This is a genomic window from Amycolatopsis ponsaeliensis (genome assembly GCF_030182635.1).
GTDB classification, from domain to species: Bacteria; Actinomycetota; Actinomycetes; order Mycobacteriales; family Pseudonocardiaceae; genus Amycolatopsis; species Amycolatopsis ponsaeliensis.
Genome location: NZ_JAPZLD010000001.1, coordinates 573,180 through 624,530, shown reverse-complemented (window position 1 = coordinate 624,530; position 51,351 = coordinate 573,180). Strand labels below are relative to the sequence as shown.

Annotated in this window: 48 protein-coding genes and 3 pseudogenes (1 of these 51 cut by a window edge); 23 read left to right on the top strand and 28 right to left on the bottom strand. The window is 70.2% G+C overall.

Going from position 1 to position 51,351, the window contains the following annotated elements:
• Window positions 1-137 precede the first annotated feature (137 nt).
• A complete protein-coding gene (locus QQ657_RS02820; protein WP_284740423.1) occupies window positions 138-1,124 on the bottom strand; it encodes a ferritin-like domain-containing protein in 987 nt (328 codons plus the stop codon).
• Window positions 1,125-1,432: 308 nt separating this feature from the next.
• On the opposite strand from QQ657_RS02820, the gene QQ657_RS02815 reads away from it, so the two are divergent.
• The gene (locus QQ657_RS02815; RefSeq protein ID WP_284740422.1) at window positions 1,433-2,305 is read left to right on the top strand and encodes a hypothetical protein; all 873 of its coding nucleotides are present in this window, start codon (window positions 1,433-1,435) and stop codon (window positions 2,303-2,305) included.
• 57 nt (window positions 2,306-2,362) lie between these two features.
• Complete coding sequence (locus QQ657_RS02810) at window positions 2,363-3,910, top strand: hypothetical protein (RefSeq protein ID WP_284740421.1); 1,548 nt, start codon at window positions 2,363-2,365, stop codon at window positions 3,908-3,910.
• 228 nt (window positions 3,911-4,138) lie between these two features.
• Here QQ657_RS02810 and QQ657_RS02805 read toward each other — a convergent pair whose 3' ends face one another.
• Window positions 4,139-5,011, bottom strand: coding sequence for an IniB N-terminal domain-containing protein (locus QQ657_RS02805; protein ID WP_284740420.1), 873 nt, complete (start codon window positions 5,009-5,011; stop codon window positions 4,139-4,141).
• A 276-nt stretch (window positions 5,012-5,287) separates the two neighbouring features.
• On the opposite strand from QQ657_RS02805, the gene QQ657_RS02800 reads away from it, so the two are divergent.
• Window positions 5,288-7,675, top strand: a complete 2,388-nt coding sequence (locus tag QQ657_RS02800; protein ID WP_284740419.1) for a LuxR family transcriptional regulator — start codon at window positions 5,288-5,290, stop codon at window positions 7,673-7,675.
• A gap of 10 nt (window positions 7,676-7,685) precedes the next feature.
• On the opposite strand, the gene QQ657_RS02795 is transcribed toward QQ657_RS02800, so the two are convergent.
• Window positions 7,686-8,609 carry an Acg family FMN-binding oxidoreductase gene (locus tag QQ657_RS02795; RefSeq protein WP_284740418.1) on the bottom strand — a complete coding sequence of 308 codons (924 nt, stop codon included), beginning with the start codon at window positions 8,607-8,609 and terminating at the stop codon, window positions 7,686-7,688.
• Window positions 8,610-8,867: 258 nt separating this feature from the next.
• On the opposite strand from QQ657_RS02795, the pseudogene QQ657_RS02790 reads away from it, so the two are divergent.
• Both QQ657_RS02790 and QQ657_RS02785 read left to right on the top strand, forming a co-directional pair.
• A pseudogene (locus QQ657_RS02790) lies at window positions 8,868-9,266 on the top strand (cbb3-type cytochrome c oxidase subunit I); the annotation flags it as partial.
• A 430-nt stretch (window positions 9,267-9,696) separates the two neighbouring features.
• Window positions 9,697-9,942: a hypothetical protein gene (locus tag QQ657_RS02785; RefSeq protein WP_284740417.1), complete on the top strand. Its 246-nt coding sequence runs from the start codon at window positions 9,697-9,699 to the stop codon at window positions 9,940-9,942.
• A gap of 330 nt (window positions 9,943-10,272) precedes the next feature.
• Here the strand turns inward: QQ657_RS02785 and QQ657_RS02780 are convergent, their stop codons facing one another.
• Both QQ657_RS02780 and QQ657_RS02775 read right to left on the bottom strand, forming a co-directional pair.
• The gene (locus QQ657_RS02780; protein ID WP_284740416.1) at window positions 10,273-11,100 is read right to left on the bottom strand and encodes an SAM-dependent methyltransferase; all 828 of its coding nucleotides are present in this window, start codon (window positions 11,098-11,100) and stop codon (window positions 10,273-10,275) included.
• Between the two features lie 377 nt (window positions 11,101-11,477).
• Complete coding sequence (locus QQ657_RS02775) at window positions 11,478-12,713, bottom strand: serine hydrolase domain-containing protein (protein WP_284740415.1); 1,236 nt, start codon at window positions 12,711-12,713, stop codon at window positions 11,478-11,480.
• A 283-nt stretch (window positions 12,714-12,996) separates the two neighbouring features.
• Between QQ657_RS02775 and QQ657_RS02770 the strand changes: the two are divergent.
• Window positions 12,997-13,107 (top strand): annotated as a pseudogene (locus tag QQ657_RS02770) (CorA family divalent cation transporter); the annotation flags it as partial.
• 23 nt (window positions 13,108-13,130) lie between these two features.
• Here the strand turns inward: QQ657_RS02770 and QQ657_RS02765 are convergent.
• The gene (locus QQ657_RS02765) at window positions 13,131-13,472 is read right to left on the bottom strand and encodes an ArsR/SmtB family transcription factor (protein ID WP_284740414.1); all 342 of its coding nucleotides are present in this window, start codon (window positions 13,470-13,472) and stop codon (window positions 13,131-13,133) included.
• Window positions 13,473-13,759: 287 nt separating this feature from the next.
• Between QQ657_RS02765 and mgtA the strand changes: the two genes are divergently transcribed.
• From mgtA to QQ657_RS02740, 5 genes are all read left to right on the top strand, one after another.
• Window positions 13,760-16,297 (top strand): magnesium-translocating P-type ATPase, encoded by a 2,538-nt coding sequence (mgtA, locus tag QQ657_RS02760; protein WP_284740413.1) that lies wholly within the window; start codon window positions 13,760-13,762, stop codon window positions 16,295-16,297.
• Between the two features lie 36 nt (window positions 16,298-16,333).
• A complete protein-coding gene (locus tag QQ657_RS02755) occupies window positions 16,334-17,053 on the top strand; it encodes an MgtC/SapB family protein (protein WP_284740412.1) in 720 nt (239 codons plus the stop codon).
• Window positions 17,054-17,057: 4 nt separating this feature from the next.
• Window positions 17,058-18,797, top strand: coding sequence for an ABC transporter permease (locus tag QQ657_RS02750; RefSeq protein ID WP_284740411.1), 1,740 nt, complete (start codon window positions 17,058-17,060; stop codon window positions 18,795-18,797).
• A 32-nt stretch (window positions 18,798-18,829) separates the two neighbouring features.
• Complete coding sequence (locus QQ657_RS02745) at window positions 18,830-20,161, top strand: ABC transporter ATP-binding protein (protein WP_284740410.1); 1,332 nt, start codon at window positions 18,830-18,832, stop codon at window positions 20,159-20,161.
• Between the two features lie 95 nt (window positions 20,162-20,256).
• Window positions 20,257-20,787: a DUF3558 domain-containing protein gene (locus tag QQ657_RS02740; protein WP_284740409.1), complete on the top strand. Its 531-nt coding sequence runs from the start codon at window positions 20,257-20,259 to the stop codon at window positions 20,785-20,787.
• Window positions 20,788-20,884: 97 nt separating this feature from the next.
• Here QQ657_RS02740 and QQ657_RS02735 read toward each other — a convergent pair whose 3' ends face one another.
• Entirely contained in the window at window positions 20,885-21,403 is a 519-nt protein-coding gene (locus QQ657_RS02735) for a hypothetical protein (protein ID WP_284740408.1), read from the bottom strand.
• A gap of 36 nt (window positions 21,404-21,439) precedes the next feature.
• Here QQ657_RS02735 and QQ657_RS02730 point away from each other — a divergent pair, with 36 nt between their 5' ends.
• On the top strand, window positions 21,440-21,784 hold the full coding sequence (locus tag QQ657_RS02730; RefSeq protein ID WP_284740407.1) for a hypothetical protein: 345 nt from the start codon (window positions 21,440-21,442) through the stop codon (window positions 21,782-21,784).
• A gap of 6 nt (window positions 21,785-21,790) precedes the next feature.
• Here the strand turns inward: QQ657_RS02730 and QQ657_RS02725 are convergent, their stop codons facing one another.
• Window positions 21,791-22,447 (bottom strand): phosphate signaling complex PhoU family protein, encoded by a 657-nt coding sequence (locus QQ657_RS02725; RefSeq protein WP_284740406.1) that lies wholly within the window; start codon window positions 22,445-22,447, stop codon window positions 21,791-21,793.
• Between the two features lie 213 nt (window positions 22,448-22,660).
• Between QQ657_RS02725 and QQ657_RS02720 the strand changes: the two genes are divergently transcribed.
• Window positions 22,661-24,448, top strand: a complete 1,788-nt coding sequence (locus tag QQ657_RS02720; RefSeq protein WP_284740405.1) for an APC family permease — start codon at window positions 22,661-22,663, stop codon at window positions 24,446-24,448.
• 66 nt (window positions 24,449-24,514) lie between these two features.
• On the opposite strand, the gene QQ657_RS02715 is transcribed toward QQ657_RS02720, so the two are convergent.
• Window positions 24,515-25,117: a phosphate signaling complex PhoU family protein gene (locus QQ657_RS02715; protein ID WP_284740404.1), complete on the bottom strand. Its 603-nt coding sequence runs from the start codon at window positions 25,115-25,117 to the stop codon at window positions 24,515-24,517.
• Between the two features lie 190 nt (window positions 25,118-25,307).
• Between QQ657_RS02715 and QQ657_RS02710 the strand changes: the two genes are divergently transcribed.
• Window positions 25,308-25,445 carry a hypothetical protein gene (locus tag QQ657_RS02710; RefSeq protein WP_284740403.1) on the top strand — a complete coding sequence of 46 codons (138 nt, stop codon included), beginning with the start codon at window positions 25,308-25,310 and terminating at the stop codon, window positions 25,443-25,445.
• Here the strand turns inward: QQ657_RS02710 and QQ657_RS02705 are convergent.
• The 8 genes from QQ657_RS02705 to kdpF form a co-directional block, all read right to left on the bottom strand.
• Window positions 25,442-26,263: an SDR family NAD(P)-dependent oxidoreductase gene (locus QQ657_RS02705; RefSeq protein ID WP_284740402.1), complete on the bottom strand. Its 822-nt coding sequence runs from the start codon at window positions 26,261-26,263 to the stop codon at window positions 25,442-25,444. The two genes, QQ657_RS02710 and QQ657_RS02705, sit on opposite strands and share 4 nt — an antisense overlap.
• Before the next feature lie 236 nt (window positions 26,264-26,499).
• Window positions 26,500-26,709, bottom strand: coding sequence for a hypothetical protein (locus QQ657_RS02700; RefSeq protein WP_284740401.1), 210 nt, complete (start codon window positions 26,707-26,709; stop codon window positions 26,500-26,502).
• Complete coding sequence (locus QQ657_RS02695; protein ID WP_284740400.1) at window positions 26,706-27,401, bottom strand: response regulator; 696 nt, start codon at window positions 27,399-27,401, stop codon at window positions 26,706-26,708. The genes QQ657_RS02700 and QQ657_RS02695 overlap by 4 nt, the downstream gene beginning before the upstream one ends.
• The gene (locus QQ657_RS02690; RefSeq protein ID WP_284740399.1) at window positions 27,398-29,962 is read right to left on the bottom strand and encodes a sensor histidine kinase; all 2,565 of its coding nucleotides are present in this window, start codon (window positions 29,960-29,962) and stop codon (window positions 27,398-27,400) included. The genes QQ657_RS02695 and QQ657_RS02690 overlap by 4 nt, the downstream gene beginning before the upstream one ends.
• A 3-nt stretch (window positions 29,963-29,965) precedes the next feature.
• Window positions 29,966-30,577, bottom strand: a complete 612-nt coding sequence (gene kdpC / locus QQ657_RS02685; RefSeq protein WP_284740398.1) for a K(+)-transporting ATPase subunit C — start codon at window positions 30,575-30,577, stop codon at window positions 29,966-29,968.
• A gap of 2 nt (window positions 30,578-30,579) precedes the next feature.
• Window positions 30,580-32,670, bottom strand: a complete 2,091-nt coding sequence (gene kdpB / locus QQ657_RS02680; protein ID WP_284740397.1) for a potassium-transporting ATPase subunit KdpB — start codon at window positions 32,668-32,670, stop codon at window positions 30,580-30,582.
• Complete coding sequence (kdpA, locus tag QQ657_RS02675; RefSeq protein ID WP_284740396.1) at window positions 32,667-34,325, bottom strand: potassium-transporting ATPase subunit KdpA; 1,659 nt, start codon at window positions 34,323-34,325, stop codon at window positions 32,667-32,669. The genes kdpB and kdpA overlap by 4 nt, the downstream gene beginning before the upstream one ends.
• The gene (gene kdpF / locus QQ657_RS02670) at window positions 34,325-34,426 is read right to left on the bottom strand and encodes a K(+)-transporting ATPase subunit F (RefSeq protein WP_284740395.1); all 102 of its coding nucleotides are present in this window, start codon (window positions 34,424-34,426) and stop codon (window positions 34,325-34,327) included. The genes kdpA and kdpF overlap by 1 nt, the downstream gene beginning before the upstream one ends.
• Window positions 34,427-34,865: 439 nt before the next feature.
• On the opposite strand from kdpF, the gene QQ657_RS02665 reads away from it, so the two are divergent.
• Entirely contained in the window at window positions 34,866-35,093 is a 228-nt protein-coding gene (locus QQ657_RS02665; RefSeq protein ID WP_284740394.1) for a YbaB/EbfC family nucleoid-associated protein, read from the top strand.
• Here the strand turns inward: QQ657_RS02665 and QQ657_RS02660 are convergent.
• Window positions 35,063-35,395, bottom strand: coding sequence for a hypothetical protein (locus QQ657_RS02660; RefSeq protein WP_284740393.1), 333 nt, complete (start codon window positions 35,393-35,395; stop codon window positions 35,063-35,065). The genes QQ657_RS02665 and QQ657_RS02660 overlap by 31 nt on opposite strands.
• Window positions 35,396-35,570: 175 nt before the next feature.
• Between QQ657_RS02660 and QQ657_RS02655 the strand changes: the two genes are divergently transcribed.
• The gene (locus tag QQ657_RS02655; RefSeq protein ID WP_284740392.1) at window positions 35,571-37,577 is read left to right on the top strand and encodes an APC family permease; all 2,007 of its coding nucleotides are present in this window, start codon (window positions 35,571-35,573) and stop codon (window positions 37,575-37,577) included.
• 65 nt (window positions 37,578-37,642) lie between these two features.
• The gene (locus QQ657_RS02650) at window positions 37,643-38,533 is read left to right on the top strand and encodes a CE1 family esterase (RefSeq protein ID WP_284740391.1); all 891 of its coding nucleotides are present in this window, start codon (window positions 37,643-37,645) and stop codon (window positions 38,531-38,533) included.
• A gap of 110 nt (window positions 38,534-38,643) precedes the next feature.
• Here the strand turns inward: QQ657_RS02650 and QQ657_RS02645 are convergent, their stop codons facing one another.
• The 6 genes from QQ657_RS02645 to QQ657_RS02620 all read right to left on the bottom strand — a co-directional run bounded on the left by QQ657_RS02645 (window position 38,644) and on the right by QQ657_RS02620 (window position 43,367).
• Complete coding sequence (locus QQ657_RS02645; RefSeq protein WP_284740390.1) at window positions 38,644-39,111, bottom strand: DsrE/DsrF/DrsH-like family protein; 468 nt, start codon at window positions 39,109-39,111, stop codon at window positions 38,644-38,646.
• A gap of 14 nt (window positions 39,112-39,125) precedes the next feature.
• Window positions 39,126-39,443, bottom strand: a complete 318-nt coding sequence (locus tag QQ657_RS02640) for a TusE/DsrC/DsvC family sulfur relay protein (protein WP_284740389.1) — start codon at window positions 39,441-39,443, stop codon at window positions 39,126-39,128.
• A 21-nt stretch (window positions 39,444-39,464) separates the two neighbouring features.
• The gene (sqr, locus tag QQ657_RS02635) at window positions 39,465-40,712 is read right to left on the bottom strand and encodes a type III sulfide quinone reductase, selenoprotein subtype (RefSeq protein ID WP_284740388.1); all 1,248 of its coding nucleotides are present in this window, start codon (window positions 40,710-40,712) and stop codon (window positions 39,465-39,467) included.
• 77 nt (window positions 40,713-40,789) lie between these two features.
• Window positions 40,790-41,194, bottom strand: a complete 405-nt coding sequence (locus tag QQ657_RS02630; RefSeq protein WP_284740387.1) for a DUF302 domain-containing protein — start codon at window positions 41,192-41,194, stop codon at window positions 40,790-40,792.
• A gap of 15 nt (window positions 41,195-41,209) precedes the next feature.
• Entirely contained in the window at window positions 41,210-42,004 is a 795-nt protein-coding gene (locus QQ657_RS02625) for a sulfite exporter TauE/SafE family protein (RefSeq protein ID WP_284740386.1), read from the bottom strand.
• A gap of 4 nt (window positions 42,005-42,008) precedes the next feature.
• Window positions 42,009-43,367: an MBL fold metallo-hydrolase gene (locus QQ657_RS02620; protein WP_284740385.1), complete on the bottom strand. Its 1,359-nt coding sequence runs from the start codon at window positions 43,365-43,367 to the stop codon at window positions 42,009-42,011.
• 263 nt (window positions 43,368-43,630) lie between these two features.
• Here QQ657_RS02620 and QQ657_RS02615 point away from each other — a divergent pair, with 263 nt between their 5' ends.
• From QQ657_RS02615 to QQ657_RS02605, 3 genes are all read left to right on the top strand, one after another.
• Window positions 43,631-43,792 carry a DUF8730 family Cys-rich protein gene (locus QQ657_RS02615; RefSeq protein ID WP_284740384.1) on the top strand — a complete coding sequence of 54 codons (162 nt, stop codon included), beginning with the start codon at window positions 43,631-43,633 and terminating at the stop codon, window positions 43,790-43,792.
• 18 nt (window positions 43,793-43,810) lie between these two features.
• Window positions 43,811-44,476: a PIG-L deacetylase family protein gene (locus tag QQ657_RS02610; protein WP_284740383.1), complete on the top strand. Its 666-nt coding sequence runs from the start codon at window positions 43,811-43,813 to the stop codon at window positions 44,474-44,476.
• A gap of 108 nt (window positions 44,477-44,584) precedes the next feature.
• Window positions 44,585-46,276, top strand: a complete 1,692-nt coding sequence (locus QQ657_RS02605) for an aminotransferase class V-fold PLP-dependent enzyme (RefSeq protein ID WP_284740382.1) — start codon at window positions 44,585-44,587, stop codon at window positions 46,274-46,276.
• On the opposite strand, the gene QQ657_RS02600 is transcribed toward QQ657_RS02605, so the two are convergent.
• The 3 genes and pseudogenes from QQ657_RS02600 to QQ657_RS02590 form a co-directional block, all read right to left on the bottom strand.
• Entirely contained in the window at window positions 46,273-46,455 is a 183-nt protein-coding gene (locus QQ657_RS02600) for a metal-sensitive transcriptional regulator (protein ID WP_434056710.1), read from the bottom strand. The genes QQ657_RS02605 and QQ657_RS02600 overlap by 4 nt on opposite strands.
• Before the next feature lie 133 nt (window positions 46,456-46,588).
• Window positions 46,589-46,930, bottom strand: a pseudogene (gene trxA, locus QQ657_RS02595) (thioredoxin); the annotation flags it as partial.
• Window positions 46,931-47,015: 85 nt separating this feature from the next.
• A complete protein-coding gene (locus tag QQ657_RS02590) occupies window positions 47,016-47,579 on the bottom strand; it encodes a rhodanese-like domain-containing protein (protein ID WP_284740381.1) in 564 nt (187 codons plus the stop codon).
• 561 nt (window positions 47,580-48,140) lie between these two features.
• Here QQ657_RS02590 and QQ657_RS02585 point away from each other — a divergent pair.
• The 3 genes from QQ657_RS02585 to QQ657_RS02575 all read left to right on the top strand — a co-directional run bounded on the left by QQ657_RS02585 (window position 48,141) and on the right by QQ657_RS02575 (window position 50,696).
• The gene (locus tag QQ657_RS02585; RefSeq protein ID WP_284740380.1) at window positions 48,141-48,344 is read left to right on the top strand and encodes a hypothetical protein; all 204 of its coding nucleotides are present in this window, start codon (window positions 48,141-48,143) and stop codon (window positions 48,342-48,344) included.
• Between the two features lie 967 nt (window positions 48,345-49,311).
• Window positions 49,312-49,695, top strand: coding sequence for a hypothetical protein (locus tag QQ657_RS02580; protein ID WP_284740379.1), 384 nt, complete (start codon window positions 49,312-49,314; stop codon window positions 49,693-49,695).
• A 134-nt stretch (window positions 49,696-49,829) separates the two neighbouring features.
• Window positions 49,830-50,696, top strand: a complete 867-nt coding sequence (locus QQ657_RS02575) for an SAM-dependent methyltransferase (protein ID WP_284740378.1) — start codon at window positions 49,830-49,832, stop codon at window positions 50,694-50,696.
• Window positions 50,697-50,957: 261 nt separating this feature from the next.
• On the opposite strand, the gene QQ657_RS02570 is transcribed toward QQ657_RS02575, so the two are convergent.
• Window positions 50,958-51,351, bottom strand: partial view of an ATP-binding protein gene (locus QQ657_RS02570; protein WP_284740377.1) — the 3' portion only. Its footprint extends 134 nt past the window's final position; only the last 394 of its 528 coding nucleotides appear in the window; its start codon lies beyond the right edge, outside the window — the gene reads right to left on this strand; it ends in the stop codon at window positions 50,958-50,960.

Sequence of the window (51,351 nt, the reverse complement as noted above, 5' to 3'; positions counted from 1 at the left end):
CTTCCCCCCGCCCCCCCCCCCCCCCCCCCCCCCCCCCCCCTCCCCTCACACCCCCGGCCCCCCCCGCGGGGCGGCCCTCCCCCCCCCCGGGGGGGGCCCCCCCCCCCCCCCGGGGCCCCCCCCCCCCCCGGCTCCGGTCAGCGGGCGGCGCTGGTGTTCACCTCGCCGTTGACCCCCTTGGGAAAGAAGCCGCCCGACGTGGCGGCCTTGTTGCTCAGGTACACGATGTTGAGGACCTGGCCCGGCGAGCGGCTGTAGGCGATGCCGTTGCTGTCGGTGGGCACGATGTTGGCCTGGCCGCGGCTGTCGATCACGCCCTGGTCGTCGTCGGCCGGACCGTCGAGGCTGTCGCGCGCGTTGGACAGCTTGACGCTCGCTTCCCGGAGGTCACGGCCGAGCAGGCCGAGCCCGAGGATGCCGTCGGTGTGCTGGTAAAGGGCGCTGCGGACGGTGCCGGCGTGGTAGGCCTCCACGGCCAGGATGCCGGCGGCGGCTTCGAGGTAGGTCTTGTTGCTGATCAGCGGAGCCGCGCCCTTGTAGGCCGTGACGCCGACATCCTCGAACAGGAACGCCGCGAGCAGGAAGTTCTCCTCGCAGGCAAAGGCGTCGAAGCTGTGGCCGGGCTTGACCAGGCCGGCCGCCTGGGCGGCGGCGGTGAAGCTGGACTGCAGGTCGATCGCGGGACGGCTGACCGCGGCCGAGCCGAGCGCGGTGCGCAGGAACTGGACGTGGGCCTTCTCGTCACCCGCGATCTCCTGGGCGTACTGGCGGGCGGTCCTGGTCTTGAACTTCACCGCACGGCCGCCGGTGACGCCGCCGCGGGTGCCGGTGCCGGTGGTCATCGAGTCGGCGAGCCCCTTGCCGGTGACGGCGTGCAGGTAGAACTCGGCTTCGAGGTATTCGAGGTTGAGCGCGAAGTTGAGGACCGCGCCGTCGCTGACCTCTGCCGCGGCGGCCGGCCGGGCGGTCGCGGCGGCCGCAGGGCCGGCGGCGAGCCCGCCGAGAGCGCCCGCGCCGACGACCCCGAGGCCGGTCATCCCGGCCGCCTTGAGGAAGCGACGGCGGTCCTGGTCGTTTTCGGCACTGCGGTTGATCATCGACGCGGCGTAGCGCTTGCCAAACACGGGTGATCTCCTAACCCGCCCACGCGCGAACGAGCGGGCGTAGCCCCTCGCCGGCTCCCGGCGCTGGGATGGATCCATCGTGGACATCCCGCGTTCGAGGCCGCGGATGGGCACGGATGGGTTGTTCCCCCAGGCGAGTGCTCAGGCGGAGTCGCGCCGCGCAGGAAATCCGCCGGTTTACCCGCTACTCAGAGGTAGTAAACACGTTGGAGGGAAAGAAAAACTTTGATTTACACCCAATCCAGTGATGAATGTGGCCGCGAACAACAACCGACGGTGAAGTCCAGACCCGAAGGGGGGTGAGATGGATGGATACTTCCCTGACCGAGCACGTACTCGCCCGGCATCCCCTGGTACTGCGGGTGGTGCTCGTGGCCGGTGCGTTGTTCGGATTCACCCTGCTGGCCATCACCTGGTCCGGAGCTGCGGACGCGTCCGAAAGGACGGGACCGCCGGGCCGGCCGGCACTGCTCGACCGCGTCGGTGACACCGTGCACGACGCACTCCAGCCCGCGAAACCGGCCCTCGAGCCGGTTACGGGTGCGGTGCACGCGGTGACATCGCAGGTGGCTTCCGTGGTGAAGCCGGTGACCCGTGGGCTGGAGCCCATGGTCGCGCCGGTCATCAGCCCGGTGCTGCACGCGGCGGAGCCGGTGCTGACGGCCGTGCGGCCGGTCACCGACCCGGTGCTGCACGCGGTGTCCCCGGTGACCGCACCGGTCCTGCGTGCCACGGCACCGTTGACCGCACCGGTGGTGCGGGCGATCGGCGCCGAGCACGTGGTCCCGGCGGTGACCGGGAACCCGGCGGCCGGCTGGCCGGCGATACCCGTGCCACGTGACGACATCGTGGCTTCGCCTGCCGAGACTGAGCCGGTTGTGGTTACCCAGGCCGGGCAGCAGCGCCGTCACGACGCTGGCGCCGTTTCCCGCCACGTCGGCGGGGACGGGCGCCCGGATGCCGGCCCGGCTTCCGGGCCGGACGGTGGTGGGCCGCCCGCGGGGTTCTCCGACATGAGCGGGGCGATGTCGGCGAGTCCGGGTGGCCAGCACGGCGGCGAGTACGCCGTGACCACCGCCGGGGGCGCTGTTCCCGGCACCGATCGCACGTGGCGGGCGCCGCCCGCCGGGGTGTGGTCGTTGCACTGGCTCGAGCACTACGGCAACGACCATCCGAGCTGACTTTCCCTTTCTGTCTCCTGAAATCCATAAAGGACAGATGGCAAGGAAAGGGAAGTCATGCACAAATACGTGCGACGCGGCCTGACCGCCGCATTCATCTCCGGCGGGTTCGTCCTGCTGGGCGGAGCGGTGGCCAGTGCGGACACCGGGAACTCGGGCCCGCTGGGCGGGCTCGGCAACACGCTGCACTCCGTCGTCTCCGGCACCGCTTCCGGCGGCAACGGCGGCGACTCGGGCACCGGCGGGAACGCGAGCAGCAGCAACAACGCTGTCAGCGGGAACTCCGGCAACTCGGGCAACTCCGGGTCCACCGGCGGCAACAGCGCCTACGGCGTCTGTGTCCTGGCCAAGTGCAGCACCTCGGTGTCCTCGAGCAACTCCGGGAACACGGGCGCGACCGGCTCGACCGGGAACGCCTCGAACACCAGCACCACCGCCGGTGGCCACTCCGGGAACGCCGGGAACGCCGGCAACGCCGGCAATGGCGGCTCCGGCACCGCGGCGACGGCCGGCAAGAACACCGCCGGCTCGCAGGGCAGCCGCGGCGGCCTGACCGGGGTCCTCGGTTCGGTGACCGGGACCGCGAAGGGCGGCAACGGTGGCAACTCCGGCGACGCCGGGAACGCCACCAGCGGCAACTCCGCGGTGTCGGGGAACTCGGGTGACTCCGGGAGCTCCGGCTCGACCGGCGGCAACAGCGCCTACGGCCTGTGCCTGCTGGCTCAGTGCAGCACCTCGGTGACCTCGGGTGACTCCGGGAACACCGGCGCCACCGGTTCGACCGGCGACGCGACCAACACCAGCACCACCACCGGCGGGAACTCGGGCAACGCGGGCAACGGTGGCGACGCCACCGCCGTCAGCACCGGCCAGAACTCCGCCAGCAACACCGGTGGGCACGGCTGGGGCTGGAACCGGCACGACCAGGGCGGCCAGACCGGCGTCCTGGGCTCGGTCACCGGCACCGCTACCGGCGGCAACGGAGGCAACTCCGGCGACTCCGGCAACGCGACCAGCAACAACACCGCGGTGACCGGGAACTCCGGCAACTCGGGCGACTCGGGATCCACCGGCGGCAACACCGCCATCGTGTGGACGCTCGGCGGCCAGAACAACGGCCGTGGCCACCACAGCGGTGGGCACAACGGTGGCTGGAACTCCGGCTGGAACCACAACTCCGGCTGGAACAACGATGGCTGGAAGCACGAGGGCACGAAGTCGGCCACCACGGTGACGTCGGGCAACTCGGGTGACACCGGCGCCACCGGCTCGACCGGTGACGCGGGCAACTGGAGCACCACCACCGGCGGGAACTCCGGCTGGGCGGGCAACGGTGGCAACTCCGGCGACGCCGGGAACGCCACCAGCCACAACAACGCCGTGACCGGCACGTCCGGCGACTCGGGCACCTCGGGCTCGACCGGCGGCAACACCGCCGTCACCTCGACCCGCGGGCACGAGCAGCAGGGCCGCCACCACCGCGGTGGCTGGAACCACGAGAACGGCACGACGTCGCACACCAAGGTGACGTCGGGCAACTCGGGTGACACCGGCGTGCTCGTCTCGGGCTGGAACACCGCCGCGCACACCCCGCACACCGTCTGACGGTTCGCGGGAGATCGAGGAGCGGGGGCACCGGATTCCGGTGCCCCCGCTTCGTCGTGCCCGACGACCTCGGTCGCCGTCGTGCCCGTCGCCTGCGGGTGAGAGCACCCCACCGTCCACACCGGAACAACCGCGGCGCGAAGATCCGGCGGGGCGGGGTCTTTCGCCCGCACGCAGCGGAGCGGGGCCTTCCGGCGAACCGGAAGGCCCCGCGGTGGTGCGGATCGGTCAGTGGGGCAGGTGGACGTCGTTGCCGGAGCCGACGCTCAGGTGGCTCAGATCGGCACCGATGTTGCCGCTGAGAGCGCCTTCGCCGATGTTGCCGACGACGTCGTGGACGTCGGAGACGTTGCCGCTGCCCGAAGCGATGTCGCCGACGTGGTTGGTGACATCGCCCAGGTGGTTGGTGACGTCGCCGAGGGTGCCGTTGTGCGAGACGTCGCCCAGGTGCGCGGTCGCCTGGTTCACGACGTCGCCGACGGTGTGCTCCAGGCCGGTGTTCGCGCCCAGCGAGCCGGTGAGGTCACCGATCGTCGAGCCGACGCCCTGCGCGCCGTCGACGGCCGAGGTGAGGCCGGAGACGTTCTGCAGGCCCGAGGTGAGGTTGCCGCCGTCGAGGGCACCGGTGACGTCGCCGCCGGCCACGTGCCCGGTGACGTCGCCGACCGCGCCGGTCACGGTGGTGACCGGGTCGAGCTGACCACCGCCGACGTGGTCGATGCTGCCGGCCAGGTCGCCCGCGGCGGTGAACGGGTCGGTGATGTTCTGGGTGAGGGCGGTCATGCCGCTGACCGCGCCGAGGACGTTGTTCTCGGAGGTGGCGTCGCCGAGGCCCAGGTTCTGGGTGAGGGCCTTGAGCTGCTCGATCGCGCTGGCCTGGCCGGTGATGGAGTCGAGGTTCAGGCCGTTCTCGCCGCCCAGGTTGCCCACCGGCGCGAAGTCGAGCACGAGCGGGAGGATGTCGTGCAGGTCGGCGCCGGAGACGTCGCCGAGGCCCGCGCCGTCGAGCGTGCCCTGGGGGTCGTCGCCGAAGGCGGTGCGGGCGGACGGGTCGTTGAGCAGGTTGAGCGTGAATTCGTACAGCGACTGCGCGGGGTTCATCGACCAGGCTCTCTCTGGGGGGACAGTGGCATCGCCGATCACGAGGATCACCGACCGCCCCGAAGTTAGGGCCCGGCGAGGCCGCCCCACATCGGGTGCAGCGCCTAACGGTGATCTCGAGGATCCCTGAGGGGGTTCGATCATTCGTTAGGGGGTAGCTCGAAAGTGTGGCCTGGGTCTCGCTGTCGAACAGGGAGTCACATCGCCCATCTGCGCCGGTCGCCGGTCCCGAACGCCTTGCAGGTGACCATTCCGGTCACCGTGACGGGAGGTGTCGTGGACGAGCTGCTGTCGTCGCAGGTACGGGAGCTGCTGGCGGAGATCGACGCCCGGCCGGCCGATCCGCTGCGGCTGGTCCTGACCGGCGCCCACGGTCACGGCAAGTCGACGATCCTGGCGGTGATCAGCCGGCACTACCGCGCCGCCGGTGTCCCGGTGATCGGCCGGGACGAGCTCGTCCCGGGCCCCTGGGCGGCCGAAGCGGCGGTGTTGCTCGACGATGCCGACACGCTGACCGCCGAAGCCGGCTCGCTCCTGCTCGAACGGGCAAGGGAGACCACCCGGCTGGTCCTCACCCACACCCCCGGCACTTCCGGTTCGGCCTTCACCCGGCTGACCACGGAGCAGACCCGCCACTGGCGTTTGGCGCCGTGGAGCAGTGCCGATGTCGCCCGCTTCGCCGGTGGCGCGCTCGGCCGGGCCCTTGCCCCCGAGCGTGCGGCCGCCGTGCAACGGGCGACCGGCGGAGTGCCGCGACTGATCACCCGCTGCCTGCGAGTCCCCGTGGTCGACGAACTGGTCGAGCAGTTGCGGGCCGAACTGGACGGGCTGAGCGAGCCCGGCCTGACCTACCTGGTGGCGGCCGCGGCCGGCGGCGAGAACGACGTCGAACTCCTCGCCGTCGCGCTGGACCGGCCACGCGAGGACGTCTCCGCCGTGGTCGAGCAGGTCCGCGCCGCCGGGTTGCTGGCCGCCGACGGCAGCGTGCCCCCGCTCGTCGCCCGCGCCGTCCGCGACCACGCCGCCGCCGACCGCCGGTTGACCGTGCTGGTGCGCATGCTCGAGGTCCAGCTCACCGCCGGTCAGCCGGTCCTGCCCGTCGCACGGGAGCTGCTGCGGCTCGGCGCCGCGGGCGCGATCGTGCGCGCCGGGCTCGAGGCGGCGGCCGCCGAAGTGGTCACCGCCGACCCGGGGCTGGCCGCCGAGCTGTACGCGGCTGCCGCGCGCGGCGGCAGCCCGCGAACGCGGCTGGCGGAGGGCTGGGCCCGCGCCGCGGTGCTGGCCGGGCAGTACGACACGGCGCTCCAGCTCGGCGACGAGCTGCTGAGCGCGGCCGAACCGGCTGCGCGGCACCGTGGTGCGCTGGTCGCCGGCACGGTGATCGCGCGCCGCGGCGACCTCGCCCGCGGCGCCGAGCTGCTGCGCTTGTCCGCCGACCCCGGGGCCACCCGGCTGGCCGATCTCGCCGCGATCGCGCTCGGTGAAACGATCGACGAGGTTCCCGGCGGGGCGACCGAACCGGGGCGTGCCTACACCCACGTCGCCACGCAGCTGCTGGCCGGGATCCGCGAATCGGTGTCCGGTAGTCCCGAGGCCGCGCTGGCGATCCTGCTCGGCGCGGCCGATTCGGCCGAGGCCGCCGGAATCGGTCACCTGCTGCCGGATTCACCCGCGGTGCTCACGGCGCTGGTGGCAGTGCACGCCGCCGAATTCGACCTCGCCCGCGGCGCCCTCGAACGGGCCGGCGAAGCGGACCGGCACACCCTGCTCCTGGGCTGGACGGCGATGCTGCAAGGTGATCTCGTGGTGGCGGAATCCCACCGGGCGGCCGTGCGCCGCCGGGACGTCCGCCTCGCGCCCCGCGACGAGCTGTTCCTCCACACGCTCGAACTCAGCCTGGCCAGGCGTGGTGACACGCCAGAAGTCCTGCGAGAACGCTGGGGCGCGGCGTATGAGGCCGTGATGCGGCAACCGGTCGACCTGTTCACGTTGCTGCCCCTCGGCGAGGTGCTCGTGGCCGCTGCCCGGCTCGAAGAGGGGCACCGCGTCGCGGCGCACCGGAACCAGGCGCTGGCCTTGCTGGACAGACACGGTTCGCCGCCGCTGTGGTCGGTGTGGGTGCAGTGGGCGGCCTTCCACGCCGCCGTCATCACCGGAGAGCGTGATTCCGCCTCGCGCGCATTGCGCTCCCTGGGCGAGGCCCCGGGCTACGGACCGCTCGCACCCGCGTTCGCCGCCGCGGGTGCGCAGTGGCTGGCCGTCCTCGACGGCACCATCGAAGCCGCGGCGGTCCTGTCCGCCGCGGAACGCCTCCACCGCACCGGGCTCCGGTGGGACGCGGCCAGGCTGTCCGGCCAGGCCGCCATCCGGGCGACCGACCGCACCGCGATGGTCGCGTTGCTGCGCGGAGCCAAGCAGTTCCCGGTCACCGTTCCGGCCACGGCCCGGCCCGGCCCGGCCGAACCGCCGGCGCTCACGCCCCGGGAGCGCGACATCGGCCACCTGCTCGTCGTCGGCCACACCTACCGGGAAATCGGCGAGCGACTGCACATCTCCAGCAAGACCGTCGAGCACCACATGGCCCGCCTTCGCGGCAAGCTGGGGGTCTCCGACCGCCGGACCCTGGCCACCTTGCTGGGCGGCATCCTCGACGACGCGGGGTGAAGCGGCACGACTACCGCAGCAGATCTTCGATGGCGCGGCGCGGCGTGCGCGGCGTCGGACGCCCCTTTCCGAGTTCCAGCAGCACTTGCGGCCAGATCGCGCCGCCGGCCAGTTCCCGCAGCTCCCGTCGTGCGCCCGCCAGCTCGACCGGCGCCGACCGGAAAGCCACGTCCAGGCCCGCCAGCGTGGCAGTGAGCAGCACCCGCTGCAGGGCTTGACCGACGCGCAACCGGTCGATCGGACCGTCCTCGAAGGACCCGATCACCACCAGCAGCGGCAGCTCGTCCGCGGCTCCGGCGGAAACGGGTGCCCGGCGGTGTTCCGCGGTGCCCGGGAGCCCGTCGGGGCGGTGGCGGCCGGCCCAGCGCGCACGTTCGCTCCGGAAGCCGGAATCCTCGAGCTGCTGTCGGCAAGCCGTGGCGATCAACGCGGCGGCCGCGACGAGCTGGGCTCCGGCCAGCACGACGAGCCAGGCGTGCTCGGCCTCCGCCGCGCGGCGGAGCTCGACGACCCGCGCTTCGGCGACCACGCTTTTCGTCAAGGTGCTGCGGATCGTGGACCGGTGCGGAATCGCCGAAGCCAGGCGGACCATCGCCGGATCCGGTGCTCCGGTGGGTACCGGCCGCACGACGGCGAGCAGAGAGGGCCGGTCCAGCCGCGGCCGCAGCGATCCGACGGGCAGGCATCCGCAGCGGTGCACGGCGGCGCGCAGGTTGAACAGGGCGGCACCGCAGGACAGGACCAGCTCCCGGTTGTCCTGGTCCGCCACCGCCAGCCCTCGGCTGAAGTCGCCGTGCAGCTCGATGTCGTGGTCGGTCCGCCGGAAGGCCCAGGGCTGGGTGTTGTAGACCGACGGAGCCAGCGCCGCCGACCGGAGCACGGTTTCGACGTCGGACTCGGCCAGCGGACCCACCGCGCCCAGCTTCGACCCCACGCGTCGCCCCCAGATCAAGATCGAGCACCCCACCGGAAACGGACAGCCTGTGGTCCGGACCTCACCGGTGTCGAGGGACCAAAGTCATCACCTCGAGGACGTTCGGCGTCTGGCGGCGGGACTGCCGGCGCCGTGACCGGTCGTGTGCCACCGATGGGGCCCATTGGGCCCCAGCGGGGCCGGGCACCGGGCGGCCAGCCTGACGCGCGCACGAGTCGGACGTCAGGAGCACCCAGGTGAGCACAACGACCCGTTCCCATCAGCCTGCGAACACCGCGTCAGCAGACGAAAGGCTCGATCCTGCTGCAGGTGTTCCGGACCACCGACCACAAGCAGATCGGCGTGATGTACCTGGTCACCATCTTCGCCTTCTTCCTCATCGGCGGCGCGATGGCCATGCTCATCCGCTCCGAACTCGCCCGGCCCGGACTGCAGTTCCTCTCCCAGGAGCAGTACAACCAGCTGTTCACCATGCACGGCACCGTGATGCTGCTGCTCTACGCCACCCCCAGCGTGTTCGGCTTCGCCAACTTCGTGCTGCCGCTGCAGATCGGCTCACCCGACGTCGCGTTCCCCCGGCAGAACGCCTTCTCCTTCTGGCTGTTCCTCTTCGGCGACATGCTCATGCTCGGCGGATTCCTCACCCCCGGCGGCGCCCCGGTCAGCTCAAGATGTGCGCGACAGGCCCACCCGAACAGCGCACGCCCGGAACCCATAGGGGCCGCCGCGTAGGCGACGAACCCGGGATTCGCCCGGCGGCGTGGCGGCACACCGGCCGCCGACGACCGTGCGGCCGCTCCCCCGACCGGCGCCGGCTCAGGTCGACCTTGTCGTCGGCACATCGACGGTCGTGAGCCAGCCGGTCGACAGACGTGCGGTGCCGCTGTAGGAGATTGGCCACGACGTGCAGCGCGCCGACCCCGCTCTCGATCCCCTTGGTGTCCGCGCCGGGAGCACCTCGCTTCCCCGGTCGCCACCGGCTACTCGGTCGCCCCAAAGATCCGTTTTGTCCTGCATGGTGACGGCATCGCCGCGCTCCGCCACCCGCTGATCACGCGGGGTCGCGAGCCGATCAGAAAGGCACCTGATGAGCCTGTTCGACATGATCAAGGACAAGGCCACCGAGCTGCTGGGCGGCGCGAGTGAGAAGGTCAGCGACCTGACCGGCATCGACTTGCCGGTCAGCGAGGCCGCCGACCAGGCCGCACAGTCCGCCGCCGACGTGACCGAGTCCGGGCAGGACATCGTCGACACGGCGAGTGCGCAGGGGATGGACGTCCTCGGCGCCACCGGCACGGTCGGCGACGCGATCGATCCGAATCTCCAGCGCTGAGCCACCGCTGTGCTGAGGTGAAGCAACGCCCGGACTATCGGAGTTGAGGGCTTCGGCCTGCTCCACCAAGGGGACTGGCGATGTCGTGGGCGAAGTTGCCGGATTCAGGCGTTGCGCGTGGCGATCTTGCGTAGGCTCGCTTGCGCGGGTCCGGGCGTTCGTCCCCCCTCGACGACCGGACCCGCGCTCGGCCACCAGGCGCCGGTTCTGGTCAGACGCGCGTACGCGACCAATGGAGCCGAAGCCGAGCGCAGCAGCCGCTCAGGATTGGCCACAGCAAATCAGCGGATGCCGGCGGTGATACGTCATCATCGGGTCCCCGCTCAGGGTTCACGGAGTGATGCCGACTCCGCCATAGCCGAGTCGCATGGCCATTCCCGCCGGGTGCAGCCGGGGTCCGTCGGGCCACCAGTCCTGCACGGGAGCCAAACCGGGGTCGAGGAGGTCGCAGCCGTCGAACAGCCGCCGCAACTCGGGAACAGTGCGACAGCGGACACGCCGGCCGGAGTGCACATGCCAGATCTGCTCGATGGTCTGCGGCAGGCCGCGGTCGTCCTCGGGTTCGGCCCAGCCGCACATCGCGAGCACTGATCCGGGGGCCAGCAGGGTGCGGTATCCGGTGAGTGCCGCGCTCAAGCGATGGTCGTCGAGTTCGTACTGGACGCCGCGGGTCATCAGCACCGCAACCGGGCGACGGAGGTCCAGTGCAGAGCACAGCTGCTCGCTGTCGAGCAGCCGGTGCGGATCAAGGTGATCGCCGTGCACGATATGGGTGCCGTCGTTGTCGTCCAGCAGTGCGCGGGAGTAGCTGAGCAGCACCGGGTTGGTGTTGGTGTAGACGACTTTCGCGTCGCGGTTGTACCGCTGTGCGACCTCATGGGTGTTCTCGCGAGCGCGTGGCAGGCCCGCGGCGAGGTCGAGGAACTGGTCGATGCCCCGGCCGGCGAGATGCCGGACGACCCGGACGTGCCAGGCGCGGGTCGCGCGCAGCAGCTCGGTGAAGCCGGGTGCCGCGTCCTCGAGCGCTGCCAATGCCTCGCGGTCGAGAACGTAGTTGTCGGTACCGCCGAGCGCGGCGTCGTGGATCCGCGCCGGCGAGGCGACCGGGAGCCGCCACGTCCGGGCGGTGAACAGGCCAGGAGGTGGTGCGAGTGTCATGCCGCGCCTCCGGCACCTGGTGGGGAAACAGAACAAGGCCGCATCGGCTGGCAGCCTAACAACTTCGGTAACACCTGTGACCACTTCGGCCGCGACACGAAAGCATGGTTCACAGTCGATCGACTTTACTGTCAGTGGATGTCGAACCGGAGGCGCGCCAAGAAGCCGGAGCTCTGCAGCCGTCCGGGCCCTTCCGGCCGCTACTGACCGTCGCAGGTGACGTATGGCGTCAAGAAACCTGGACTCCCACACAGCGTCGCTACGTCCGGCATTCTGCCACCGAGCAGGCGGCACTTGGCCGACTTCGTCCCCCGACGGGACGTCGACCGATCCGCCTGCCCGGCCCGGCGTGTACCGCAGATCAGCCGGCCGGCAGGCTAGGCTCCGCCGGCCCGCCCGCCGCAGAACACCTTCTCGATGAGGCTCTGCACCGCCTTCTGATACGCCTCCGCGGGAGCGACCCCGGTGTCCACGTAGTTGATCGAGGCCTCCAGGGTCTTGCTGCCGTCGGGCGTGCTGTACATCAGCGTCCCGTAACCCTGGACACTGCCGTTGTGGTTGATCAGCATGGTGCCGCTGCAGTTCGCATCCGCGTGCAGCTCGAACACCCCGAGCCCGTAGTCGCTCGTCGGATCGGGAGTCGCGTGCGGTTCGAGCATCTCGGCCAGCAGCGGTGCCGGGAGGAGCTTCCCGCCCAGCAGCGCGGAAATGAACGTGCCGAGATCCTTGGTCGTCGAAATCATCTCACCGGCACTGGAGATCCAGGACGGGTTCTGACGGGTGATGTCGACCGTCTTCCACTGCCCGGCGTCCTGATACCGGTAGTAGCTGTGAGCATGCGGTCCGGCGATCTCCGGCGACGTGCCCGGGACCACGGTGTCCCGCAGCCCGAGCGGACGCAGGATCCGCCGTTGCATCTCGTCGGCGTACGAGCGGCCGGTGACCTTCTCGATCAGCAACCTGGCCACCACGTAGTTGGTGTTGGCATAGCTCCAGTCCGTGCCCGGCGCGAACCGCGCCGGCTTGGCCAACGCGAACCGCACCAGGTCCTCCGGCCGGTAGGTGTGGAACCGGTTGTCCACCCACTCCTTGCCCGACCAGGGGATCCCCGGCACGACCGTCCCGTCGGGGTAGTACTCGCCGGTGTAGTTGAACAACCCGCTGGTGTGCTGCAGCAGCATCCGCACGGTGATCCGCCGATCGAAGCCGAATCCGGGCAGGTAGTCGTCCACCGGAGTGTCCAGCCCGATCTTGCCCTCGGCCACCAGTTGCAGCACCACGGTCGCGGTGAAGGTCTTGGTGGTGCTGCCGATCCGGAACCGCCCGTCCGTCGGCGGCTTCGCGGGCTCATCCAGCTTGCGCACGCCGGCGCTGCCGACCCAGTCACCCCGCTGGTCGTGCACGCGCAGCTGCACCCCGGCGAAACCGGAATCGACGATCGCCTGGATCGTCTCCTGCAACTCCGGGCGCCCTTGCCGGGCGGCGGCCCCCGCGACGGCCGTACCGCCCGCGGCGGACACCCCCGCCAGCAGCGTGACCGCAAGCGCCGTCACCCCCACCCGCTGGAAGACCCGCGGCATCCCGCCACTGTTGGTTTCGTTCCCCCTGGTCATTTCTCGAACCTCCAGTCCGACGCGTCGAGCACGTCTTGTCGTGGAACGCTTTGACAGCTCCGACCATCGCCGCCCGCCCTGACATCGAGCAGCCACCGCGCTGACACCGTCAGGAGATCTTGCGGCGATAGGTGACCGTGGGCACGAACGCCGAGCCGAGGAACAGCACGAAGGATCAGGAGGCCGGCGATCGCACGGCCGGCGAGGAGAAGCTGCCAGTGCTGGTTGGCCGCCACCGAGTTCCCCGCGGTTGCCGATCTTGCGGTCAGGTACGCCGACGGGCGAGGACGACGACATGCGCAAGATCACCGCGTGGGCGGCGATCGTCGCCGTGCCGACCATGGGGGCCGGGATCTACGGCATGAACTTCGGCTACATGCCCGAGCTGCACTGGGAATCGGCTGGCTGTGACGCGGTTCAGGCCCCGTGTGCCCGCGGCTGATGGGCCGGGGCGCCGCGGTGGTGCTCGATCGCCAGCTGGACCAGGCGGGCGACGTGGGGGTCGTCGACGTAGTGGATCTGGTGCTTGCCGCTGCGGCGGGCGCGGACCAGCCCGGCGAGCTTGAGCTTGCCGAGGTGGTGACTGACGGTCGCGACGCTCTGGCCGGTCGCATCAGCCAGGGTGCCGACGTCGTGTTCGGCCTGGGACAGCAGCCACAGCAGGTGCAGGCGGACCGTGGCCGACAGCAGGCCGAAGGACGCCGCGGCGTCCTGCAGCAGCTCGGGGGGCAGGGGCTCGGGGTCGGGCGGGGAGGGCACGGGGTCATCCTTTCGGTGTCCCCCTCAGCGTGACGTAGCACCCTTCACTTGCACAAGTGTTTGACTGTTCTGGTGCGCTGCGGTCTACTGGGACCCGGCCGCCACCCCGCCCCGGGGCGCTGCGGCCTGCCACGTGAAGGGAGGTGAGCCGGATGACCGGCGAAGGAAGTAGTACCCGCGATCGCGTGGACCATCGGCCTGCCTCCGTCGAAACGGGGTAGGTCCGGGTCGGTCCGCGTGGTCTGCGCCGCTGTCGTCAGCACGGCCTCCACGGACAGGACCTCCTGATGCCCCGTTTTCCGCCCCAGCCCGTCGCGCTCGGCGACGCTCCGGTGCTCACCGTCTTCCGGCAGCTCGCCAGTTCCCCGAAAGGGCTGACCGAAGCCGAGGCCGAAGACCGCCTCCGCGAGCACGGCGACAACCGGGTCGAACCGCCCCGCCGGATCAGCGTGGCGCGTCGGCTGGTGGCCGGGGTGCGCAGCCCGTTCGTCGCGTTGCTGACCGGGCTCGGCGTGGTGTTCGCCGTGGCCGGCGACGTGCGCGGCGCGGTCACCGTCGGCGTGATGGTCGTGCTGAGCGTCGCGCTGCGGTTCTGGCAGCACAGCCGGTCCGACCGCGCCGTGCTGGCCCTGCGGACGCAGGTCAGCACGACTGTGACCGTGCGGCGCCGCGCCGAAGACGGCGCCACCGGCGTCGACCGGGAGGTGCCGACGACCGACTTGGTCCCCGGGGACGTCGTGCTGCTCGGGCCCGGTGACATCGTGCCGGCGGACGTCCGGATCGTCGCGGCCACCGGGCTGCGGGTGGACCAGTCCGCGGTGTCCGGCGAGGCGTTGCCGGTCACGGACCCTGCGGTGGCCTTCGCCGGGACGTCGGTGGTCGGCGGATCGGCGACCGCGGTCGTGCTCGCCACCGGCACCGCGACGTTCTCCGGCTCGCTGGCCGCGCCGGTGCCGCGCGCGGAGTCGAGCTTCGATGCCGGGGTGCGCCGGGTCGGCTGGACGCTGATCCGGTTCATGCTGGTGATGGTCCCGATCGTGCTCGTGGTCAACGGCACGGTCAGCGGGAACTGGGCTCAGGCCGGGATGTTCGCCGCCGCGGTCGCGGTCGGCCTGACTCCGGAGATGCTGCCGGTGATCGTCACGGCGAACCTCGCGCGCGGCGCGGTGCGGTTGTCGCGGCGGCGGGTCATCGTCAAGCGGCTCAACGCGATCCAGGACCTCGCCGCGATGGACGTGCTGTGCGTGGACAAGACCGGCACGCTGACCGAAGACCTGGTCGCCTACGCGCACAGCATCGACTCCGGCGGCCGTCCGGACGGCGAGGTGGCGGAGTACGCCTACCTGGCCGTGCACTTCCAGAGCGCCCGGCGCGACCGGTTCGACGAGGCGATCGTGGCCCAGCTCGCCGTCGACGACGAGGACCGGCTGACCGACGCGATGTTCTCCGGGGTCGACGAGATCCCCTTCGACCACGACCGCCGCCGCGCCACCGTCGTCGTGCGCCGCGCGCACGAGCGCGTTCTGGTCACCAAGGGCGACCCGGACGAAATCCTCCCCCGCTGCGGCCACACCCGCCGCGGCGACGAGATCGTCGCACTGACCGGTACCGCCCGGACCGAGGTCGCGGACCTGGTGCGCGCACACGCCGAGCACGGCATGCGGCTGCTGGCCGTGGCGGCCCGCGAGGTCCCGGCCAGGCTCGGCGGCTACGGCGAAGACGACGAGACCGGGCTCGTCCTGGTCGGGTTCGTCGGCTTCGTCGACCCGGTCCGCGACGGCGCCGCCGACGCGGTGAGGGCCCTCGCCGCACAGGGTGTCCCGGTGAAGATCCTCACCGGCGACAACCACCACGTCGCCGCGCGGGTCGCCGCCGAAGCCGGCGTGCCGGTCGGCGAGGTCGCCCTGGGGCACGAAGTCGGCGCGGCCGACGACGCCGACCTGCGCGCGCTGGTCGAGCGCACGACGGTGTTCGCCAAGCTCACCCCGGCGCACAAGGCCCGGATCGTGACCGCGCTGCACGCGAACGGCCGCGCCGTCGGGTTCATCGGGGACGGCGTCAACGACGGCACCGCGTTGCGCACCGCCGACGTCGGGATCGCACCGGACACCGCCACCGACGTGGCGAAGGACGCCGCCGACCTCGTGCTGCTGGAGCGCGACCTCGGTGTCCTGGCCCGCGGCGTCGTCGAAGGCCGCCGGACGCTGGGCAACACGCTGAAATACGTCAACATCACCGCCAGCTCGAACTTCGGGAACGTGCTGACCGTGCTCGTGGCGAGCGCGTTCCTGCCGTTCCCCCCGATGCTGCCGATCCAGCTGATGGTGGCCAACCTGCTCTACGACGCCGCCCAGTTCGCGCTGGCCTTCGACCGCGTCGACGCGGACTACCTGCGGAAACCACAGCGCTGGGACGCACGCGGGCTGACCCGGTTCATGCTGGTGTTCGGGCCGGTGAGCTCGCTGTTCGACCTGTCCACGTTCGCGGTGCTCTGGTGGGTGTTCGACGCCGGTGGGCACCCAGGCGTGTTCCAGACCGGCTGGTTCGTCGAAAGCCTGCTCTCGCAACTGCTCGTGGTGCTCGTCCTGCGAGCGCGCCCGGCCCCGTTCCGCGGTGGCCGGCCCGCTCGTGCGGTGCTCGTCGCGGCCGCGGTGGCCGGGCTGATCGGGCTGCTGCTGCCGCTGACCCCGGCGGCCGGACCGCTGCGGATGCTGCCACTGCCGGGCAGTTACCTGCTGTGGCTGCTGCTGGTGCTGGCCGGCTACGTGCTGGCCGCGCAGCTGGCCAAACGGATCTACGCCCGCCGCCGCCCGGCGTGGTGGTGACCGGACTTTCCCGTACGAGAGCAAGGAAGAGCGCAGATGACGACTGCGGAGATGCTGCTGCGCCTGGGCACGGGAGTCGGCCTGGGCACGGTGATCGGATTCGAACGCCAATACCGCGCCCGGATGGCCGGGCTGCGCACCAACGCGCTGGTCGCCGCCGGTGCCACACTGTTCGTGCTGCTGTCGGCGCACGGCTTCACCGGCGGCAGCGCCGACCCGACCCGGGTGGCGGCACAGATCGTGTCCGGCATCGGGTTCCTCGGCGCCGGGGTGATCCTGCGCGAAGGCCTGACCGTGCGCGGCCTGAACACCGCCGCCACCCTGTGGTGCTCCGCGGCCGTCGGATCACTGGCCGGCGCCGGGCTCTACTCCATCGCCGTGGCCGGAACGGCCGTGGTGGTGGTCGTCAACGTCGTCCTGCGCCCGCTCGGCCGCGCGGTCGACCGGCGCCCGGACACCGGCAAGGAAACCCCGTCGGTCTACACCTTCCGCGCGGTCACCAAGGACGACGGCGAAGCGCACATACGCACCCTGCTCGTGCAAGCCCTGTCCCGCACCGACTTCGCCCTGCAGTCCATCGAAAGCGGCAACGCCGAGGCGACCGGGCTGGTCGAAGTGCGCGCCGCGCTCGCCGCCGACCAGCGCGACGACAAGCAGATGGAGTCCGCCGTCAGCCGCCTGTCCCTGGAACCTTCCGTGACCAGCGTGCGCTGGCAGGTCCACACCCCCGACCACGACCGCGACGACGACAGGTAAGCCGATGTCCTTGCTCCGTACGTTCCCCACCAAAGGTGCGCTGGCCAGGCCGGGCCGCCGGGCCGCCGATGTGCTGGTGTTCCTCGGCGCGGCCGCGTTGCTGTGGCTCGTCGTGCGGCTCGCGCACGGCGCCACCGCGGCGTGGACCCCGGCGACCGCACCGTCCACGGTGTCCACCGATCCGGCGGAACTTCCGTACTACGCGGCACGGTCACTGCTGCGCATGTTCATCGCTCTCGGCCTTTCAGTGCTGTTCACGTTCGTCTACGCCACCGCCGCCGCCCGGCTGCGACGCACGGAGAAGGTCCTGATCCCGCTGCTGGACATCCTGCAGTCGGTGCCGATCCTCGGGTTCCTGTCGGTCACGATCACCGGGTTCATCGCCCTGTTCCCCGGTTCGGAGCTGGGCCTGGAATGCGCGTCGATCTTCGCGATCTTCACCTCCCAGGCCTGGAACATGACCTTCGCCTTCCACCACTCCCTGGTCTCCCAGCCACGCGAACTGGACGAGGCATCGCGGCTGCTGCGGCTCTCGCGCTGGCAGCGGTTCTGGCGCGTCGACGTCCCGGGCGGAATGATTCCGCTGGTCTGGAACGGGATGATGAGCTTCGGCGGCGGCTGGTTCTTCCTCACCGCCTCGGAGGCCCTGAGCGTCAACAACCACGACTGGGCCCTGCCCGGCATCGGCGCCTTCGTCGCCACCGCCGGCGACAACGGCGAACTCGGCAAGGTGTTCCTGGCCATCGGCGTCATGATCGTCATGGTGGTCGGGGTGAACGTCCTGTTCTGGCGCCCGCTCACCGCCTGGGCCGAACGCTTCCGCGTCGAAGAGTCCGAAGCCGCCGAAGCGCCCCGTAGCATCACCCTCGACCTGCTGCGCCGCTCCCGCATCCCCGCATTCCTCGGGAAGATCTTCGGGCGGCTGGTCTACCCGCTCGATCGGGTGCTGGCGGTGTTCGGACTGGCCGAGCACCCACTTCGGACGTCCCCAGGGCGGCGCCGCGCGGGAGATGCGGTCTTCGCCGTCGTGGTGCTGGCGCTGATCACCTACGGCCTGATCCGGATGGTCACTTTCATCGCGGACACCACCGGGTTCGGCGAGGTCGGGCACGCGCTGCTGCTCGGGCTGATCACCTTCGTCCGGGTCCTGGCGCTGGTCGCGGTCGCCACCGTGGTCTGGGTGCCGGTCGGGGTGTGGATCGGGCTCAACCCGCGCGTGTCCCGGCTCGCCCAGCCGGTCGTGCAGGTCCTGGCGTCTTTCCCGGCCAACTTCCTGTTCCCGCTGATCACCGCGGTGCTGGTGGCCACCGGGATCTCGCTGGACTGGGGCGGCATCCTGCTCATGGCGCTGGGGGCGCAGTGGTACATCCTGTTCAACGTCATCGCGGGCGCCAGCGCGATCCCGAACGACCTGCGCGAAGCCGCCGCCAACCTGCGGCTGCCCCGGAAGCTGTGGTGGCGCAGGCTGATCCTGCCCGCCATCTTCCCCAGCTACGTCACCGGCGGCATCACCGCCGCCGGCGGCGCGTGGAACGCCTCCATCGTCGCCGAAATCGTCTCCTACAACGGCACCACCCTCACCGCCACCGGCCTGGGCGCCTACATCTCCGAGGCCACGGGCAGCGGCGACGCCGGCCGGATCCTCATCGGCGTCACCGTGATGAGCCTCTACGTCGTCGGGCTGAACCGGCTGTTCTGGCGCCGCCTCTACGCCCTGGCCGAACGCCGCTTCGCCATCGCCTGACCCCTTTCCGACCGAACCTGGAGGTTCACCCCATGACCACCACCCTCGACGTGCTGATCGCCGTCGACAAGGTCAGCAAGAGCTTCACCGGCGCCGCCGGCGACGAACTGCAGGTCCTGGACGGGATCGACCTGAACCTGCGCGCCGGGGAGATCGTCGCGCTGCTGGGCCGGTCCGGCTCCGGCAAGTCGACCCTGCTGCGCACGATCGCCGGGCTGATCGCCCCCACCACCGGCAGCGTCCGCTACCGCGGCCAGGAGCTCAACGGCGCCAACCCGGGCACCGCGATGGTGTTCCAGTCCTTCGCGCTGATGCCGTGGCTGACCGTGCAGGACAACGTCGAACTCGGCCTCGCCGCCCAAGGCGTCCCGCCTGCGCAGCGCCGCGACCGCGCGCTCAAGGCCATCGACGTGATCGGCTTGGACGGGTTCGAATCCGCGTATCCGAAGGAACTGTCCGGCGGCATGCGCCAGCGCGTCGGGTTCGCCCGCGCGCTGGTGCTCGAACCCGACGTCCTGCTGATGGACGAACCGTTCTCCGCGCTGGACGTCCTCACCGCGGAGAACCTCCGCACCGAGCTCATGTCCCTGTGGGGCACGCCGAACTTCCCGACCAAGGCGGTGTGCATCGTCACCCACAACATCGAAGAAGCCGTGCTGCTCGCCGACCGCGTCATCGTCCTCGGCGCCAACCCCGGCCACATTCGTGCCGAAGTCACCGTCGACCTCGCCCGCCCGCGCGACCGCAAGTCGGCCGCGTTCGAAGCCCTGGTGGACGGGCTCTACGACCTGCTCACCGGCCGCGAACCCGACGTGACCGTGCCCGAACCCACCGAGGCCACCCCCACCGCCCGGCCCCTGCCGGTCGTGTCGGTCGGCGGGCTCGCCGGCCTGGTCGAGATCGTCTACGCCCGGGGCGGCCGCGCCGACCTGCCCGACATCGCCGCCGAACTCAGCTTCGAGGTCGACGACCTACTGCCTCTGGTCGACGCCGCCGCCCTGCTCGACTTCCTCTTCGTCGCCGGCGGCGATCTGCACCTCACCCCGATGGGCAGCGCGTTCACCACCGCCGACATCCAGCGCAGCAAGAAGATCTTCGCCGAGCAAGCCCGCCACCGCGCTCCCCTCGTGCGGACCATCTACAAGGCCCTCGCCAGCAGCGCGGACGGCAACCTGCGCGCCGGGTTCTTCCTCGACCTGCTCCGCCGCGGCTTCTCCACCGACGACGCCCAGCAGCAACTCGACACCGCCATCGACTGGGGCCGCTACGCCGAACTCTTCGACTACGACACCGACACCGGGCAGATCACCCTCGACCCCGCCCACTGGACCGCCCTCACCACCGAGCACCGGACACCCGCGTGAAAACCGGACAACGCGCCCGATCCGGCTTCCCGTGGCACGCCGATCTGCCATCCTGGCTGTACGGCCACCCGGCCGGATCACGGAAGGAGCAAGCTGTGCGGCGTGCTGTGATCGTGTTCGGCGCGGGAGCCGTCCTCCTTGCCGGCTGCACCGCAAGCCCCAGCGAGCCGCAGCGGCTGTCCCCGGAGATCCCGGGCGACCCCATCGACCTCACCCAGTTCGCCACGGCTCCGTGCGAGCTGCTCGACCAGCCACAGCTCGCGCACTACTACATCACCGGCCCCGGGGTGCCGAAACCGCCCGGCTGCACATGGACGCCCAGCGACACCCGCAAACTGACCTACCATGCCTCGGTCGACACCAGCAGCGGCGGCATCGAAGCCCTGTACCAGCACCGCGCCGGCATCACCGGCTTCGAGCCCACCGACGTGCACAGCTACCCCGCCATCCACCACGACGCCGGCGACGGTCACTGCACCGTCCAGGCCGGCGTCGCCAACGACACCCTGCTCACCGTCACCGTCGACGCCACCGACCCGGCCCCCAGTGCCCAAGCCGACCCCTGCGGGGAAGCCGACCGGTTCGCCGGGACGATCATCGGCTACCAAGGCCACCGCAAGCCCTGACTCACACGCGGAAGGTCGGCGTAGGTGCCGATGAGTTCCAGGACTCCCTTTCCGGCCGCGACGCCCTCCTCGAAGAAATCGCCGATCCCCGGGAGCCTCAGCTGACTCGGTGACCCACCACCGCATGTTCCACGCCGGGGTGGGTCGCCGCGCCTGCTCCCATGGCAATGGCGGCGAGCAAGGCGTTGAGTCCGAAGCCCAGCGCCGCGAACAATCTCTGGCTCCCAGCGAGTTCTCGCAGGTACTCGGCGCGGGTGATCGGCGTGCTGCCGAGCCGGGTGTAGAGCTGATAGCCGGTGGCGGTCATCTCGGGCGTGCCGGTACGCAGGCCGGCCACAGCGACCGCGGCGACGATCCCCGCCGCGAGAACCAAGACCACCGCACCCCACCACACCCACCGTGGCAACGACTTCACGCCTTCGACTAGACCGCGCGACTCAGTACCGCGCCGGAACAGCAGCTTTGCCGCGACGAGGAACGCGACCGGGAAGAATCCGACCAACGGGATCACCCATGGCGCGCTGGGAAGATGGGGTGCTCCCACGGTGAAGGAGTCGACGATCCCAACCAGACAGCCCACGACAGCCAGGCTGCACCAAGCCACGATGGCGCGCACGCTTCACGTTACCATTTCGCCACACCCCTTCCGGCGGTGCTGAACCTGACCGGGCAGCGGGCCGGCCAGGGCGGGTCCTGGATCTTTCACCCGCTGCTGGCGGTCGCCGGAGCGCTCATCTTGCTTGCTCAGCTGTTCACCGCGACCTTCCTCGCCGCGGGTTTCCACGACTCCGGTGACCCGGTGCTCCAGCGGGTCGACGTCCCGAAGCTGGTCGACGCCGCTCGCCAGGCCATGCCGACCTGGCTCCCGGTCGTCGATGGCGCGAAGCTCGTCCTGACCACCGCTGAGTCGCTGCTGGTGATCGTCCTGCTGGCGCTTCCCTCGGCACGTGCCTTCTTCCGAGCCCGAAGACGGATCAACCCGATGCCGACCGCGTGATCCTCGTCAGGCGACGTCTTCCCGCCGGGGACGGCCGGTGACGACGAATGCGGTCTGCCGCGCGAGGGAGACGGCGTGGTCGCCGAAGCGTTCGTAGTACCTGCTCAGCAGGGCGGCGTCGATCGCCGCGGCGATCCCGTAGGGCCAGTTCCGGTAGTCCAGCGTGGTGAACAGCGTCCGGTGCAGGTCGTCCATTTCGGCGTCGACGGCGACCAGCGCGCGGGCGAGGGTCACGTCGCGGGTGCGGATCGCGTCGCCGGCCAGCATCGCCAGCCACACCGCGATCCGGCCCATTTCGGCGAACCGCGGCGCCAGTACGTGCGGCACGACCGGGTGCGGATGCCGGCGTTGCACCGCTTCGGCGACGTGTACGGCGAGCCGTCCCATCCGGTCCAGTTCGGACAGTGCGTGCAGCGAGGCCGGCACGACCCGCAGATCCGAGGCGACCGGCGCCTGCAACGCCAGGATGACATGGGCCTGCTCCTCCACCACGGACCGGGCGCGGGCGAACCGTGCCCCCTCGGCGACGACCACTCCGGCCAGCACGCCGTCGGCCTCCTCGAGCGCCACCGTCGCCTGATCGATCAGGTCGGCCGCGTGCCGCGACAGTGTGAAGAGCCGGCCGGTCAGCCGGTCGAGGTCACCACGGTAGGAATCACGCACGACTGTCCCCACCGACGCCATCTCCGCCCATGCTCCGAGGTAACCGCGCCGGCACCACCGGTACAAGAAACGGCGCACCGAACTTACGGGTTCCTTGTGCCACCTCGCCGGTGGTCAGCAACAGCGTTCGCGTTTCGTCGGGACCGGCGCGGACTCCGTCAGGAAAGCATCAACGGGCGTAAGGAAAAACCCACACGGACACACCCTGATCAGGTGACCGCAACACTCTCGCGCCCGGAATCGTCCGACGCCACCGACCGGCATCGGCTCTCCGTCGTCGGCGGCCTGGCCGCCCTCTCCCTCGACGCGATGGCATCGGTGGCCTACGGACCCGAGGCCATCGTGATCGTGCTGGCCGCCGCCGGCGGAACCGGGCTGGGCTTCACCCTGCCCGTGACCCTGGCGATCGCGCTGCTACTGGGCGACTTGACGCTGTCGTACCGGCAGGTGATCGCCGCGTTCCCGGACGGCGGCGGCGCGTACGGCGTCAGCCGCGCTCACCTCGGCCGGCGTGCCTCGCTCGTCGCGGCGGCCTCACTGATCGTCGACTACGTCCTCAACGTCGCCGTGTCCGTCGCCGCCGGCGTCGCGGCCCTCACCTCGGCGTTTCCCGAACTCCTGCCGTACACGGTGTGGCTGTGCCTCGGCGCGCTCGCGGTGATCACGACGGTGAACCTGCGCGGCATCGCCGAAAGCGCGCGGGCGTTCATCGTGCCCACCGCGGTCTTCGTCGGCGCGATCCTGACCGTCGTCGTGGTGGGCCTGTTCCGCGCCGGACCGGTCGCGGCCGTCGCCGCGCCCGAGCACGTCACGAACCTGCAGACCATCGGAATCCTTCTGCTGCTCAAAGCGTTCGCCAACGGCTGCGCCGCGCTCACCGGGGTCGAAGCCATCGCCAACGCCGTCCCGTCGTTCCGCAAACCGCGGGTGCGCCGCGCGCAGCGAGCCGAAGTCGCCCTGGGCGGGCTGCTCGCGGTGATGCTGCTCGGCCTGGCCGTGCTCATCGAGAAGTTCTCGATCCACCCGGTCGACGGCGTCACCGTGCTCTCCCAGGTCACCGCCGCCTCGCTCGGTGACGGATTCGGGTTCTACGTCGTGCAGTTCTCCACCGTCGTCCTGCTCGCGCTGGCCGCCAACACCTCCTTCGGCGGCCTGCCCGTGCTGGCCCAGCTGCTGGCCAAGCACAACAACCTGCCGCACGTCTTCGCGCTGCGCGCCGAACGCCAGGTCTATCGCTACGGCGTCGGCTTCCTCGCGATCACCTCGGCGCTGCTGCTGATCGTCGCCGACGGCGACATGAACACCCTCGTCCCGCTGTTCGCGATCGGGGTGTTCGTCGGTTTCACCTTGTCGCAGATCGGCATGGTGCGGCACTGGCGGCGCGACCGGCCGCGCGGCTGGCCCGGCAAAGCGGCGCTCAACGGCTTCGGCGCGCTGCTCACCGGGCTCGCCGCGATCGTCGTCACCGCGACGAAGTTCGCCGAAGGCGGGTGGCTGATCGTCGTCGCGTTGCCAGTGATCGTGCTGGCCATGGAATGGGTGCACCGCAGCTACCGCCGCATCGGCGAACGCCTCGAACTCGGCCGCACCCCGGCGCCACCCCGGCCGGACCGCTCCCTGGTCGTCGTGCCGGTGCACACCGTGTCCCGGCTGACCCGCGACGCCCTCGCCGCCGCACTGTCGCTCGGCGACCACGTCGAAGCCGTCCACGTCGTCGACCCCGACGAAGACCAAGCCGGCTTCGTCGACGCCTGGGAGCTCTGGCATCCCGGCGTCACCCTCGTCCAGCTGCACGACGAACGCCGCCGGCTCGGCGAACCGCTCGTCGAACACCTCCGCAAGCACGCGGACTGCCACGTCTTCGTGCTCATCGCCGAGGTCGAGCCCGAGCACCCGTGGCAGCGGATCCTGCAGAACCGCCGCGGCGCCGTCCTCGCGCGAGCGTTGCGCCGCCGCTCGGACGCCGTCGTCTGCCGGATGCGCTTCCGAGTGCCCGGCTGACGGGGAAGCGGCGTCTGTTCTTCCGAGCGGGCCCGCGGTCCGCCCCCAGACGGTCCGCGGACCCGCTCAGGCCGCCGTCCCCGTCGCCTGGCTGCGGGGGACCGCGGACTTCATGAGGCGGCCCAGCAGGACCGCGTGGTCGGCGAACCGCTCGTAGTGGCGGCTCAGTGGGATGACGTCGGCCACCGTCGTGCCATCGCACCGGCTCCGGACGCCGACCAGGATCCGGCGCAGGTCGTCGAGGTCGTCCTCGATGCTGATCAGCGCGCGGATGTCGCCGCCGACGGTCAGTTCCGCCAGCCAGACCGCGATGCGCCCCATCTCGACGAACTCCGGGATCAGCTCGTGCGGCACGACCGGATGCGGGTAGCACCGCTGCACCGCCCGCGCGACGGCGAGTGCGAGCAGGCTCATCCGCTCCAGCTCGGTCAGCGCGTGGATCGTGGCGAGCACCGTCACGGCCGGGGCCCGCAGGCCCGGAGCCGTTCGCGCCAGCTCCTCGCGCTCGCGGTCCAGCCGGACCGAGTCGGCCACGATCTCGTCGGCCAGTGCGGCATCGGCCTCCTCCAGCGCCACGGTCGCCCGCTCCATCGCGGTCGCGGTGGAGCGAACCAGCCGCCGGAGGTCCGCGGCGGCCCGGTCGAGTTCTTCAGAGGCGTCGGTGCGCATGTCTCCACACTGTCCAAGGGGGACAACGCTGTCCATGGCCCTTGACGCGAATTCGACGCCGGACCGGGCCCGGATCAACGTCCCGTCAACATCGGCCGCGCCGGCATGAAGGAATCATGACTCCGCCGGGTCCGCCGGCACGCGCTGCGCCATCGTTCGGTGACCCACTTTCCCGAGTCGAAGGACTCCGATGAGCGACCTCGCCTACACGCTGATGTTGATCGGCTGTTTCCTCGTACTGATTCTCGTGCTCCGCGCAGTGGAACGCTGGTGCGAAGCTCACCCGCAGCCCGACGACGTACGGGTGAGCCACGACGAGCAGAACTAGCTCCGCCGTTTGCCGGGCAGCACCAGGCTTTCGCTGATCCGCCACAGCTTCGCCACAGCGTCCGGGTCGACCGCGGCAGCGGAGGCCTTCGCCGGCAAGCGGCCGTCGTAGTACGCGCCGCCGAGCACCTTCGTCTCCGGGTTCGCCAGCCGAGCCAGCACTTCGGCACCTTCGGCCACCGGGCGGCCGCGGTAGCTGTAATGGGCCAGCATGCCGGTGGTGAGGATGCCGGGGTGCACGCTGACCGCCTGGCGCACCTTCGGCCGGAACTCCGTCAGCGCCGTCGTGAGCATCGTCAGCGCGAGCTTCGACTGCGCGTAGGCGGCCCCGCGGTTGTAGCGGCGTTTGAAGGCGAGGTCGCCCCAGTTGATCCGGCCGCCGCGGTGCAGTGACGAGGACACGTTGACCACCCGGCTCACCGGCGACGCGGCGAGCGCGCCCTCCAGCAGCCGGACCAGCAGGTACGGTGCCAGGTAGTTGACCTGGAACACCTGTTCGTGACCGTCCTTGGTGACGATCCGGCCACCGGCGCCGGCGGTGCCGGCGTTGTTGACCAGGACGTCGATCCGCGGGTAGCGCTCGGCGATCGCGGTGGCCAGGTCGGCGACCTGGCGCAGGTCGGCGAAGTCGGCGATCGCGGGCTGCAGGCGGCGTTCGTCGACGCCCGACACGATCAGCCGATCGCACGCCGCCCGGCTTTCTTCCGGGGTGCGGGCGTGCGCGATGACGGTGGTCGTTCCGGCGGCGAGCAGCCGAGCGGTCTCGTAGCCGAGGCCTTCGCTCGTGCCGGTCACGAGAATGACAGGGTTTTCGGACATGATCCATCCACAGTGGACTGAGAGGCGCGCGGAAGGCGCCGTGCGGGCAGGGGTCAGCGACCGGCCGGGGAACCGCCGGGGACCGTCGTATCACCGGCCGGCCCGGGATCAGGCGGCCGGTCGTCGTGGCGCACCTCGCGCGCATAGCCGCGCGCGCCACTTCTGCCCATGGGAAAAGCCAAACCCACCGCGGCACCGGGAACAAGACGCGCGGAAGCGAACTTACGGATTCCTAGCTACTCGCCCTCGAGCTCGGCCAGCACCTCGGCCGCGGTCCGGCTGCCTTCCTCGGCGAGCCGGCGGAGTTCGTCGAGGTCTTCCCGCTCGGTGGCGAGCTCGACGAGCAGATCCACGGCGTCGGAGTACCCCTCGGCAGCCCACTTCCGCAGTTCGGCGGTGTCGCCGCGCTCGGCCGCCAGCTCGATGGCCTCCTCGGGATCGGTCACGGCGACTCCTCCGGGACGAAGCGGTACCCGATGCCGGTTTCGGTGATCAGATACCGCGGGCGGGACGGCTCGGGTTCGAGCTTGCGGCGCAGCTGAGCCATGTAGACACGCAAGTAGTGCCCCCGGTCCGCACGGTCCGGCCCCCAGATGGTGGTCAGCAGGTGCGTGCCGCTGATGAGCGAGTCGGGGTTGCGGACGAGCTGTTCGAGGATGGCCCATTCGGTGCGGGTGAGGTGCACCGTGGCATCGCCCCGGCGGACGATCTTGGCCCCGACGTCCACGGTGAACGCGGCGGTCTCGACGACGAGGGCCGGCTCGGGCGGCGCGCCGAGCGCCAGCCGGCGTTCGGTGGCGCGCAGGCACGCGAACAGCTCGTCCATGCCGAACGGCTTGGTGACGTAGGTGTCGGCACCGGTGTCGAGGGCTTGGATCTTGTCGGCGGACCGGTCGCGGGCGGAGAGCACGATGATCGGCATCGAGCTCCAGGTCCGCAGCTCGCGGATCACCTCGATACCGTCGATGTCGGGCAGGCCGAGGTCGAGCAGCACCAGGTCGGGATGCTCGGTGGCGGCCGCCAGCAGCGCGGAAGCGCCGTCGGCGGCGGTGACGACGGAATAGCCGCGGGCGGTGAGGTTGATCCGCAGCGCCCGCACGAGGGCGGTTTCGTCGTCGACCACGAGCACGGACGTCATCGCACGGCCTCGCTTTCCCGGGTGGCGGCGACCGGCAGCGAGATGACGATCGTCAGCCCGCCACCGGGGGTGTCTTCGGCCCGGATGGTCCCGCTCATCGCTTCGACGAAGCCCTTCGCGACGGACAGCCCCAGCCCGACACCGGTCGTGGTGTTGCGGTCCCCGAGGCGCTGGAACGGCGCGAACGCCGAATCCGCGGCGCCCTTCGGCAGGCCTCGGCCGTGGTCGACGACGCGCAGCTCGACCCGGCCGGCGTAGGCGCTGGCGCGGATCGCGATCGCCGAGGGGGTGCGTCCGGTGGCGCCGTGGCGCAGCGCGTTGTCGACCACGTTGGCGACCGCGCGCTCGAGCAGCCCGGCGTCGGCGAGCACGGCGGGCAGGCGGTCGTCGACGTCGAGGTCGAGCGGTTCGCGGGCATCCGATGCGGCCAGCGCGGCGGCGACGACCTCGTCGTAGCCGACCGGACGGAGGACCGGCTGCACCGCGCCGGTCGCGAGCCGCGAGGAATCCAGGAGGTTGTCGACGAGCCCGGAAAGCCGGTCGGTCGACTCCTCGCCGGCGGTCAGCAGCTCTTCGACGTCCTCTTCGGACAGATCGACGTCGTGCGCGCGCAACCCGCCGAACACGGCTTTGATCGACGTCAGCGGGGTGCGCAGGTCGTGCCCGAGGGCGGACAGCAGCGCGGTGCGCAGCTCGGTAGTCTCCGCCCGGCGTTGCGCTTCCTGGGCCTGGACGGCCATCCGCTGCTGCCGCAGCGCCAGCAGCGCCTGGCCGGCGGCGGCTTCCAGGACGCGCTGGTCGTGCGCGGGCAAGGTCCGGCCGCGCAGGGCCAGGTGGACGTCGTCGGTGACCGGGACGTCGACGTCGGCCTCGTCCGGATCGTCGCACGGCCGCTCCCCCGTGCAGGCCGCGCGGACCCACTCGTCGTCCTGCTTCTCCAGTAGTGACACGGATTCCAGGCCGAAGTTCTCCCGGACTTTCTCCAGCAGCCGCTGCAGGGGCTCGTCGTGGCCAAGCACGGTCCGCGCGTAGGACGCCAGCAGCGCGGCTTCGGTCCGGGCCCGCGCCGCGGTATCCGCCCGCCGGGACGCGCGGTCGACCACAAGCGCGAACGCCACCGCCACGACGACCATCGCGACCAGCGTGATGACGTTCTGCTGGGCGTCGACGGTCAAGGTGTACAGCGGTGGCGTGAAGAAGAAGTTCAGCAGCAGCGCGCTCGCGATCGAGGCGAACAGCGCGGGCCCGAGCCCGCCGACCAGCGCCACGATGATCGTCGCCAGGAAGTAGTCGATGACGTTGGTGGACAGGATCAGCGACTGCCGCAGCAGCACCCCGATCAGCGTCGCCACCACCGGCAGCGCCAGCGCGAGCACCCAGCCGAAGATCTGCCGCTGCCGGGCCAGCGAGCTGCGCGGGAAGAGCTTCGCGCGCAACCGTCCCCCGGACTCGTCGTGGGTGACCATGTGCACGTCGATCGGCCCGGACTCCTGGACGACACTCGCGCCGATGCCCTCGTCGAACAGCCGCGCCACGCGCGATCGCCGGGAGGTGCCCAGCACGAGCTGGGTCGCGTTGACGCCGCGGGCGAAGTCCAGCAAGGCCGTCGGCACGTCGTCACCGACCACGGTGTGGAAGGTGGCGCCGACGTCATCGGCGAGCTTGCGGTACTCGGCGATGGCCTGGGGTGACACGCCGGCCAAGCCGTCACCTCGCAGGATCTGCAGCACGAGCAGCTCGGCCCCGGCCCGTTTGGCGATGCGCCGCGCCCGCCGGATCAGCGTCTCGCTCTCCCGGCCACCGCTGATCGCGACGACCACCCGTTCCCGGGCCTCCCAGGTGTCGGTGATGTCGCGTTCGGAGCGATAGCGCTGCAGCGCGACATCGACCTGGTCGGCCACCCAGAGCAGGGCGATCTCGCGCAACGCCGTGAGGTTGCCGGGCCGGAAGTAGTTGCCGAGTGCGGCATCGATCCGGTTGGCCGGGTAGACGTTGCCGTGCGCGAGCCGCCGCCGCAGCGCCTCGGGCGTGATGTCGACGAGCTCGAGCTGCTCGGCGCGGCGGACGACCTCGTCCGGGACCGTCTCCTGCTGCGCGATCCCGGTGATCCGCTCGACGACGTCGTTGAGGCTCTCCAGGTGCTGCACGTTGACCGTCGAGAGCACGTCGATCCCGGCGTCGAGCAGTTCGTCGATGTCCTGCCAGCGCTTGGTGTTGCGCGAACCGGCGACATTGGTGTGGGCCAGCTCGTCGACCACGGCGACCTGCGGGCCCCGCGCGAGGATGGCGTCGACGTCCATCTCCTCGAAAGCGTGCCCGCGATAGTCCACGACCTTGCGCTCGACCACCTCCAGCCCGTCGAGCAGCTCGGCGGTCTTGCGGCGGCCGTGGGTCTCCACCAGCCCGACGACGACGTCGGTGCCGCGGTCCGCCCGGCGGCGGGCCTCCCCGAGCATGGCGAAGGTCTTCCCCACACCCGGGGCGGCCCCGAGGTAGATCCGCAGCTCGCCGCGGCGGCGTTTCCGGTCACCGCCGGGCGGGCTCGCGTTCTCCGTCGTCACCGGTCAGTGCCTGGCCGCCGCGACCGCCAGGTTCATCCCGAGCACGTTGACCGCCGGGTCGCCGAGCACGCCCAGGCCGCGCCCGGTCGTGTTGTCGGCGACGATCTTGCGGACCTCGTCCTCGCTCAGCCCGGTCTCCCGGGCCACCCGCGGCACCTGCAGCTCGGCGTAGGCCGGGCTGATCTGCGGGTCGAGCCCGGACGCCGACGCGGTCACCGCGTCCGCCGGCACCTTCGAGACGTCGACGCCTTCGCGCTTCGCGATCAGCTCCTGCCGCTCCTTCACCGTGGCCAGGAGGTCCTCGTTGGCGGTGCCCTTGTTCGAGGCACCCGAGGTCGACGGGTCACCCGGTCCGAGCGGATCCTTCGACCCCGCCGACGGGCGGTTGTGGAAGAACGGGTCGTGCGCCGGGTCCTTCGCCACCGGGTCGACCCCGATCAGCGACGACCCGACCGCCTGCCCGTTCTGCGTGACGATCGAGCCCTCGGCGTTGTCCGACAGCCCGGGGATCCGCGCCACCGCCCACACCGCGAGGGGATAGACGACGCCGAGCAGGACGGTCAGCACCAGCAGCATCTTCAGGCCGGCGACGGTCTGCTTGTACAGCACCTTCATGATCACATTCCCGGAATCAGTCGGACGAGCAGGTCGATCAGCCAGATCCCGGCGAACGGCGTCACGATGCCGCCGAGACCGTAGATCAGCAGGTTGCGCCGCAGCAGCGACTTCGCGCTGGAGGGCCGGTACCGGACGCCGCGCAGGGCGAGCGGGATCAGGCCGACGATGATCAGCGCGTTGAAGATCACCGCGGACAGGATCGCCGAGTCCGACGAGTGCAGGCCCATGATGTTCAGCCCGCCCAGCTGCGGGTAGATCGCCGCGAACATCGCGGGCAGGATCGCGAAGTACTTCGCCAGGTCGTTGGCGATGGAGAACGTCGTCAGCGCGCCGCGCGTGATGAGCAGCTGCTTGCCGATCTCCACGATCTCGATGAGCTTGGTCGGGTTCGAGTCGAGGTCGACCATGTTGCCGGCCTCCTTGGCCGCCATGGTCCCGGTATTCATCGCGACCCCGACGTCCGCCTGCGCCAGCGCGGGAGCGTCGTTCGTGCCGTCGCCGGTCATCGCGACCAGCCGCCCGCCCTCCTGCTCCTTCTTGATCAGCGCCATCTTGTCCTCGGGCTTGGCTTCCGCGAGGAAGTCGTCCACTCCGGACTCTTCGGCGATCGCGCGGGCGGTGAGCGGGTTGTCGCCGGTGATCATCACCGTCTTGATGCCCATCGCGCGCAGCTCCGCGAAGCGCTCCTTCATCCCGGGCTTGACGACGTCGGACAGCCGGATCACACCGCGCACGATCGCGACGCCCTCGACCTGCTCGGCGACGACGAGCGGCGTGCCGCCCTCGGCGCTGATCGTGTCGACGACGGTGTGCACCTCGTCCGGCACCGTGCCGCCGTGCTCGGCGACCCACGCCCGGACCGCGCTCGCCGCGCCCTTGCGGACGACCCGGCCATTCAGGTCGATGCCGCTCATCCGGGTCTGGGCGGTGAACGGGACGAACTCGCCGGACTTCTCGGCCTCGCTCGCCTCGGTGGGCAGAACGTGCTCGCGGGCGCAGAGGTCGATGATGCTGCGGCCCTCCGGCGTGCCGTCGGCGAGGCTGGACAGCCGGGCCGCGATCGCCAGGTCGTCGATGGTGGACGACCCGACGGGCAGCAGCTCGGTCGCCTGCCGGTTGCCGAAGGTGATGGTGCCGGTCTTGTCGAGCAGCAGCGTCGACACGTCGCCGGCGGCCTCCACCGCGCGGCCCGACGTGGCGAGCACGTTGCGCTGCACCAGGCGGTCCATGCCCGCGATGCCGATCGCGGACAGCAGCGCGCCGATCGTCGTCGGGATCAGGCAGACCAGCAGCGCGGTCAGCACGATCACCGACACCAGCCCGCCGGAGTAGCCGGCCATCGGCTGCAGGGCGACCACGGCGAGGACGAAGATGATCGTCAGCACCGCGAGCAGGATGGTCAGCGCGATCTCGTTCGGCGTCTTCTGCCGCGAGGCACCTTCCACCAACGCGATCATCCGGTCCACGAAGGACTCACCCGGCTTGGTCCTGATCTCCACGACGATCCGGTCGCTCAGGACCGTCGTGCCGCCGGTGACCGCGCTGCGATCGCCGCCGGACTCGCGGATCACCGGCGCCGACTCCCCGGTGATGGCCGACTCGTCGACGGTCGCGATGCCCTCGACGACGTCGCCGTCGCCCGGGATCACCTCGCCCGCCTCGACGACCACCCGGTCGCCGATCTTCAGCTCGACGCCCGGCACGCTCTCTTCGCTGCCGTTCGGCAGCAGCCGGCGGGCGACGGTTTCCTTCTTGGTCCGCCGCAGGCTTTCCGCCTGCGCCTTGCCGCGCCCCTCGGCGACGGCTTCGGCGAGGTTCGCGAACAGGACCGTGAACCACAGCCACAGCGCGACGCCGATGTTGAACACCCCGGGGTCGGTGATCGCGAAGACGGTGACCAGCACCGACCCCACCCACACGACGAACATGACGGGGTTGCGCAGCTGGTGGCGCGGGCTGAGCTTCCGGAAGGCGTCCGGCAGGGACGTCCAGAGCTGGCGGGGGTTGAACACGCCCGCCCCGATCCGGCCCGCGTTCTCGACGTGGTGCTGGGTGGTTTCCTCGGGGGAACGTTCGGTGGTGATGGTCATGCGAGAGCCTCTGCAATCGGCCCGAGGGCCAGGGCGGGGATGAACGTCAGGGCCGCGACCAGCACGACCGTCCCGCCGAGCATGGTGGCGAACAGCGGGCTGGTGGTCGGCAGCGTGCCGGCGGTCTCCGGGACCTTCTTCTGCGACGCCAGCGAACCGGCCAGGCAGAGCACGGCCAGGATCGGGATGAACCGGCCCAGTGCCATGCAGACACCGAGTGTCGACTGGTACCAGTCGTTGGTCACCGTGATACCGGCGAACGCGCTGCCGTTGTTGTTGCCGGCCGAGGTGTAGGCGTAGAGCAGTTCGGAGAAGCCGTGCGCGCCCGGGTTGTTGAACGCGTCGGTGTTCCCGGGGATCAGCAACGCCGCACCCGCGCCGATCAGCACGACGGCGGGCATCGCGAGCATGGCGATCGAGGCACAGGTGACCTCACGCTTGCCGAGCTTCTTGCCCAGGTACTCCGGCGTGCGCCCGACCATCAGGCCGGCCAGGAACATCGCGATGATCGCCATCACCAGGATGCTGTAGAGCCCGGTCCCGACGCCACCGGGAGAGAGCTCGCCGAACATCATGTTCAGCAGCGTCCCGAAGCCGCCGAGTCCGCTGAAGCTGTCGTGCATCGAGTTCACCGCACCGGTCGAAGTGCCGGTGGTCGAGTCGGCGAACAACGCCGACGCCGCGAGCCCGAACCGGGTCTCCTTGCCTTCCATGGCCGCACCGGCCAGCCGGGCGGCCGCGCCGTTCGCGTGCGTCTCGCCCCACCAGATGACGGTGAGCATCCCGGCCCACAGCACGCCCATGACGGACAGCAGGACGTAGCCCTGCTTGGTGTTGCCGACCAGCTTGCCGAACGTGCGGGTCAGGCTGACCGGGATCACCAGCAGGAGGAAGATCTCGATCAGGTTGGACCAGGAGTTCGGGTTTTCGAACGGGTGGGCGGAGTTGGCGTTGAAGATGCCGCCACCGTTGGTCCCCAGCTCCTTGATGGCCTCCTGGCTCGCCGCCGGTGCCAGCGCGATCGTGCTGCCGGAGCCGTCCGGGTTGAGCACCGAGACGCCGGACTTGAGGCTCTGCACGACACCGAGCGCGACGAGCACGATCGCGAAGACGAACGAGAGCGGCAGCAGGACGCGGATCGTGCCGCGGGTCAGGTCGACCCAGAAGTTGCCGATCCGGTTGTTCTGCGAGCGCACGAACGCGCGGGTGAGCGCGATCGCGACGGCCAGGCCCACGCCCGCGGAGACGAAGTTCTGCACGGTCAGGCCGGCCATCTGGACCACGTGGCCCATGACGCCCTCGGGGATGTAGGACTGCCAGTTCGTGTTGGTCACGAAGCTGATCGCCGTGTTGAACGCGATCCCGGGGTCGACCGTGCGGCCGAAGTTCAGCGGCAGCAACGGCTGCAGGCGCTGCAGCAGGTAGAGGAACAGCACCGAGACGAAGGAAAAGCCCAGCACGCCCGAGGCGTAGGTCTTCCAGTGCTGCTCGGACTCGGGGTCCGCGCGCACGATCTTGTAGACGGCCTTCTCCAGCCGCCAGTGCTTCGTGCTCGTGAACACGCGATGCATGTAGTCGCCCAGGGGCCGGTACACCAGCGCCAGGGCGAGCAGGAGGAGGCCGACCTGCCCGAGGCCGGCCCACGTCGAGGACATCAGAACTTCTCCGGTTTGATCAGCGCGATGAACAGGTAGACGATCAGCGCCAGCGCCAGGACTCCCCCGACGACGTTGGCGAACACGCCGGTGCCGCTCACAACCGCTCCAATCCACGCAGGGTCAAGGCCAGCACGGCGAACACGACGATCGCCAGCAGCACATAGGCCAGATCGGCCATACGACTGCTCCCTTCTCACACACGAACAGGCTGAGGTCGACCGAATGGTGACCCGGCTTGCGGCAGCCTGCCTCCCGAAGTTCCTGACCGGATGTCACCTGACAGAGTCTTGACGCGGCTTCACGCCGCATTGACGCGTTCTTGACGGCGACAACTACGCAGCGAATCGGCAACCGCCCGAACGAGGTAATCCGTGAGGTCCTCACCGATGATCATGCCTACTCCGAGTGTCCATTCCGGACTTGGTCACAACTGGGACTCGGCAGAGTGAACGGCTCGCCTCGGCAGGAATTCGAGGCCACTCTTGAACGATCACGCCTTCGCCCGTCCCGACTCGGATCTCATCCCGGGAGTTCTCCTTGGCAGCCGACCCCGACACCCGCACGTCCGCTCCCCGCCGAAGCACCGTCCAGGTGAGCCACAGCAGCCACGACGGCGCGATCGCCGTGGTGGTCACCCTCGACGGCCAGGTGCGCGATCTCCAGCTGGCCGACACCGTGACCACTCGCCCCGCGGCTCAGCTGGCCCGCGACATCCTCGAGTGCATCCACTCCGCTCAGGCCCTGTTCGACCCAGGGCCCGGCTGACCGTTGAAGTAGTCGTCGTACACCGTGACCCATACGTCCAAATCGGACAAATGGTCGACCAGCCGCCGGCCGGTGGCGGTGAGGGCGAACACCGACCCGCCACCGGGCCGTCCGTCCCAGGTGCCCGCCTGCGAACGCCGGAGCGCCCCTTCGGCCGCCAGCACCCGCAACGCGGGCTCGAGCGCGCGCCGCGGCACGACCCGGCGCAGTTCAGCGAGAGTCCGGGCACCGCCCGCGAGGACGTCGAGGAGTTCGACGGCGCCCGGGCAGAGGATCACGCGCGTGAGACCCGCTTCGGCCATGCCAGCTCCCCGGGAAGACGTGCCGGAACCGTAGGCATGCGAGCACCGAGGACCAGCGTCGTTGACGCGTCCCTGACGAGCCGGCCGGGGACGTTTACGCGTTCCCTACGCGAGCGCCCGGATCTTGACGTTTTCCCTACGCCGATTCCCCGCCCCGGGAGGCACGCTGCCGTACGTGCCGGCACCCACTTCATGGCTCAAACGGCTGGTACTCGGACGGCCGTTCCGCAGCGACACCCTCGGCGAGACGCTTCTGCCGAAGTGGCTCGCCCTGCCGATCTTCGCCAGTGACCCGCTCTCGTCGGTCGCCTACGCCACCCAGGAGATCCTGCTGATCCTGTCGATCGGCGGGCTCGCCTACCTCACCCTGGCGCCGTGGGTCGGGCTGGGCGTGGCCGTGCTGCTGACCGTCGTGGTGATCTCCTACCGCCAGGTGGTGCGCGCCTACCCCAGCGGCGGCGGCTCCTACGAAGTCGCCTCCCGCAACCTCGGCAGCCGCGCCGGCCTGGTCGTCGCCGGAGCCCTGATGGTCGACTACATCATGACCGTCGCCGTGTCGGTCGCCTCCGGCGTCGACAACATCATCTCCGCCGTCCCGGAGCTCAACGACTACCGGATCGGGCTCAACATCGGGTTCATCGTCGTGCTGATGGCGATGAACCTGCGCGGCATCCGCGAATCCGGCCGGGCGTTCGCCGCGCCGACGTACCTGTTCATCGCCTCGGTACTGCTGCTGATCGTCGTCGGCCTCGCCCGCACGCTGACCGGACACGCTCCGGTGGCCGAGAGCGCCGCCTACGACATCCACCCCGAGCAGGTGGGACTGACCGGCTTCGCGCTCGTCTTCCTGCTGCTGCGGTCGTTCGCGTCCGGCTGCACCGCGTTGACCGGTGTCGAGGCGATCTCCAACGGCGTCCCCGCGTTCCGGAAGCCGAAAGCCCTGAACGCGGCCCGCACGATGACCGCCATGGGCACCATCGCCGTCGTGATGTTCGGCGGCATCACCGCGCTGGCCCTGATCACCAAGGTGCACATCGCCGAGAACACCTGCGACCTGACCGGTTTCGCCGGCAACTGCCAGAGCGACCCGCAGCGCACGGTGATCAGCCAGATCGGCGCGGCGGTGTTCGGCGGCGACCACACGGTGCTGTTCTTCGTCCTGCAGGCCGCCACGGCCCTGGTCCTCGTCCTGGCCGCGAACACCGCGTTCAACGGGTTCCCGCTGCTGGCCTCGATCCTCGCCCAGGACCGCTACCTGCCCCGCCAGCTGCACACCCGCGGCGACCGGCTGGCCTTCTCCAACGGCATCATCGCCCTGTCCGTCGTCGCCGGGATCCTGATCTTCGCCTTCGACGGCTCCACCACCCGGCTCATCCAGCTCTACATCCTCGGCGTGTTCACCTCGTTCACCCTCTGCCAGGCCGGCATGGTCAAGCACTGGAACCAGGTCCTCGCCGAGGCGACGACCGGCAAGGAACGACGGTCGATCCAGCGGTCGCGGGTGATCAACGCGCTGGGCGCGCTCCTCACCGCGATCGTCCTCGTCGTCGTGCTGATCACCAAGTTCAGCCACGGCGCCTACCTCGTGGTGATCGCGATCCCGGTGCTCTACGGGGCGATGCGGGCGGTCCACCGGCACTACACCCACGTGCGCGAAGAACTGGAGGCCGACGACGAGTTCGAGCTGCTCCCCAGCCGCGTCCACGCGATCGTGCTCGTGTCCACATTGCACAAACCGAGTCAGCGCGCCGTCGCGTTCGCCCGCGCCACCCGCCCCGACACGTTGACCGCGATCACCGTCAACGTCGACGACGCCGACACCCGCGCGCTCCAGCGCCAGTGGGAGCACCGCGGGATGAAGGTCCCGCTCAAGATCCTCGAGTCGCCCTACCGCGAGATCACCCGGCCGGTGGTGCAGTACGTGAAGAGCCTCCGCCGGTCCAGCCCGCGTGACGTCGTCAGCGTCTACATCCCCGAGTACGTCGTCGGCCGCTGGTGGGAGAACATCCTCCACAACCAGAGTTCGCTGCGGCTCAAAGGCCGGCTGCTGTTCGAACCCGGCGTCATGGTCACCAGCGTCCCCTGGCAGCTGAGCTCCACCCACCGCCGCGACCTCCAGCGCGTCCGGCCGCTGCCCGGAGACATCCGCCGCGGGGTCACGACCCAGCGGCGTCCGGGCTGAACGGCTTACACATCTCGAACGCGGTGCGTACACCGCGTTCACCTGGACTCGGCACAATCCGGCGGGTGCCTCGTGTTCTGGTTGTGCTCGTCGGTCTGCTCCTGGCTGTCGTGGGGTGCGTGCGCGAACCCGAGTCCCCTTCGCCGGGCACGTCGACGCGGACGGTGACGATCGGCGGGACCGACCGCACCTACCGCCTGTACCGGCCGGCCGGGCTGACCGGGCCGGCGCCGCTGGTGGTGATGCTGCACGGTGGGTTCGGTTCCGGTGCGCAGGCCGAGGCCGCCTACGGCTGGGACGCCGAGGCCGACGCCGGACGGTTCCTCGTCGCGTACCCGGACGGCATCGGCCGCGCGTGGAACACCGGCGGTGGCTGCTGCGGGCAGTCGGCCCGGACCGGGGTGGACGACGTCGCCTTCCTGACCCGGCTCGTCGCGGACGCCGGCGGCGACGTCGATCCGGCGCGCGTGTACGCCACGGGCATCAGCAACGGCGGCATCATGGCCTACCGCCTAGCCTGCGCCACCTGGCTCTTCGCGGCGATCGGCCCGGACTCGGCGACCCAGCTGGGCGACTGCCCGAACCCCGCGCCGGTGTCGGTGATCCACATCCACGGCACGGCCGACGAGAACATCCCCTACGACGGCCACCCCGGCCGCGGCGTCGCGCGCATCGACGGCCCGCCGATCCCCGACGTCGTCGCCCGCTGGCGCGAGATCGACCGATGCCCACCCCCGGCCACGTCCACGAGCGGCCAGGTCACCACCTCGACCGCCCAGTGCCCGGACGGCCGCACCGTCGAACTCGTCACGATCACCGGCGCCGGGCACCAATGGCCGGGAGCCACCGGTACCCGGCCGGCCGGTCGGGTTCCCGGGATCGACCCACCCTCCCCCGCGCTCGACGCCACGCACGAGATCTGGCGGTTCTTCGCCGCCCACCCCGCCGCGCGGTAAATTCGAAGGGCCCTCGGTCCACCCGCGACCGAGGGCAACAGCTCCGACGCTCGCTTGCCGAATGCGGCCACAGCCACCGGTTCGTCAGCGCCGACCCTGCTCGTCCGGACTCAGGTGAAGATGATCTGACCGCCCGCGGCCTGGTCGTAGAACTCCCCGACGGTGATGATGCCCTGCACCTGGTCGATCAGGTCGTCCTTCTCGAGGCCGAACAGGTCGACCGAGGCCTTGCAGGCGTAGAGCCCGGCACCGGTGTCGGAGATCATCTCGATGAACTCCGGGATCGACGGGATGTCCAGCTTCTCCATCTTGTGCGCCATGTACTGGGTCATCACCGACGCGACACCGGGGAAGCCACCGGCCCAGGTGGCCAGGTGCAGCCCGGGGTTGCCGACGGTGGCCAGCTTGATGTGCTCGTGGCGGGCCTTGTGGATCGCGTCCAGGCCGAAGAAGGTGAAGAACAGGTTGGCTTCGATGCCTTCGGCGCGGGCACCGTTGGCCATGATGAGCCCGGGATAGATGGCTTCCAGGGAGCCCTTGGAGATGATGAGGGAGATCTTTTCGATCTTGTCGGTCATGGTGTGCCGCCTTGTCAGATGCAGCCGCGAGGCTTGGGGATGCCGGCGATCTTCGCCGCGATCTTGGCCGGGCCCTTCGGGAACAGCTGGTACAGCTGCTTGATGGTGACCCCCGAAGTGCGGCCCAGCGCGCGGACGGTCGGCCCGGTGCCCTTTTCCGCGTACTCGTGCCGCATGTGCTTGATGACCTGCCAGTGCTGGTCGGTCAGCGCGTCGATGCCGGCTTCGCGGGCGATCTCGGGCGCCATCGCTTCGGTCCAGCGGTCCGGATCGGTGAAGAAGCCATCGTCGGTCACCGGCACCGGGGTGCCTGCGTAGGTCGCGGTGGGCATGTCGGTGTCCTCCTCGGGTTCTCAGTGGTCGGCGGGAACGGGAAAGTGCTTGCCCGCACGGGGCATCGGCGTGGACACGCCGGGAATGTCACGGCCGGGCAGGAGGCTGTGCCAGTACAGCCAGGAGAACATCAGCTTGCCCAGGTGGTTGAGCCGCGACTCCTTCAGCAGCGGCAGGCCCACCGCCATCGGGAAGTGCCCGGTCAGCGGCTCGGTGTCGTAGTTGAAGTCGATGAGCATCGCCTTGTGGAAGCCGCTTTCGATGAAGCAGTTGGTGTGCCCGTCGAAGCCGGCGTCCAGCTCGTCCCCGGCGAGGAACCGGGCGACGTTGCGCGCGAGCACCTCGCCCTCGAAGTGGGTGACCGAACCGGCCTTCGACGTCGGGAGCGCCGCGGCGTCCCCGATGACGAAGATGTTCGGACGGGCATTCGACTGCAGGGTGTGCGGGTCGGCCGGGACGAACCCGAACTCGTCGCCCAGCCCCGGCGTGTGCTCCACATAGGACGCTCCGCCGTGCAGCGGCACCACGACCGCGAGGTCGAAGGCGACCTCCCGCCCGTCGTAGGAGATCAGGCGTTTGCCGGTGCCGTCGACCTCGCCGGTGTTGAACTCGGTCACCAGCTCGATGTTCTTCTCCGCCAGCAGCCCGGCCAGGGTCCGGGAGGCGACGGGCTTGGTGAACGCGCCGTCCAAGGGGGTGACGTAGGTCAGCTGGACCTGGTCGCGGACACCGCGTTCGGTGAAGTACCAGTCGGCGAGGAAGCAGAACTCGAGCGGGGCGACCGGGCACTTGATCGGCAGGTCGACCACGTTCACCACGAGCCGTCCGGCGGTGAACCCGGCCAGCGCGGATTCCAGGGCCACGGCTCCTTCGTAGTCGTAGAAGGTGTGCACCGTGTCGCGGCGGCAGGCGCCGGTCAGCCCTTCGGTCTCCTCGGGCATCAGCCGCGCGCCGGTGGCGATCACCAGGACGTCGTAAGGCAGCGCCGTGCCGTCCTGCAGGTGGACCTGGTCGCTCTCGGCGTCCACCCGGTCGACGGCGGCGCGGTGGTAGTGGATGCCGTCGCGCAGCTGCCGGGGGCGGGACCGCACGAGGTCTTCGGGAGCGGAGAGGCCGAAGGGCACGAACAGCAGCCCGGGCTGGTAGATGTGGTCGTCGTCGTGGTCGACGACGGTGATGTGCGCGCCGTCGCCCAGGTCGCGGCGCAGCCGGTTGGCCGACAGCGTGCCGCCGGTGCCGCCGCCGAGGATCACGATGCGTTTGGTCACCGTTTCAGTGTTCCGGCGGCGGACCGGCGTCCGTAGGGTCTTCGGTCACCCGCCCGAGCGACGAAGGGTTGCGATGGTCAGGCGCCGGTCAGGCTGTCGAGGGCGGCACGGATGCGCTTGCCCGCTTCTTCGGCGACCGGGCGAAGCTCCTCCCGTTCGGGCACTTCGATCATCACGCGCGGGTCGAGCGCCTGGACCAGGCTGCGCTCATCGCCGTCCGCGCGGACGACTACGTTGCAGGGCAGCAGCAGCCCGATCACGCGGTCGATCTCCAGGGCGCGGTGCGCCAGCGGCGGGTTGCACGCGCCGAGGATCACGTACGGCTCCATGTCCGCGTCGAGCTTCTCGCGCATCGTCGCTTGGACGTCGATCTCGGTCAGCACCCCGAATCCCTGCTCCTTCAACGCGGCACGCACTTCGGCGACGGCCTTCTCGTAGGGCAGGTCCAGGGTGATGCTCAGGTCGTACTTCACAGCGATCATTCCTTTCGTGACTGCTCAGCCGCCGTGCAGGGCGGCTGGGGCGAAGACGGCCGCGGCCGCGACTCCGGCGGCGACCACGATGATCAGGAAGGCGAACGTCCGCCGGACGGTCCGCGCCGGGAGCCGGTCGCCGGCCTTCCCGGCCAGCAGCGACGCCAGCAGGGCCACGCCGGCGAACACCGCGGCGATGCCGTAGGGCAGGTCGGGCATCGTGGTGGCGTGGGCGGCCAGCCCGCCCACCGAGGTGAGCACGATGACCACCAGCGACGTCGCCACCGCCTCGGGCGCGGTGAGGCCCAGCAGCATGGTCAGGGCCGGGACGATGACGAACCCGCCGCCGACCCCGAACAGGCCGGTCAGCACCCCGACGACCGCGCCGACGGCCAGGGCCTTGGGCACGCAGCTGCGCCAGTTCACCCCGCCCGCGCTGGTCCGGCAGGCGCCGTCCCGCTCCGGGGCGGCGGTGAGCATCCGCACCGCGACCACCGCCATCAGGACGGCGAACGCGACCAGCAGCCACCGGTCGGGCAGCAGCTTCCCCAGCGCGGTGCCGCCGAACGCGGCCGGGACGCTCGCCACGGCGAATACCAGCGCGACGGGCCAGCGGATCACCTTCGACCGCCACCGCGCCACCAGCCCACCGGCCGCGGACACCGCCACGACCAGCAGCGACGTCGGGATCGCCGCACCGAGCGGCAATCCGACCCCGTAGACCAGGGCGGGGATGGCCAGGATAGAGCCGCCCGCGCCGAGCAGGCCCAGCGCGGCGCCGATGACCAGGCCGAACGCCGCCGCCAGCAGGAACGTCATGATCTCAGCCCACGGCCAGGGGCAGCCCAGCCCGCGCCGCCCGGTCGAACTCGTCGTCCACCGCGACGACCTGGTGTCCGGCCGCGGCGAGGACCGAGGCCGCGATCGAGGCGCGGTAGCCGGCCTGGCAGTGCACCCACACTTCGCCGGCCGGGACCTCGCCGAGGCGGTCCAGCAGGTCGTGGATCGGGATGTGCAGGGCGCCGTCGATGTGGTTCTGCGTCCATTCTTGGTTACGCCGGACGTCGAGGACGGTGACCGGCCGATGGTGGCGGACCATGGCCAGCTCCCCGAAGTCCGCGCGCGGGAACGACCCGAGCGGGACGTCGCCCGTCCACGCGTCGGGGGTGCCGGTGGCGGTGGCTTCGACGCGGTCGATGCCGATCCGGACCAGTTCGCGCTGCGCGTCGGCGACCTGTTCGGCGGTGTCACCGAGCAGGGACAGCGGTGTGCCCCAGGGGATGAGCCAGCCCAGGTAGGTCGCGAAGCTGCCGTCGGCACCGAAGTTCAGGGTGCCCGCCACATGGCCGGCCGCAAACGCGGTCCGCGAGCGCAGGTCCACCACCCATTCGCCCTTCTCGATGCGCGAGCGCAGCTCCACGGGGTCGGCGGTCTCCGGTGGGGTCAGGTCGGGGGCGTCCGGGCCGGCGCTGTTGGCCGGGCCCATGTGCGCGTAGTAGGCCGGGTAGGCGTCCAGTCCCGCGAGCAATCCGTCGACGTAATCGCGTTCCTGCAGGGTCAGCACCGGGTTGACCTGCTTCTCCCGGCCGATCGTCGACCGGTCGGCCTCGGACTGGGTGGCCGAGCAGAAGCTGCCGAAGCCGTGCGTGGGATAGATCTCGGCGTCGTCGGGCAGAACCTCGGCCAACCGGTGCGCCGACGCGTACTGCCGCTTCACCAGCTCACCGGTGTGGGCCGGGCCGAGCAGGTCGGGGCGGCCGGTGGAACCGAACAGCAGCGAACCGCCGGTGAACACCGCCGGGACGCGCCCAGGTGCCGCCAAGACGTACGAGAGGTGCGTAAAGGTGTGCCCCGGGGTCGCCAATGCGCGCACGCGCATGTGGGGCCCGACGTCGATCACGTCCCCGTCCTCGATCGGCGTGCGTTCGAAGGACACCGGGTCCGCGGCGTTGACGTGGTAGGCGGCACCGGTCACGCGGGCCAGTGCGAGACCGCCGGTCACGTAGTCGTTGTGGATGTGGGTCTCGAACACGTCCGTAATCCGCAACCCGCGCACCTGGGCCAGGCCCAGCACCCGGTCGATGTCGCGCTGCGGGTCGACCACGAACGCCGTCTCGCCGTCCTCGACGAGGTAGCTGCGGTCACCGAGACTCGGGGTGTCGATGGCGATGATCTCGATCATGAGTCCTCTCTCCCTATACCCCAGGGGGTATCTGGATCCAGGGTAGCGCATCTTCCGTCACGCCTCCGGATACCCCCGGGGGCATGGCCGAACACACGCCGATCGCGCTGGACAGGGCCAGCGTCGCAGCACGCGGAGGGGTACTTCCAGAGGCCTTGGTCCCTTGAGCGCACCACCTCGGAGATCCGGCATGACGGTGCCCGCGTACCCCCAGGGGTATAGTGAACTCAGACCCGGCCCCGAATCTCGTGGAGGAATGCCCGATGTGCCAGCGGATCGTCTGTTCGAAGTGCGGGAAGCCGTCCTACCAGGGCTGCGGCAACCACGTCGAACAGGTACTCGGCGATGTCCCCGCCGCCCAGCGCTGCTCCTGCTCCGCCGAGCAGCCGGAACGGAAGCCGTGGCGGCTGTTCGGCCGCCGCTGACCGCCGGATCGGAAGAAGATGACCAGCGGCACCGCACTTCCGCGGCTCGAGCGAGTCCTGGCCGTGGTCGCCCATCCCGACGACGAATCCTTCGGCCTCGGAGCACTGCTGGACGCGTTCGTCCGCGACGGCGCGGAGGTGTCCGTGTTGTGCTTCACCCACGGCGAAGCGTCGACGCTGCACGGCAGGCCAGGTGAACTCGCCGACGTGCGCGCCGCCGAACTGACCGCCGCCGCCGAGATTCTCGGTATCACCGGCACGACGCTGCTGGACCACCCGGACTCCGGCCTGGCCTCGGTAGCCGTCGCCGAGCTCGCCACGGACGTCGCCGACGCCGCCGCCCGGGTCGACCCGACCCACCTCATCACTTTCGACATCGGTGGCGTGACCGGGCACCCCGACCACGTCCGCGCCACCGAGGCCGCACTCGACGCCGCGGCCACCCTCGGCATCCCGGTGCTCGGCTGGGCCGTACCGGACGAGGTGGCCACGCGGCTCAACGACGAGTTCGGCACCGCCTTCGCCGGCCGGCGAGCCGACGAGATCGACTGGACCGTGCCCGTCGATCGAAGCCGGCAACGGAAGGCGATCGCCGCCCACGCGAGCCAGTCCGCCGACAATCCGGTCCTGCGTCGCCGGCTGCGGTTGCTCGGGGACACCGAGTGCTTGCGCAGGCTGGGCTGACTCGCCACCGTGAAGACCTTGGTCCTTCTTCCCGGGGACCATGGCCCGCGTCGGCACCTGTCGCCGACGCGCAGGCTTGACCCACGTCGACGAGGCAAGGAGTCCCCGGTGACCCAGACCGCACGACCCGGCACGGCGTCCGCGTTGCTGGATCGGATCAGCCGGGGCCTGATCGGCAAAGGCGAGGTCCTCGACGGCCCCTACGGACCGCACCGCATCACCTACGCCGACTACACCGCCTCCGGCCGAGCGCTGGACTTCGTCGAGGACTTCATCCGCGAGCACGTCTTACCCCGCTACGCCAACACCCACACCGAAAGCTCCGGCACCGGACTGCACACCGGCCTGCTGCGCGAGCAGGCACGCGCCATCATCCACACCTCGGTCGGGGCCACCGAAGACGACCTGGTGATCTTCTGCGGCTCAGGCGCGACCACCGCGGTGAACAAGCTGATCGGCATCCTCGAACTGCGCATCCCGGCCGGTCTCGACGAGCGCTACCGCCTCGCCGACCGCATTCCCACCGGCGAGCGGCCGGTCGTGTTCGTCGGACCGTACGAACACCATTCCAACGAGCTGCCGTGGCGCGAATCCCTCGCCGACGTCGTCGTCATCGACGAGGACGAGAACGGCCACATCGACCTCGGGCGGCTCGAAACGGAACTACGCCGGCACGCCGGCCGGCCGCTGCGGATCGGCAGTTTCTCCGCGGCCTCCAACGTCACCGGCATCGTCACGGACGCCGACCGCGTCGCGGCCCTGCTGCACCGGCACGGCGCACTGTCCTTCTGGGACTACGCGGCGGCGGGCCCGTACGTGCCGATCCGGATGGCCGAAAGCGCGCCCGGCCGCGGCGACCACAAGGACGCGCTCTTCCTGTCCCCGCACAAGTTCGTCGGCGGCCCGCAGTCCCCCGGGGTGCTGGTCGTGCGGCGCGACCTCGTCACCAACCGGGTTCCCACCGCCCCGGGCGGCGGCACCGTGGCCTTCGTCGGCCCACGCGGGCACCGCTACCTCGACGATCCCATCGCCCGGGAAGAAGGCGGCACTCCCGCGATCGTCGAATCCATCCGCGCGGGCATCGTCTTCGCGCTCAAGGACGCCGTCGGCACGGACCTCATCCAGGCCCGGGAGGAACGGCTGTGGCAGCACGCCGTGACCCGCTGGTCCGCGCACCCGGGGATCCAGGTGCTCGGCGACCACCGGTCGGCCCGGCTGTCCATCGTGTCGTTCCGGATCCGCGCCGAGGACATGTTCCTGCACCACAACTTCGTCGTCGCCGTCCTCAACGACCTGTTCGGCATCCAGGCCCGCGGCGGCTGTTCGTGCGCCGGCCCGTACGGGCACCGGCTGCTTGCCATCGACCCCGAGCACTCGACCGCCTACGACGACGAGAGCGCCCGCGGGTGCGACGGGATCAAGCCGGGCTGGGCCCGGCTCAACTTCAACTACTTCATCTCCGACACCGCCCGCGACTACCTCGTCGACGCCGTCACACTGCTCGCCGAACACGGCCACCGGCTGCTGCCCGAGTACCGCTTCGACCCGCGCACCGGCCTCTGGCGCCACGCCCGTTCGGCCGAGTTCACGCCGCGGGTCCCGGATCTGCGCGCATTCGACGCCGTTCCGGAGCAGTTCGCACACAGGCTCGGCGAGGACGCGCTGGCCGAGCACCTGCGGCGGGCCGGGCGGATCCTCCGGTCACTGCCGGACCTCGCCGTCGACGGACCCAGCGGGCTGTCCGAGGACTTCGAGGCCCTGCGCTGGTTCCCGCTCCCGCCCGGCTGCGTAGCCCCTTAGGCCAGGGTCAGGAACAGCTTCTCCAGCTGCTCACGGTCGGCGGCGCCCTGCTCCGAATCGTCGGACAGGCACTGCTCCAGCCCGCTGGCGATCAGCCGGAACCCGGCCCGGTCCAGCGCCCGGGAGACCGCGGCGAGCTGGATGATGACGTCCCGGCAGTCACGGCCGTCCTCCATCATCTGGATCAGGCCACCGACCTGCCCCTGTGCCCGCCGCAGCCGCTTGCGCACGTCCGCGACCACGTCTTCGTTCAGCTCCACACCGACCTCCTCTGGTACCCCCCAGGGTACGTGCTCGCGATCGTGGCCGGGCTTCGGCACGCACCTGCGCCATGTCGAGCTGCTGAACCTTGCCGATCAGCTCCTCGAGCGCGGCCGCGGGCAGCGCGCCCGGTTGCGAGTAGACGACGACGCCGTCGCGCACCGCCATCAGCGTCGGGATCGACGAGATGCCGAACGCCTGGGCCAGCTCGACCTGCGCCTCGGTGTCGACCTTCCCGAACGTGATGCCGGGGTACCGGGCCGCCGCCTGCTCGAAGACGGGAGCGAACATCCGGCACGGTCCGCACCACGACGCCCAGAAATCGACCAGGACCGTGCCCGGGCCGTCCACGATCTCGGTGAAGTTCGTTTTGGTCAGTTCCACAGTGGCCATGGGGCCCTCCTTCTCACATACCCCCGGGTGTATCTATCAACCGACGGCGTGCCGGGATTGTTCCCGGCACACCGTCGCTTCAGCCCTATCCGCGCCGCGACAACCGGGCGAGGGAGCGCTCGATGTCGGTTCCGCCGCGCCGGTTGTACGGCAGCTTCGTCAGCAGCAGGCCCATGACGCACGTGTCGGTGACGGCGGCCAGCGCCAGTCCCGCGCCGATCAGGCCGGCCAGGAAGCGGGCCGGCGACCACCACAGGCTGACCACCACTGCCAGCAGGACGATGCCGCCCGCCACCAGGCGCACCTGACGCTCCAGAGCCCACCGCGGCGCGCCGCGGGTCACGGGGCCACCGGCCGCGGCCCACGCGTTCATCCCGCCGTCGAGCACCGTTGTACCGGACAGTCCGGCGGCGGCGAGCAAGCGCTGACAACGCTCGGCGCGTGAGCCACCCTGGCAGATCAGGATCATCCGGCCGCCGGCGTCGTCGACGATGCGGCGAAGGTGGGCGTCGACCTGCTCGAGCGGCAGGTTGACCGCTTCGGGGATGTGGGCGGTGCCGAATTCGGCCGGGGTGCGGACGTCGACCACGAGTGTGTCGGGGTTGTTCGCGATGAGATGACGCGCGGAAGCGACATCGAGAGAACTCACCTGGGTTTCCTTTCCGAGCGGGGACCGTGGCGCCCGGCAAATTCCGATGGAGCCACACCAACGACCGTACCAAGTACCCCCGGGGGTATGCCAAGACGACCGTTCAGAGCAATCTTTCCCTACCTCGGGGACGAAAGACCCTTGCGTCACAGGGAACTTGCACGACGCGCACCGACTGGCTACCGTGAAGAACAGATACCCCCAGGGGTACCTGAGACACCCGGGTCGACGACCAGCGAAGGAAGCCTCGAGTGGCCAGCTCCCCCGTCCCCCAAGAACGACTCGGCTACCGCGCCGATCGTCCAGGCCGAGCTCGTAGACGAGGCGCCGACCGCCGAGTTGGTTCCCCGCGACCGGGCGGAACAAGTCGTAGCGCTGCGCAGAATGCTGGGAACCCCGCAGGCAGAGGACAGTCCGGTCCCCACCGTCTTCCGAGGTGACACGCGTGTCCACGGCGACGTCAACATCAGCGTCACCAACCACGGCTCGCCCGAGGAAGATGCTCGAACCCGCGGCAATGGTCGAGGTAGTGGGAGAGGTCGGCGCGGCGGACTGCTGTACGTGCTCGAGAACCAGGCAGTGCTGCGGAATCTGATGGCGGCCCTGCTCGTGCTCGCGCTGATCGTGATCGCGATCGCAGCGGTGCTCATGCCCAGCAGGATCGACGCGGGCAGCGCCGTCGTGGTCATGTTCCTGCTGGCCGCGCTCGCCGCCGCGCTGCTCGGGATCCCTTGGTACGGCCGTCGGCATCGGCCCAAGGAATAACGGCAGACATGAACGTCGACGCGAAGGCCGAGCACTCTCAATTCGAGGGGCTCGGCCTTCGATGTGCGCAGGGCTATCACCACCTCAGCCAGCGAGGTTCGATGCGCAACGGCTGCTGAATCTGGCCTGTGTCACTTGAGTTGGCCAGTAGTCGGCCGCGATCAACGGCCTCGCCCGATCTAGTTGAAGAACGTTGGTGACCGACCAATGCAGCGACGGCGGCCCCGAGCAGCATCGCGACGACGAACAGAAAGTTCCGCGCTCGGTCTTCCTCACCATGATCGAAGGTCGCGTAGGTGATGTCTATTTCGGTATGGCCCTGCCAAGACAGCCGGTCCGATCGATCGAGCGGAGGCTATGCCTGCGTGATCAATTCTGGCGTGTCGTTTGCGCAGTTGACCAAAATACTGAGCGACTTGGGTTGTACGAGTTGGAAGCCGACCGTGCGCTCTGCAGCCTATCCGTACCCCAGGAGCCCCGAAGCCAAGGAAATTGGCGGCAGGGTCACCACGCCTCGCGATACGGCTCCTCACTGAAACGACCCATTAACTGTTCCGCCGTAGCCTTCGACGCTCCGGGAAACACCTGATAGCCAGCGGTCGATTCATTTATTGAAACATTCTTCGCCACCCCTCGCTCTGGTTTGAACCGGGGTCCGCCCAACAGGACGACGCCTCAGCACCAGTCGATAATGCCATCCGATTTCACCACTAGCGACATTGAAGATCCATAAGAGTCTGGGCGGGAGAAGACGGTGAAGCTGACCCGGACACTCAGATCGGCGTTGGGGTCGGCCGCGAGCACCACAATGGCAGAGTCGTCCGGTTCCGGCGCGAAACCTGGGCCATGAAGGGCGCAATAACTCTGAATGAAAGAAAACCCAACATCAAGGCGATCAGTAGCAGCGTCCCAGTCTCCGCGAAACCACCTTTTCTCCTCCGGAAGATCTTTCGCGCACCGAGGAGTCGTGGCGACGAGCACGGCCGTTACGCGCCGGCCCCGCTCACCGGTCGTGCCCGGTAGATCGGCGTGCGCCGCGCGGGAGCGCCGCGAATGGGTGGATCGGAAGCTCGATGGCCTCGACGCGCGGAAGCCAGCTACGAAGGCCGAGAAGGCGACGGCTGAGATCGCGGAGCTGGCCGCCGCCTCACCGCGTCCGGCCGATAAGGCGCTCGAACCCGTCTCCGAACAGCAGGCGGCGTACTCTCGGATCGCTCAATGTCATACGGCCGCCACACGGCTCAAGGAGGACGTCGTGTCCGACCTGCTCGACGCACTGGCTCTCATCGCCGCTTTCGCCGTGCTCGTGACCGCCCTCCGGATGATGCACCGCCGGTTCGACCGCGGATGATTTCCGGGGATCGCATCGCCGCAGAACACGGCCGGTTCGGTCCTTCACCCGCGGGGCGAAGATGGGTAACCTGAGCAGCGGTGTGCCGGGAAGCCTGGTCGGCGTCGTTCAGTCGTCGACACGAGGAGCACGCCATGCCGCAGGGCCCCGACGGAACCGCGCTCGGACCGATGGTCATCGTCGCCACCGACCAGTACGAAGCCTCGCCGCTGGCGGCGGACGACCTCGCTCGCAGGATGCTCCCCGCGGCCGGCCGGATCACCGTCGCATTGGCTGCCTCGCGACCGCTGCGGAAGTTACTCGTCTCGGCGACGGAAACGAAGATGCCCGGCTTGTGGGCGAGCATGTTGTGCCGCAAGCGGTTCATCGACGACAAGCTGCTGGCCGCCACCGAAACGGGAATCGACGCGGTGGTCATCCTGGGCGCCGGCTTCGACACCCGCGCGTACCGGCTTCCCACGCTCCAGGACATTCCCGTCTACGAGGTGGACCTGCCCGAGAACATCGCCCGCAAGAACACCGCGCTGCGGAAGGCGTTCGGGCGGACACCCGAGAACGTCACGCTGGTTCCCGTCGACTTCGAGACCCAGGATCTGGCCGCAGAGCTCGGCAAACACGGCTATCGACGTGATCAGCGGACGTTCTTCGTCTGGGAGGCCGTGACCCAGTACCTGACCGAGGCCGCCGTACGCCGCACCCTGGGCACCCTGTCCGCCGCCCCGGCCGGCAGCAAGCTGGCATTCACCTACATCCGCCGGGATTTTCTCGACGGCACGGAGACTTTCGGCGCCCAGGCCGCCTACGACGAGTTCGTGGTGAAGCGCCGGTTGTGGCATTTCGGGCTCAACCCGGACGAGGTCGGCCCGTTCCTGGCCGAATACGGCTGGCACGCGGTCGAACAGTGCGGCCCGGCCGAGTTCACCGACCGCTACGTCCGCCCGAGCGGGCGCGAGCTGCCCGTGTCGGAGGTCGAACGATCCGTCTACGCCGAACGTCGCTGACCCGGTTCAGGTAGCGAGATCGCGCCGGGTGAAGGCCATAGAGACGCCAACACCCAGCCACGGCGCCCGGTGACGGCGCCGAGTGTCATGGCCAGGAACACGAGAGCGCCGATGCCGCGCATCCGGCGCGGCTTCTGCGTACGTCATGCGTGAACTCCCCGCCGTGATCGATCGCTGGCGGGCCGGGGAGACGGAGCCTGATCGGGCCACCTGGCGAACCGCTGAACGGCGGCTTGCCCCGCTCGCGCGGCGACCAACCGGCTACTGCTCCCCCGGAAGCCTCGGCGGCGCGGAGCGATCAGCCACCGGCCTGCTGGTCAACCGGATCTGCGTCCCCTCGGCGGACTTCTCCACCTCGAGGACGAGACTGGCCGCGCGCATCAGGTTCAGTCCGTGCCCGCGCGGGATCGGCCCTGGCCTCGGCTCACGCCAACCGCCTGAGTCACGGACCGTCAACTCGACGTGGCGAGCCCCGACCGCCGGACGCTTCAGCCAGGCGGTGACCTCGACCTGCTCGGAGTGCGCACCCGGGGAGTCCGAGTAGATGCCGTAGCCGTGTTCGACGCTGTTGCTCACCGCTTCACTGATCGCGAGCACAAGGTCGTGCACCTCGTTCGCCGGCCAGCTGTGGGCCTCGAGCCAGTCCCGGAGCCGG

Excerpts from the sequence above, each read along its gene's own strand:
- kdpB (WP_284740397.1), bottom strand. The coding sequence starts at position 32,670 with ATGACCATCACCACCGAACGTTCCCCCGAGGAAACCACCCAGCACCAC.
- QQ657_RS02775 (WP_284740415.1), bottom strand. The coding sequence starts at position 12,713 with ATGACCAGGGGGAACGAAACCAACAGTGGCGGGATGCCGCGGGTCTTC.
- QQ657_RS02815 (WP_284740422.1), top strand. The coding sequence starts at position 1,433 with ATGGATACTTCCCTGACCGAGCACGTACTCGCCCGGCATCCCCTGGTA.
- QQ657_RS02660 (WP_284740393.1), bottom strand. The coding sequence starts at position 35,395 with ATGGCCGAAGCGGGTCTCACGCGCGTGATCCTCTGCCCGGGCGCCGTC.
- kdpC (WP_284740398.1), bottom strand. The coding sequence starts at position 30,577 with ATGAAGGTGCTGTACAAGCAGACCGTCGCCGGCCTGAAGATGCTGCTG.
- QQ657_RS02615 (WP_284740384.1), top strand. The coding sequence starts at position 43,631 with ATGTGCCAGCGGATCGTCTGTTCGAAGTGCGGGAAGCCGTCCTACCAG.
- QQ657_RS02780 (WP_284740416.1), bottom strand. The coding sequence starts at position 11,100 with ATGACACTCGCACCACCTCCTGGCCTGTTCACCGCCCGGACGTGGCGG.
- QQ657_RS02575 (WP_284740378.1), top strand. The coding sequence starts at position 49,830 with ATGCCGCAGGGCCCCGACGGAACCGCGCTCGGACCGATGGTCATCGTC.
- QQ657_RS02785 (WP_284740417.1), top strand. The coding sequence starts at position 9,697 with ATGAGCCTGTTCGACATGATCAAGGACAAGGCCACCGAGCTGCTGGGC.
- QQ657_RS02620 (WP_284740385.1), bottom strand. The coding sequence starts at position 43,367 with ATGATCGAGATCATCGCCATCGACACCCCGAGTCTCGGTGACCGCAGC.
- QQ657_RS02745 (WP_284740410.1), top strand. The coding sequence starts at position 18,830 with ATGACCACCACCCTCGACGTGCTGATCGCCGTCGACAAGGTCAGCAAG.
- QQ657_RS02610 (WP_284740383.1), top strand. The coding sequence starts at position 43,811 with ATGACCAGCGGCACCGCACTTCCGCGGCTCGAGCGAGTCCTGGCCGTG.
- QQ657_RS02600 (WP_434056710.1), bottom strand. The coding sequence starts at position 46,455 with ATGATGGAGGACGGCCGTGACTGCCGGGACGTCATCATCCAGCTCGCC.
- QQ657_RS02625 (WP_284740386.1), bottom strand. The coding sequence starts at position 42,004 with ATGACGTTCCTGCTGGCGGCGGCGTTCGGCCTGGTCATCGGCGCCGCG.
- QQ657_RS02630 (WP_284740387.1), bottom strand. The coding sequence starts at position 41,194 with ATGATCGCTGTGAAGTACGACCTGAGCATCACCCTGGACCTGCCCTAC.
- QQ657_RS02640 (WP_284740389.1), bottom strand. The coding sequence starts at position 39,443 with ATGCCCACCGCGACCTACGCAGGCACCCCGGTGCCGGTGACCGACGAT.
- QQ657_RS02810 (WP_284740421.1), top strand. The coding sequence starts at position 2,363 with ATGCACAAATACGTGCGACGCGGCCTGACCGCCGCATTCATCTCCGGC.
- QQ657_RS02645 (WP_284740390.1), bottom strand. The coding sequence starts at position 39,111 with ATGACCGACAAGATCGAAAAGATCTCCCTCATCATCTCCAAGGGCTCC.
- mgtA (WP_284740413.1), top strand. The coding sequence starts at position 13,760 with ATGCCCCGTTTTCCGCCCCAGCCCGTCGCGCTCGGCGACGCTCCGGTG.
- QQ657_RS02750 (WP_284740411.1), top strand. The coding sequence starts at position 17,058 with ATGTCCTTGCTCCGTACGTTCCCCACCAAAGGTGCGCTGGCCAGGCCG.
- QQ657_RS02715 (WP_284740404.1), bottom strand. The coding sequence starts at position 25,117 with ATGCGCACCGACGCCTCTGAAGAACTCGACCGGGCCGCCGCGGACCTC.
- QQ657_RS02710 (WP_284740403.1), top strand. The coding sequence starts at position 25,308 with ATGAGCGACCTCGCCTACACGCTGATGTTGATCGGCTGTTTCCTCGTA.
- QQ657_RS02705 (WP_284740402.1), bottom strand. The coding sequence starts at position 26,263 with ATGTCCGAAAACCCTGTCATTCTCGTGACCGGCACGAGCGAAGGCCTC.
- QQ657_RS02695 (WP_284740400.1), bottom strand. The coding sequence starts at position 27,401 with ATGACGTCCGTGCTCGTGGTCGACGACGAAACCGCCCTCGTGCGGGCG.
- kdpA (WP_284740396.1), bottom strand. The coding sequence starts at position 34,325 with ATGTCCTCGACGTGGGCCGGCCTCGGGCAGGTCGGCCTCCTCCTGCTC.
- QQ657_RS02805 (WP_284740420.1), bottom strand. The coding sequence starts at position 5,011 with ATGAACCCCGCGCAGTCGCTGTACGAATTCACGCTCAACCTGCTCAAC.
- QQ657_RS02755 (WP_284740412.1), top strand. The coding sequence starts at position 16,334 with ATGACGACTGCGGAGATGCTGCTGCGCCTGGGCACGGGAGTCGGCCTG.